Annotated in this window: 61 protein-coding genes and 2 pseudogenes (1 of these 63 running past the window's edge); 30 read left to right on the forward strand and 33 right to left on the reverse strand. The window is 67.8% G+C overall.

Features of this window, described 5'->3' with window-relative positions:
• Both Q9G87_RS49790 and Q9G87_RS49795 read left to right on the forward strand, forming a co-directional pair.
• Window positions 1-701 (forward strand): cytochrome P450 (locus Q9G87_RS49790; protein ID WP_305923703.1); only part of this gene is annotated, 701 nt, incomplete at its 5' end.
• Entirely contained in the window at window positions 698-895 is a 198-nt protein-coding gene (locus Q9G87_RS49795; protein WP_371825951.1) for a ferredoxin, read from the forward strand. The genes Q9G87_RS49790 and Q9G87_RS49795, both read left to right, overlap by 4 nt.
• Before the next feature lie 23 nt (window positions 896-918).
• Here Q9G87_RS49795 and Q9G87_RS49800 read toward each other — a convergent pair whose 3' ends face one another.
• Window positions 919-1,236 carry a hypothetical protein gene (locus Q9G87_RS49800; protein WP_305923704.1) on the reverse strand — a complete coding sequence of 106 codons (318 nt, stop codon included), beginning with the start codon at window positions 1,234-1,236 and terminating at the stop codon, window positions 919-921.
• A gap of 293 nt (window positions 1,237-1,529) precedes the next feature.
• Here Q9G87_RS49800 and Q9G87_RS49805 point away from each other — a divergent pair, with 293 nt between their 5' ends.
• Entirely contained in the window at window positions 1,530-1,685 is a 156-nt protein-coding gene (locus tag Q9G87_RS49805) for a hypothetical protein (RefSeq protein WP_305923705.1), read from the forward strand.
• Between the two features lie 656 nt (window positions 1,686-2,341).
• Here the strand turns inward: Q9G87_RS49805 and Q9G87_RS49810 are convergent.
• From Q9G87_RS49810 to Q9G87_RS49815, 3 genes are all read right to left on the reverse strand, one after another.
• The gene (locus tag Q9G87_RS49810; protein ID WP_305923706.1) at window positions 2,342-2,527 is read right to left on the reverse strand and encodes a hypothetical protein; all 186 of its coding nucleotides are present in this window, start codon (window positions 2,525-2,527) and stop codon (window positions 2,342-2,344) included.
• A 34-nt stretch (window positions 2,528-2,561) separates the two neighbouring features.
• On the reverse strand, window positions 2,562-2,765 hold the full coding sequence (locus Q9G87_RS61065) for a transposase family protein (RefSeq protein ID WP_371825952.1): 204 nt from the start codon (window positions 2,763-2,765) through the stop codon (window positions 2,562-2,564).
• Window positions 2,766-3,041: 276 nt separating this feature from the next.
• The gene (locus Q9G87_RS49815) at window positions 3,042-3,650 is read right to left on the reverse strand and encodes a TetR/AcrR family transcriptional regulator (protein WP_305923707.1); all 609 of its coding nucleotides are present in this window, start codon (window positions 3,648-3,650) and stop codon (window positions 3,042-3,044) included.
• Between the two features lie 101 nt (window positions 3,651-3,751).
• Here Q9G87_RS49815 and Q9G87_RS49820 point away from each other — a divergent pair, with 101 nt between their 5' ends.
• Entirely contained in the window at window positions 3,752-4,585 is an 834-nt protein-coding gene (locus Q9G87_RS49820; protein WP_305923708.1) for an SDR family NAD(P)-dependent oxidoreductase, read from the forward strand.
• Between the two features lie 150 nt (window positions 4,586-4,735).
• Here the strand turns inward: Q9G87_RS49820 and Q9G87_RS49825 are convergent, their stop codons facing one another.
• From Q9G87_RS49825 to Q9G87_RS49865, 9 genes are all read right to left on the reverse strand, one after another.
• Entirely contained in the window at window positions 4,736-5,080 is a 345-nt protein-coding gene (locus tag Q9G87_RS49825) for an SPW repeat domain-containing protein (RefSeq protein ID WP_305923709.1), read from the reverse strand.
• A gap of 190 nt (window positions 5,081-5,270) precedes the next feature.
• Entirely contained in the window at window positions 5,271-5,672 is a 402-nt protein-coding gene (locus Q9G87_RS49830; RefSeq protein WP_305923710.1) for a hypothetical protein, read from the reverse strand.
• A 43-nt stretch (window positions 5,673-5,715) separates the two neighbouring features.
• A complete protein-coding gene (locus Q9G87_RS49835) occupies window positions 5,716-5,973 on the reverse strand; it encodes an AbrB/MazE/SpoVT family DNA-binding domain-containing protein (protein WP_305923711.1) in 258 nt (85 codons plus the stop codon).
• 615 nt (window positions 5,974-6,588) lie between these two features.
• Entirely contained in the window at window positions 6,589-7,044 is a 456-nt protein-coding gene (locus Q9G87_RS49840; RefSeq protein WP_305923712.1) for a DUF6463 family protein, read from the reverse strand.
• Window positions 7,041-7,631 carry an alcohol dehydrogenase catalytic domain-containing protein gene (locus Q9G87_RS49845; protein ID WP_371825953.1) on the reverse strand — a complete coding sequence of 197 codons (591 nt, stop codon included), beginning with the start codon at window positions 7,629-7,631 and terminating at the stop codon, window positions 7,041-7,043. Before Q9G87_RS49845 ends, Q9G87_RS49840 begins: the two co-directional genes overlap by 4 nt.
• A 225-nt stretch (window positions 7,632-7,856) precedes the next feature.
• Window positions 7,857-8,738 (reverse strand): SDR family NAD(P)-dependent oxidoreductase, encoded by an 882-nt coding sequence (locus Q9G87_RS49850; RefSeq protein ID WP_305923713.1) that lies wholly within the window; start codon window positions 8,736-8,738, stop codon window positions 7,857-7,859.
• Between the two features lie 72 nt (window positions 8,739-8,810).
• Entirely contained in the window at window positions 8,811-9,689 is an 879-nt protein-coding gene (gene sigJ, locus Q9G87_RS49855; RefSeq protein WP_305923714.1) for an RNA polymerase sigma factor SigJ, read from the reverse strand.
• Window positions 9,690-9,786: 97 nt separating this feature from the next.
• Complete coding sequence (locus tag Q9G87_RS49860) at window positions 9,787-10,278, reverse strand: carboxymuconolactone decarboxylase family protein (protein ID WP_305923715.1); 492 nt, start codon at window positions 10,276-10,278, stop codon at window positions 9,787-9,789.
• A gap of 450 nt (window positions 10,279-10,728) precedes the next feature.
• Window positions 10,729-11,118: a hypothetical protein gene (locus tag Q9G87_RS49865; protein ID WP_305923716.1), complete on the reverse strand. Its 390-nt coding sequence runs from the start codon at window positions 11,116-11,118 to the stop codon at window positions 10,729-10,731.
• Window positions 11,119-11,664: 546 nt separating this feature from the next.
• On the opposite strand from Q9G87_RS49865, the gene Q9G87_RS49870 reads away from it, so the two are divergent.
• From Q9G87_RS49870 to Q9G87_RS49890, 5 genes are read left to right on the forward strand one after another with little or no spacing between them, the layout of a single operon-like run.
• On the forward strand, window positions 11,665-12,078 hold the full coding sequence (locus Q9G87_RS49870; RefSeq protein ID WP_305923717.1) for a hypothetical protein: 414 nt from the start codon (window positions 11,665-11,667) through the stop codon (window positions 12,076-12,078).
• A 55-nt stretch (window positions 12,079-12,133) separates the two neighbouring features.
• Entirely contained in the window at window positions 12,134-12,808 is a 675-nt protein-coding gene (locus Q9G87_RS49875; RefSeq protein ID WP_305923718.1) for a TetR family transcriptional regulator, read from the forward strand.
• A complete protein-coding gene (locus tag Q9G87_RS49880) occupies window positions 12,801-13,733 on the forward strand; it encodes an ABC transporter ATP-binding protein (protein WP_305923719.1) in 933 nt (310 codons plus the stop codon). Before Q9G87_RS49875 ends, Q9G87_RS49880 begins: the two co-directional genes overlap by 8 nt.
• A complete protein-coding gene (locus tag Q9G87_RS49885; protein ID WP_305923720.1) occupies window positions 13,730-15,340 on the forward strand; it encodes an ABC transporter permease in 1,611 nt (536 codons plus the stop codon). The genes Q9G87_RS49880 and Q9G87_RS49885 overlap by 4 nt, the downstream gene beginning before the upstream one ends.
• A gap of 14 nt (window positions 15,341-15,354) precedes the next feature.
• Entirely contained in the window at window positions 15,355-16,173 is an 819-nt protein-coding gene (locus Q9G87_RS49890) for a class I SAM-dependent methyltransferase (RefSeq protein WP_305923721.1), read from the forward strand.
• 17 nt (window positions 16,174-16,190) lie between these two features.
• On the opposite strand, the pseudogene Q9G87_RS49895 reads toward Q9G87_RS49890, so the two are convergent.
• Both Q9G87_RS49895 and Q9G87_RS49900 read right to left on the reverse strand, forming a co-directional pair.
• A pseudogene (locus tag Q9G87_RS49895) lies at window positions 16,191-16,409 on the reverse strand (hypothetical protein); the annotation flags it as partial.
• Window positions 16,410-16,767: 358 nt separating this feature from the next.
• Complete coding sequence (locus tag Q9G87_RS49900) at window positions 16,768-17,271, reverse strand: hypothetical protein (RefSeq protein ID WP_305923722.1); 504 nt, start codon at window positions 17,269-17,271, stop codon at window positions 16,768-16,770.
• 315 nt (window positions 17,272-17,586) lie between these two features.
• On the opposite strand from Q9G87_RS49900, the gene Q9G87_RS49905 reads away from it, so the two are divergent.
• Window positions 17,587-18,012 (forward strand): respiratory nitrate reductase subunit gamma, encoded by a 426-nt coding sequence (locus Q9G87_RS49905; RefSeq protein WP_305923830.1) that lies wholly within the window; start codon window positions 17,587-17,589, stop codon window positions 18,010-18,012.
• 228 nt (window positions 18,013-18,240) lie between these two features.
• Window positions 18,241-20,259: a bifunctional acetaldehyde-CoA/alcohol dehydrogenase gene (adhE, locus tag Q9G87_RS49910; RefSeq protein WP_305923723.1), complete on the forward strand. Its 2,019-nt coding sequence runs from the start codon at window positions 18,241-18,243 to the stop codon at window positions 20,257-20,259.
• A gap of 229 nt (window positions 20,260-20,488) precedes the next feature.
• Here the strand turns inward: adhE and Q9G87_RS49915 are convergent, their stop codons facing one another.
• The gene (locus Q9G87_RS49915; RefSeq protein WP_305923724.1) at window positions 20,489-20,662 is read right to left on the reverse strand and encodes a hypothetical protein; all 174 of its coding nucleotides are present in this window, start codon (window positions 20,660-20,662) and stop codon (window positions 20,489-20,491) included.
• A 26-nt stretch (window positions 20,663-20,688) separates the two neighbouring features.
• The gene (locus Q9G87_RS49920; RefSeq protein WP_305923725.1) at window positions 20,689-21,174 is read right to left on the reverse strand and encodes a phospholipase A2; all 486 of its coding nucleotides are present in this window, start codon (window positions 21,172-21,174) and stop codon (window positions 20,689-20,691) included.
• Window positions 21,175-21,678: 504 nt separating this feature from the next.
• Between Q9G87_RS49920 and Q9G87_RS49925 the strand changes: the two genes are divergently transcribed.
• From Q9G87_RS49925 to Q9G87_RS49945, 5 genes are all read left to right on the forward strand, one after another.
• The gene (locus tag Q9G87_RS49925) at window positions 21,679-22,125 is read left to right on the forward strand and encodes a hypothetical protein (RefSeq protein WP_305923726.1); all 447 of its coding nucleotides are present in this window, start codon (window positions 21,679-21,681) and stop codon (window positions 22,123-22,125) included.
• Window positions 22,126-22,580: 455 nt separating this feature from the next.
• Entirely contained in the window at window positions 22,581-23,156 is a 576-nt protein-coding gene (locus tag Q9G87_RS49930) for a recombinase family protein (protein WP_305923831.1), read from the forward strand.
• A gap of 93 nt (window positions 23,157-23,249) precedes the next feature.
• Window positions 23,250-24,821 carry a Mu transposase C-terminal domain-containing protein gene (locus tag Q9G87_RS49935; protein ID WP_305923727.1) on the forward strand — a complete coding sequence of 524 codons (1,572 nt, stop codon included), beginning with the start codon at window positions 23,250-23,252 and terminating at the stop codon, window positions 24,819-24,821.
• Between the two features lie 176 nt (window positions 24,822-24,997).
• Window positions 24,998-25,786, forward strand: a complete 789-nt coding sequence (locus Q9G87_RS49940) for an AAA family ATPase (protein WP_305923728.1) — start codon at window positions 24,998-25,000, stop codon at window positions 25,784-25,786.
• A gap of 396 nt (window positions 25,787-26,182) precedes the next feature.
• Window positions 26,183-27,154 carry a Tn3 family transposase gene (locus Q9G87_RS49945; RefSeq protein ID WP_305923832.1) on the forward strand — a complete coding sequence of 324 codons (972 nt, stop codon included), beginning with the start codon at window positions 26,183-26,185 and terminating at the stop codon, window positions 27,152-27,154.
• A gap of 260 nt (window positions 27,155-27,414) precedes the next feature.
• Here the strand turns inward: Q9G87_RS49945 and Q9G87_RS49950 are convergent, their stop codons facing one another.
• A complete protein-coding gene (locus Q9G87_RS49950; protein ID WP_305923729.1) occupies window positions 27,415-28,515 on the reverse strand; it encodes a winged helix DNA-binding domain-containing protein in 1,101 nt (366 codons plus the stop codon).
• Between the two features lie 21 nt (window positions 28,516-28,536).
• A complete protein-coding gene (locus Q9G87_RS49955; RefSeq protein ID WP_305923730.1) occupies window positions 28,537-29,271 on the reverse strand; it encodes an alpha/beta fold hydrolase in 735 nt (244 codons plus the stop codon).
• A 101-nt stretch (window positions 29,272-29,372) separates the two neighbouring features.
• Here Q9G87_RS49955 and Q9G87_RS49960 point away from each other — a divergent pair, with 101 nt between their 5' ends.
• Window positions 29,373-30,326 carry a helix-turn-helix transcriptional regulator gene (locus Q9G87_RS49960; protein WP_305923731.1) on the forward strand — a complete coding sequence of 318 codons (954 nt, stop codon included), beginning with the start codon at window positions 29,373-29,375 and terminating at the stop codon, window positions 30,324-30,326.
• Between the two features lie 116 nt (window positions 30,327-30,442).
• Window positions 30,443-31,477 carry a tyrosine-type recombinase/integrase gene (locus Q9G87_RS49965; protein WP_305923732.1) on the forward strand — a complete coding sequence of 345 codons (1,035 nt, stop codon included), beginning with the start codon at window positions 30,443-30,445 and terminating at the stop codon, window positions 31,475-31,477.
• A gap of 10 nt (window positions 31,478-31,487) precedes the next feature.
• Here the strand turns inward: Q9G87_RS49965 and Q9G87_RS49970 are convergent, their stop codons facing one another.
• Both Q9G87_RS49970 and Q9G87_RS49975 read right to left on the reverse strand, forming a co-directional pair.
• Window positions 31,488-31,973: a hypothetical protein gene (locus Q9G87_RS49970; RefSeq protein WP_138718581.1), complete on the reverse strand. Its 486-nt coding sequence runs from the start codon at window positions 31,971-31,973 to the stop codon at window positions 31,488-31,490.
• A 238-nt stretch (window positions 31,974-32,211) separates the two neighbouring features.
• Window positions 32,212-33,114: a LysR family transcriptional regulator gene (locus tag Q9G87_RS49975; RefSeq protein ID WP_132935056.1), complete on the reverse strand. Its 903-nt coding sequence runs from the start codon at window positions 33,112-33,114 to the stop codon at window positions 32,212-32,214.
• Window positions 33,115-33,302: 188 nt separating this feature from the next.
• Between Q9G87_RS49975 and Q9G87_RS49980 the strand changes: the two genes are divergently transcribed.
• The 3 genes and pseudogenes from Q9G87_RS49980 to Q9G87_RS49990 all read left to right on the forward strand — a co-directional run.
• Window positions 33,303-33,608 (forward strand): DUF1330 domain-containing protein, encoded by a 306-nt coding sequence (locus Q9G87_RS49980; protein ID WP_305923733.1) that lies wholly within the window; start codon window positions 33,303-33,305, stop codon window positions 33,606-33,608.
• 563 nt (window positions 33,609-34,171) lie between these two features.
• The gene (locus Q9G87_RS49985; RefSeq protein ID WP_305923734.1) at window positions 34,172-34,309 is read left to right on the forward strand and encodes a hypothetical protein; all 138 of its coding nucleotides are present in this window, start codon (window positions 34,172-34,174) and stop codon (window positions 34,307-34,309) included.
• Between the two features lie 340 nt (window positions 34,310-34,649).
• Window positions 34,650-34,926: pseudogene (locus tag Q9G87_RS49990) on the forward strand (Tn3 family transposase); the annotation flags it as partial.
• Between the two features lie 196 nt (window positions 34,927-35,122).
• Here Q9G87_RS49990 and Q9G87_RS49995 read toward each other — a convergent pair.
• Window positions 35,123-35,689, reverse strand: a complete 567-nt coding sequence (locus Q9G87_RS49995; protein WP_171074704.1) for a TetR/AcrR family transcriptional regulator — start codon at window positions 35,687-35,689, stop codon at window positions 35,123-35,125.
• A 131-nt stretch (window positions 35,690-35,820) separates the two neighbouring features.
• Window positions 35,821-36,594: an SDR family NAD(P)-dependent oxidoreductase gene (locus Q9G87_RS50000; protein ID WP_305923736.1), complete on the reverse strand. Its 774-nt coding sequence runs from the start codon at window positions 36,592-36,594 to the stop codon at window positions 35,821-35,823.
• A 245-nt stretch (window positions 36,595-36,839) separates the two neighbouring features.
• Here Q9G87_RS50000 and Q9G87_RS50005 point away from each other — a divergent pair, with 245 nt between their 5' ends.
• Window positions 36,840-37,511 (forward strand): class I SAM-dependent methyltransferase, encoded by a 672-nt coding sequence (locus tag Q9G87_RS50005; RefSeq protein ID WP_305923737.1) that lies wholly within the window; start codon window positions 36,840-36,842, stop codon window positions 37,509-37,511.
• On the opposite strand, the gene Q9G87_RS50010 is transcribed toward Q9G87_RS50005, so the two are convergent.
• The 4 genes from Q9G87_RS50010 to Q9G87_RS50025 all read right to left on the reverse strand — a co-directional run bounded on the left by Q9G87_RS50010 (window position 37,471) and on the right by Q9G87_RS50025 (window position 39,573).
• On the reverse strand, window positions 37,471-37,923 hold the full coding sequence (locus tag Q9G87_RS50010) for a hypothetical protein (protein ID WP_305923738.1): 453 nt from the start codon (window positions 37,921-37,923) through the stop codon (window positions 37,471-37,473). The genes Q9G87_RS50005 and Q9G87_RS50010 overlap by 41 nt on opposite strands.
• 14 nt (window positions 37,924-37,937) lie before the next feature.
• Window positions 37,938-38,828: a tyrosine-type recombinase/integrase gene (locus Q9G87_RS50015; protein ID WP_305923739.1), complete on the reverse strand. Its 891-nt coding sequence runs from the start codon at window positions 38,826-38,828 to the stop codon at window positions 37,938-37,940.
• Window positions 38,829-39,001: 173 nt separating this feature from the next.
• The gene (locus Q9G87_RS50020) at window positions 39,002-39,316 is read right to left on the reverse strand and encodes a peptide deformylase (RefSeq protein WP_305923740.1); all 315 of its coding nucleotides are present in this window, start codon (window positions 39,314-39,316) and stop codon (window positions 39,002-39,004) included.
• 50 nt (window positions 39,317-39,366) lie between these two features.
• Window positions 39,367-39,573, reverse strand: a complete 207-nt coding sequence (locus tag Q9G87_RS50025; protein WP_305923741.1) for a hypothetical protein — start codon at window positions 39,571-39,573, stop codon at window positions 39,367-39,369.
• A 211-nt stretch (window positions 39,574-39,784) separates the two neighbouring features.
• On the opposite strand from Q9G87_RS50025, the gene Q9G87_RS50030 reads away from it, so the two are divergent.
• The 4 genes from Q9G87_RS50030 to Q9G87_RS50045 all read left to right on the forward strand — a co-directional run bounded on the left by Q9G87_RS50030 (window position 39,785) and on the right by Q9G87_RS50045 (window position 45,330).
• Window positions 39,785-42,886, forward strand: a complete 3,102-nt coding sequence (locus Q9G87_RS50030) for a BTAD domain-containing putative transcriptional regulator (RefSeq protein WP_305923742.1) — start codon at window positions 39,785-39,787, stop codon at window positions 42,884-42,886.
• 114 nt (window positions 42,887-43,000) lie between these two features.
• On the forward strand, window positions 43,001-44,152 hold the full coding sequence (locus tag Q9G87_RS50035) for a serine hydrolase domain-containing protein (RefSeq protein ID WP_305923743.1): 1,152 nt from the start codon (window positions 43,001-43,003) through the stop codon (window positions 44,150-44,152).
• A gap of 423 nt (window positions 44,153-44,575) precedes the next feature.
• Window positions 44,576-44,797 (forward strand): hypothetical protein, encoded by a 222-nt coding sequence (locus tag Q9G87_RS50040; protein ID WP_305923744.1) that lies wholly within the window; start codon window positions 44,576-44,578, stop codon window positions 44,795-44,797.
• Between the two features lie 224 nt (window positions 44,798-45,021).
• Window positions 45,022-45,330 carry a histidine kinase gene (locus Q9G87_RS50045; protein ID WP_305923837.1) on the forward strand — a complete coding sequence of 103 codons (309 nt, stop codon included), beginning with the start codon at window positions 45,022-45,024 and terminating at the stop codon, window positions 45,328-45,330.
• Here the strand turns inward: Q9G87_RS50045 and Q9G87_RS50050 are convergent.
• A complete protein-coding gene (locus tag Q9G87_RS50050) occupies window positions 45,327-46,169 on the reverse strand; it encodes a helix-turn-helix transcriptional regulator (protein WP_138714151.1) in 843 nt (280 codons plus the stop codon). The genes Q9G87_RS50045 and Q9G87_RS50050 overlap by 4 nt on opposite strands.
• A gap of 147 nt (window positions 46,170-46,316) precedes the next feature.
• On the opposite strand from Q9G87_RS50050, the gene Q9G87_RS50055 reads away from it, so the two are divergent.
• Complete coding sequence (locus Q9G87_RS50055) at window positions 46,317-47,063, forward strand: SDR family oxidoreductase (protein WP_305923745.1); 747 nt, start codon at window positions 46,317-46,319, stop codon at window positions 47,061-47,063.
• A 236-nt stretch (window positions 47,064-47,299) separates the two neighbouring features.
• On the opposite strand, the gene Q9G87_RS50060 is transcribed toward Q9G87_RS50055, so the two are convergent.
• The 3 genes from Q9G87_RS50060 to Q9G87_RS50070 form a co-directional block, all read right to left on the reverse strand.
• Window positions 47,300-48,274 carry an enoyl-CoA hydratase/isomerase family protein gene (locus Q9G87_RS50060; protein ID WP_305923746.1) on the reverse strand — a complete coding sequence of 325 codons (975 nt, stop codon included), beginning with the start codon at window positions 48,272-48,274 and terminating at the stop codon, window positions 47,300-47,302.
• Between the two features lie 130 nt (window positions 48,275-48,404).
• On the reverse strand, window positions 48,405-49,409 hold the full coding sequence (locus Q9G87_RS50065; RefSeq protein ID WP_305923747.1) for an NADP-dependent oxidoreductase: 1,005 nt from the start codon (window positions 49,407-49,409) through the stop codon (window positions 48,405-48,407).
• Between the two features lie 253 nt (window positions 49,410-49,662).
• On the reverse strand, window positions 49,663-50,367 hold the full coding sequence (locus tag Q9G87_RS50070; protein ID WP_305923748.1) for an SDR family oxidoreductase: 705 nt from the start codon (window positions 50,365-50,367) through the stop codon (window positions 49,663-49,665).
• Window positions 50,368-50,654: 287 nt separating this feature from the next.
• Between Q9G87_RS50070 and Q9G87_RS50075 the strand changes: the two genes are divergently transcribed.
• From Q9G87_RS50075 to Q9G87_RS50085, 3 genes are all read left to right on the forward strand, one after another.
• Window positions 50,655-51,263: a TetR/AcrR family transcriptional regulator gene (locus Q9G87_RS50075; protein ID WP_305923749.1), complete on the forward strand. Its 609-nt coding sequence runs from the start codon at window positions 50,655-50,657 to the stop codon at window positions 51,261-51,263.
• 171 nt (window positions 51,264-51,434) lie between these two features.
• A complete protein-coding gene (locus tag Q9G87_RS50080; protein WP_305923750.1) occupies window positions 51,435-52,265 on the forward strand; it encodes an enoyl-CoA hydratase/isomerase family protein in 831 nt (276 codons plus the stop codon).
• Window positions 52,266-52,650: 385 nt separating this feature from the next.
• Window positions 52,651-53,517 (forward strand): alpha/beta fold hydrolase, encoded by an 867-nt coding sequence (locus tag Q9G87_RS50085; RefSeq protein WP_305923751.1) that lies wholly within the window; start codon window positions 52,651-52,653, stop codon window positions 53,515-53,517.
• Window positions 53,518-53,582: 65 nt separating this feature from the next.
• On the opposite strand, the gene Q9G87_RS50090 is transcribed toward Q9G87_RS50085, so the two are convergent.
• Both Q9G87_RS50090 and Q9G87_RS50095 read right to left on the reverse strand, forming a co-directional pair.
• A complete protein-coding gene (locus tag Q9G87_RS50090; RefSeq protein WP_305923752.1) occupies window positions 53,583-54,155 on the reverse strand; it encodes a TetR/AcrR family transcriptional regulator in 573 nt (190 codons plus the stop codon).
• 89 nt (window positions 54,156-54,244) lie between these two features.
• Window positions 54,245-54,983, reverse strand: partial view of a GlxA family transcriptional regulator gene (locus Q9G87_RS50095; RefSeq protein ID WP_305923753.1) — the 3' portion only. 221 nt of this gene lie beyond the right edge of the window; 739 of the gene's 960 nt are visible here — the last part of the coding sequence; the start codon falls outside the window, past its right edge; its stop codon occupies window positions 54,245-54,247.

Below are 54,983 nucleotides of genomic sequence, written 5' to 3' on the forward strand. Positions count from 1 at the left end.
TGGTGGTGCGCCGGACCTCCTCGACGCAGGACCGCCAGCGAGCCTTCGCCGAACTGCGCGCCTACATGGACGATCTGATCACCCGTAAGGAGTCCGAACCGGGCGACGATCTGTTCAGCCGGCAGATCGCTCGGCAGCGCGAGGAGGGCACGCTCGATCACGCGGACCTGGTGAGCATGGCCTTCCTGCTACTGTCTGCCGGGCACGAGACCACGGCGAACATGATCTCGCTCGGCGTGATCGGGCTGCTTTCCCACCCGGAGCAACTGGCCCTGATCAAGGCCGACCCGGGCAAGACGCTCATGGCCGTGGAGGAATTGCTGCGCTACTTCAGCATCGCTGACGTGGTCACCTCCCGGGTGGCTATTGAGGATGTGCAGATCGGCGGGGTGAGTATCAAGGCCGGCGAGGGCGTCATCGTCTCGGGCCTGTCGGCTAACTTCGATCCCTCGGTGTTCACCAACCCGGCCGACCTGGACGTCGAGCGCGGGGCCCGCCACCACCTCGCCTTCGGATTCGGCCCGCACCAGTGCCTTGGCCAGAACCTGGCCAGGATGGAACTGCAGATCGTCTTCGACACGCTGTTCCGCCGCATCCCCACCCTGCGCCTGGCGGCACCGGTCGAGGACCTGCCGTTCAAGACCGACGCCGTCATCTACGGCGCCTACGAACTCCCCGTCACCTGGCAAGAAGGGGCATGATGCGGATCACAGCGGACATCGGGGTGTGCGTCGGCTCCGGTCAATGTGTCCTGACCGAGCCGGCCGTGTTCGACCAAGACGACGACGGCATCGTGGTCCTGCTGAGTGACCACCCCGACGACGAAACCGCGGCACGGGCGCGCGACGCCGTCCCCCTGTGCCCGTCCCGAGCCCTATCCATCCTGGAGGAGTAAGCACAACCCGGAGTGATCAGGGGTCAGGACGGAGGTATACGCTCTGGTACGGGGCTGATGATCATGTCGCCCCGGCCGTCGGAGATGCGGCCGGCCCGCTTGGGCACCAGCACCGGCTCGAAGGTGCTGTTAGGCGTCATTCGTTCTGGCCACTGGGCAGTGTCGCCGCGTCGCTCCAGCTGGGCATCTGAATCGATCTTGGTGTTCTTGTTGCTGTCCTTGGTGCGCGACGACAGCGTGAGCATGTCCAGGGAAGACAACGGCTCTGCCCGATCTCCCTGTCGTGGCGCGACGTGATCGGGAAGGGCCGTGGTGCGGTGCTTGGAGGCACCGATGCTCACGGTAGGCAAGGACGAGGCCGGCGTCGAGCGCCGGTTACGCGAAGGCGGGCTGCATTGCCCGGACTGTGCCGGGCATCTGTGCCCGTGGGGCTGGGCGCAGCCGCGGACGGTGTGGGGTATCGGCTGGCGGCGGCGGATCCGGCCGCGCCGGTCGCGGTGCCGAACGTGCGGGCGGACGCATGTGTTGTCGCTGGTCAATGTGTTGTGGCACCGCCGTGACGATGTCTCGGTGATCGGGGAGGCGCTGACGTTATCTGGGGTGCCGAGAGGGCGTCAGCTGCCTGCGTTGCAGTATGCATTGGCCTGATCTCGTCCAACGGCCACGCATCGCAGAAATCCGCGACAACCTCATCGCCCGCATCGCCGAGGCTGAACGCGAAGGCTGGCTCGGCGAAATCGAAGGACTCCGAGTCAGCCTCGCCGGCGCGAACGACAAGCTGGCCAAATAGATCGACGAACAGGCGGCCACACCACGGTCGACCTCGGCTTCCCTACCACCCCTGGGAAGCAATGAGCCGGGTTCCGATGGGGTCTACTCAGGACACCGATCGCATGTCACGCATACGGCCGCCCCGTGAGCCGCCTCTTACTCCCACCGGTTCGGTCCTCAGGACCTCGGGCGCCGACGCCTGTTGACGGGACACCCAGATCCTCACACGCTCGCGGAGGATCAGCGAATCAGTATCCAGACCAAGATCGAAACGGAGTTCAGAGAAGCCCAGGTCGCACGCTCCTGGCTCTACACCCAGCCGGACATCCGCGCCGAGATCGAACGCCTCCGAACCCTGACCCCGGGCCGCTACCGTCCGCCGCTCCGGCTACCCAACGCGGCAGCGACGGCTCGATCGCTCGCCGTCTGGAGACCGCTCTGATCCGGAACCGCGAACTCACCGCCGACAACCAGCGGTTCCGCCGGCACCTCGCCCACGCCCTCGGCCAACTCCGCGCCACCGGCCTCCCGGTCGCGGATGAACCCGAGGCAGCCCGAGGACACTCTTCGATCACAATCGGCCCCTGCTTACACAGCGTCAGAACGACCTGCATCGCCTCGTCGAAGACATCGTCCTCAACAAGAGGATGCAGGTCACAGCCTCCGCCCAAGCGATCAGCTCAAGATAAGCTGGCGCAGGGCGAAGTCGTCGACCCCCACGACCCGCAGCGAGCCCACCTTCGGCTCCGGGGCGGCGCGCACCAGGCGCAGCAAGATGTCCTTGGCCACCTCAAGCCCGAGCCTGGCCGCCAGTCGCGCACCAGGACGGGCGGCCATCGTCACGGCGACCAAGGCCAACATCTTGCGGAGCAGGGGCGTGTATCGGGCATGCGGGCTAGTCAGGCCGGCCACTTGCTCGGCGAACCGTCACCGGCAGCACAGTTGTGACCCCACCGAGCGCGGCGTCCCTCAATCGCCGGACATACCGGCCATGCACCCGACTCGAGGCCTGCCCGCAGCCTGAGCAGGCGCTTGTGGCTGCTCGAACGCGAGCGTGCAAGGCTACCAATACGGCCGCTCGCCCCACTGCCTCAACCACGACCCCGGCCAGATGCGGGAGTAACTCCTCAAGAGATCCAGAACTGCAGGCCGAACATGATCAAGGAAGAGATCATCCTGCGTCACAAGATCAGCGACAGAGCCCTCTGCGCGTACTTGCCTTTGCACGTTCACCTGTACGCCGACAATGCGCCGAATCCCGTCGAGTTGCTGTTTGGTGCGGGCGGTCCTGGCTTCCGGCCCGGGGGTCAGCAGCAGCCCCAGTGCCGCCCGCCCTGTCATTGGGGTGCCCGCGAGGTGTCGATGCAGGACGAGATCACGGCCGAAAGGCCCGCGCGGCCGTGTCGAGGGCGTCGGTGACAGCCCGTTGGATGCCCTGGCCGTCCATGTCTGCCTCCACGGCCGCGATGGCCGCGCCAACCACGGCGCCGCTGACCAGTCCCACCATGGTCGCTGCGCCGACCGGGTCGAGGATGTCCGGATAGGCAGTCTGCAACTCGGCGGCCACCTGGCGTTGCGCATCCGTGATCACTAGCAAGGCGCGTGCCCGCAGCGCCGGTACGGACAGCAGCAGGCTCACCCGAAGCCGCCCCGATTCGCTGGCGATGTTCAGCAATTCCCGCTCCGAGGCCGCCACGCGGTTGATCGCGCGCACCAGGACATCGAGCGGAGGCTCACCGGCCGTCCGGTCCCCGATGGCCAGCAGGGCCAAGTCGATGCGATGACGATGCTCGGCGAAGACCACGTCGTCCTTCGAGCTGAAGTGTAGGAAGAAGGTGCTCGGGGACAACTCGGCCGCCTCGGCGATCTGGCTGATCGTGGTCTGCTCGTAGCCCTGCTCCTTGAACAGGCGCAGGGCGGCGTCGATCAGCTGTCGCCTGGTCCGTTCTTTCTTACGGTGCCGCAGTCCGGTCGCTTCCGTCATTCCCCTGACCTTACAGTAGTCGCTACATTAATAGAGTCTCTATATCGATAGAGCGAGACTATGACGTAGACGATGTACTCGTCTCGCGAAGGAGGACCCAGATGGACTCGTTGAGCGGCCAGACCGTTTTCATCACCGGCGGCGCCCAGGGCATCGGCCTCGGCATGGCGCGCGCCTTCGCCCGCGAGGGCGCGAACGTGGCGATCGCCGACGTCGATCGCGACGCCCTGGACCAGGCGGGCGCGCAACTATCGGCGCTGTCCAGCGCAGACGCAATAGGCGTGTTCGAGCTGGACGTGTGCGACCGCACTGGCTTCGAAAGCACTGCAGAGGAGGTCGAACGCCGCCTGGGGCCCGTATCCGTGGTGTGCAACAACGCGGGCATCCGGCTGCCCGACAGCCTGCCCAAGCTCGGATACCGGCTGTGGGACCTGGTCTTGGGCGTCAACCTCGGCGGCGTCGTCAACGGCGTGCAGACGTTCCTGCCACGCATGATCGAACGCGGTGCGGCCGGACACATCGTCAACGTCTCCTCGGCCGCCGGGCTCGCCACCCACCCCAACTCCACCCAAGCAGGCTCGTCCGGTATCACCTACCGGACGTCCAAAAGCGCGGTGATCGCCCTGTCCGAGGCGCTCCACTTCGACCTGCGGGCTGCGGGCCACCCAATCGGCGTCACGGTCCTGTGCCCCGACCTGGTCAGCACAAAGATCAGCACGAACAGCGCGGTCCGAGGCAACCTGCCCCCGGAAGAACGCCAGCTCGCCGGACAAGGCGATGCCACACTCGCCCGGCACGGCCTCCACGCTGACACTGTGGGCACGATCGTGATCGCGGCCATCCAGGCAAATCAGCTCTACGCACACACCGACCGCACCATGATCGACGCGGTGACCGCCAGGAACGCCGACATCCTCGACGCCATGCCCTCCTAGCCCGGTTCTTCGCGCCCCTCCACGAGCAAGTGATCTGTAGGGAGACCCTTGCTAACTGGAGCTTCGTCTCATTCCGGGCACAACACGCCTGTAGCGCATCAAATCGCGCACACGGTTTGAGCTGGGGTTTCTCCGAGCGCGGGCCGGTTTTCAGCTACGCTGTGCTGCCTTGCCCGTGTTCGCCGCATGGAGGCTGAGGGCCATCGTGACGAGACCGACGATCGCCGATGTCAACGTCACGTCCCAGTTGTCGTCATATGTCCCGTACGCCCACGGGGCGGTGAGCATCAACGTGCCCCACACGGTATTCACCCATTCCGCCCACACCATGGCCGGTCTCGCGAGAGCTACGACGGCAGTGCCGACGATGAGGATTCCAAAAGTGAGCAGTGTGCCGGTGGCTCCTCGCTCGCCGTCGAACCAGAGTGGGGAGAGAATCCCGTAGAGGCCGGCGGCCAGGATCGCCCAGTCCTGCCAGCGTGACCATGCTTTCATATCAACCCCCGCGCAGACCGGAAACCACCGGTCAGCTGATTCCAGAAACCGATGGCCCGTCCGGCTGTCCCGCTCCGGGACGGAGCCATCATTCCCACGTTTTCGTGTTCGGGTTGTGGCAGCGCGGCCGGGGCGCGGGTCATGCCCTTGCGGCCGCGACGATCGTGGCCGTTGCGCCGCCGGCCCGGCGTCACCGGAGGACGCCTTGCCGGTGTATCGCGTGGCAGTACAGCCAGAGGCCGACGGTCAGCACCCACACGCCGATGTCGACGAGGGAGAACCGGGGCCCGAGGATGGCCCATCGGTCCATGAATCCGAACGTGATGGCGAGCAGACACAGCTGGGACGCCGCGGCGATCAACGCGACCAGGGTCGCCCGGCGGGAGTGGAACAGCAGCAGCAGGGCCGCTGCGAGGCCGGCGGCGATGTTGATGGTCCAGAAGATGGCCGGGATCGCCGGATAGTCGGTGAAGTACGCGATCTGGGCAGGTCCGTAGCCTTGTTCGGCGAAGTACCCCTGGTTCAGCGTCCTGGTCAAGATGTAGTCACGCGCACCGACGAGGTACAGGGCGAGTAAGACGAGCCCTACCACCCACAGATGCCACGGTCTTGCTGCCCGACGTTGCTGGGTCTGCTCAGCCTGATCCACTGGCCTCTCCCCGATTGTCGAACGTCGCGGCGGGCGACTCGCCGAGGACGGTCTCGACCAGCCCGACCGCCATCTCCTTGGGCAGGACGGCGATGCCTTTGCCGACGTCGGCGAGCAGCAGCAGAGTGTCGCCCGGGCTGATCCCGAACATGTCACGGATGTCCTTCGGGATGACGATCTGACCCTTCTCGCCGACCCTTGCGGTGCCCGCCAGCTTGCCCGGCGGCGGAGGTGATACAGCCATGAGCAGGCCCCCTTGGTCGTCTCACTCGCCAGACTCCCCCAAGGAGTGAGTATGAAATGTATAAGAAATCATAACTTCCTGCCCATGGAAACCGCCCTCCTTGCGCCGGTCGGCCTCGGCCAGGACGAGAGTCGGCGCAGGTCAATGGCTACCCGGCGCTGATCATCGAGCTCAACGGCGAGGTCGACACCGTCCTGGCGGTACGCATCGACGACGGTCTCATCTCCGGGCTCTATGCCGTCCGCAACCCCGAGAAGCTGTCACATATGGAACGGGAGACCACGGTGAGCCGCTGAGCCCGGCGACGTAGCCGTCGCGATCTCGTACGGAATCGATCTCCTTGAACCTGTCGGTCAGCGGGACCGAGCCCCACATGAAGGGCGTGATGACGCGCATCGTGGAGCACTCAGTGGAGCACTCATCCGCCAGAGGGAGGTCTCCTCGGCGCCGCTGAGCCCGCGCGTCGTCTCACTGCCCGTCGATCTTCTCCGGCACGAGTCCGGCGCGAGATGCTCCTGGACCACCGGCCCGCTTCGGACGAGACGATCTTCGAGATCGTGGACGAGGTGTTCCTGAAGGTCCCCGGCCTCCCTCACCGCCATCGGCGGGTGCGCATCACGTCAGGTCCGTCTCCCGGCCGCGGGCTGCTTGCGGCCGGTCGTCCTTCTGCGCTGCCACGATGATGAGTGCTGCGGAGATGATCCCGACGAAGAACGGGGACGGCACAAGAAGGACGCCGCCTAACGCACACCACGCCGCGAGGCCCCAGCCGATTCCGGCGGGCAGGGCCACCCCGCGTCCAGCAAGGTTCCATGTCAGGCAGCCCAGCAGAATGACGGGCACGGCGAAGCTTCCCGGACCGGCCCAGAAGGTGACCTCGTTCTGAAGGGACTCCACGGTCTGAGCGGCGCCCCCGTCCGTGAGGACGACCGGGACGGCTGCCCACATCCCCCGATCCACCCAGCCGGTGATGTCCCCCCAGGCGACGAGCGCCAGGAAGGACAGGTGCCCTGTGCCCAGCACGAGCATGATCCCGCTTGCCCAGCGGAGCAGCCGCTTCCTGGAGTTCATCGCGACATCCCTTTTCCGCACCGGTCCGCCCGCAGTTTCTCCCCGATCACTCCGACGCGGTCTCCAGTGTCCGTCGCGTAGGTCATCCAACGCATGGAGCCGGCCGCGGCATGGATCAGCACGCGCTGACCGGGCCGCACGTCCGCGGTGTCGTGCAGGACCTGCCACGCGGTGAGCGCCGCCAGCGGCAGCGCCGCGGCGTGTACGTGGTCGAGGCCTGCCGGCTTACGGGTGAAGTGCCGTGACGGTGCGGTCACGTACTCCGCGTAGCCGCCTGCCTTGTGTGGGAAGCGCGGCATGCCGAAAACCTCGTCACCGGGCCGGAAGCGGGTGACCCCGGGGCCTACGGCTTCGACCATCCCGGACACGTCCCAGCCGAGGATGGCGGGCGGATCGCCCAGCAGCCTGCCGTGCGCCCGTGATTTCCAGTCCGTCGGGTTGACGCCGGCCGCGTGCACCCGGACCAGGACCTCCGTCAGCGTCTGTTCAGGACGGTCCACCTCGGCCGGCGTCAGCACCTCAGGGCCGCCCGCGGACTCCTGGATGATCGCGCGCATCCGTGCCGTCGCCGTCGTGTCTTCGCTCATGGGAGAACCCTCCGTAGACGCCGGGCGCGTCTCGTCGCGCCCGGCAGAATGACTGGCCTTGAACCTTCTTGGTCGGAAGCGATCTGCGGGGACGCCTGGTGACGGTTCCGACGCGTGGAGCCGGTCTTACGCGCCCCAGGTTGGGATTCCCTGGGTCACCCGGCCTCGGGCGTTAGCCAGCTGGCGGCTGCCTTCGCGCGTTTGCCCCAGGTGCTTTTCGAGCCCCTAGGAGTTCTGGGAGTAGGTGTTGGTGACGGCGGCGATCCGGTCGGCGCTGGTTGTCTGATCCTCGGCGTCATTTCCGAGGTCAATGCCACCGGACAGCCAGCCGCCATCGATGGTGAACACGCTGCCGGTGATGAATGACGCGCTCTCACTGGCCAGGAACGCGACCAGGTTGGCAACCTCCCCGGTGCGCCCCGGTCGGCCCAGAGGAAACCGGCTGGCGACACCGAGCTCCTCGCCCAGCCTCCGCATGAGATCGTTACTGGCGATGTATCCAGGGCAGATGGCGTTGACCCGGATACCGACCGACCCCAGCTCCAGGGCAGCCGACTTGACCAGACCGAGCACACCGTGCTTCGACGCCGCGTACGCCGGTGACATCCGCACACCGGTGAGCCCGGCCGCCGACGAGGTGACCACAACCGAGCCACCACCCACGTCACGCATCGCTCGACCCGCTGCCTGCAGACCGAGCAGCACACCACGCAGGTTCACCGCCATCGTGCGGTCCCACTCCTCCAGCGGGTAGTCCAGAACACCAGCCCAATGCCCTATTGCAGCGTTGAGATGTGCGATATGCACGGCGCCATAACGGGCAACCGTCTCGCGGACCATCGCCTCGTTGTCCTCCCGCGATGCCACGTCGACCCGCACCCCGAACGCCTCGCCGCCGGCCGCCACGATCGTCTCGGCCGTCCGCTCAACTTTCTCGAAGGTACGTCCGGCGCAGCACACCCGCGCTCCCAGGGACGCCAGCGTTGCCGCGGTCGCCGCGCCAATACCGGACCCCGCCCCGGTCACCACCGCAACCCGCCCGGCCAGCGAAACCCTTCCTTGCTCCATCACGGTCACCTCCTGCTTCCTTTCCTGATCCAGATTCATGACATGTCTGACTGCAGGAGTGTCGTTTCCCGCTAGGGAACCGGGGAGCGGCCGGCGCTCCCGGCTCGGCCGTCAGCCCGTCGTCCAAGGCCGGAGCTTCTCGGGATTCAGGACCGACCAGATGTGCCTGATCCGTTCGCCCACGACATCGAACGACAGCACCACCACGGTGACACCGTCTTGCTGAACCACCAGGCCGGGCTGGCCGTTGACCGTACGCTCCAGGATCGTCAGGCCCGGTGCCAGACCGGCGACGGTGACGAAGGCGCGGGCGATGCGCTGACCGCCTTCCATCGGGCGGAGCATGGCGCTGACCAAGCCGCCACCGTCGGCGGTCCCCGTGGCGTCGGGGGCGAGGAGACCGATGAGAGCGTCGATGTCCTTGGCTTCCCAGGCCTGCTTGAAGTCCCTGACGATCCTGGCCTGCTGGGCCGTCGGAACCGCGGGCACCTCAGCCGCGTGAACGCGGCGGCGGGCCAACCAGGCCAGCTGGCGGCATGCCGCCGGACTACGGCCGACGACCACGGCCACTTCAGCGAAGGAGTAGCAGAAGACGTCGTGCAGGATGAACGCGACGCGCTCGGCCGGAGTCATCGATTCGAGCACGACGAGGAAGGCCATGTTGATCGACTCGTCAAGGGTGACCCGGTCGGCCGGGTCGACCCTGCCGCCGCCCGGCCGCCCGTCGGTCCACTCCGTACGATCGGGCAGCGGCTCCGGGATCCATTCGCCTACGTACCTCTCGCGCTGGGCGCGTGCCGAGCCGAGCAGGTCGAGGCAGATGCGACTGGCGACCGTGGTGAACCAGGCGCCGGGCGAATCGATGGCCTCCCTCTGCCGCCGGGACATCGCGTACCAGCGGGCGTAGGTCTCCTGGACGACATCCTCGGCATCGGCCAGGGAGCCGAGGAGCCGGTAGGCGAGGTTGATCAGCTGACGCCGCTCGCTCATGATCGTACTCAGGCTCGGATCGAGCCGACCATGTCCTCGCTCGGACGGGATGGTCATGATGTCGCCGACTCCCTTGGCCGCAACATGATCAATGTCGCTATCCGTGCTGGCCGATCTGGCCGATCTGGCCTACCTGGTAGTCGCCGGCGGGCTGCTGGGTGATGACGTTCAGCCGGTTGACGGTGTTCACGATGGCGATGAGGCCCACCAGGGCGGCGAGCTCGTCCTCGTCGTAGTGCTTGGCGGCGTTCGCCCAGACCTCATCGGAGACACCACCCGCGGCGTCGGCGATGCGGGTGCCCTGTTCGGCCAGTTCCAGCGCGGCCCGCTCGGCGTCAGTGAAGACCTGCGCCTCCCGCCACACCGCAACCAGAGTGAGCCGCACCGAAGTTTCCCCCGCGTACGCGGCTGCCTTGGTATGCATGTCGACACAGACGCTGCAGCCGTTGATCTGGCTGACGCGGAGCGCCACCAGTTCCTGCGTCGTGGCAGGCAAGGCCGGATCATGCGCGACCTTGCCCGCGGACAAGACATGCTTCAGCAGCTTCGCCGCGATCGGGCTGCCAAGGAAGTTGAGACGGGCGTTCACACTGTCCTCCTTGTCGTGTTGGCTGTTACACCCCACCGACGAAACGGTCCGGCGAAATGTCACAGCCAACCGAATGTGATATGCGTCTCCCTCTCGCGACGCTACGGGCATGGCCGCTGATGTCCGCAGGGCCGCCGAACTCCGCCAAGCCGGCGCCGCGCTCGGCGCCTCAGGACAACCTGGCCATGCGGCGGGCGCTGGGGTTTAAGCTCATGACCCAGGGCCGCCACCTGATGAGCTTCCGCGGTCGTTGAAGCCGGACTCCGGGACGTCCTCTTCCGTGATCTACAGGAACCCCTGCTCCGCCGCCATCGATGTCGGCGATCACGTAACTCCGTGATCGTCGACACAGAACGAGCGGCCCCGGGTGAGTTCCCTGTCCCCCGGGGAGACCGGGCCGAAATCGATCACCGGCCCCCGAGTTGAGATCGGCCTCGCCCGCTCACCGTGTCACGCCTTCTTGGTCCACTGCTTGTAGTGAACCCCGACGGGCTTCATCGCCATGCCGAAGCCGAGGAACTTCTCCTCACTCCCGAAGTTGCCGTTCGACCACATCTCGAAGGTGTACACCTTGTAGCAGGGGTAGGCCTCCACGTACCCCATCCTTCCCTTCGGCACCTCATAGCGCGTCTGTATCTCTACCGAGTAGCTCTTGGAGACCTTGAAACCCACTTCACCGGAGATCAGGTCGTAGTCGGCCGCTATGGTCGTTGACACCTCCGCCGACACCGCCTTGCTTTTGGATATCACCAGGGTCGTCGGGCCTCTGCCTTCAGTGCTTGCGATCATTTTGTCCTTGGTGAGCCTGCACTTTTTCCCGATGAACTTCTTCTTCCTCACGCGCAAAAGGCGAAGCACACGGGCTTCGCAGCGGCCGACTGAAAAGCGCTGCCGACGCTGTCCGCCGCGGCTGCGGCCACCCTCGTTGTCGGAGCGGCGCTCCCTAACCCTCCCGCCGGCGCCGCCACGGCGGTACCGGTGTTGAGCATTCCGAGCGTTACGATGCCGGCCTTTGCCTTATCGTGCACGGTTTCTCCCTGCTTGATTGCAGCGTTCGATCGCGTGACAGACCCCAGTCGCCGGACGGGCGTCATCGTCCCCGAGCAACAGATGGACCGTCGCCAAGACCGTAAAAGACGTCGCACCTTCGGGCCACTGTGCATGGTGCTCAACTCCGGGTGCTGGTTGTGCACGGTGCTCAGGTGATCCAGGCGGTGGTGATGCGGAGGGCGTGGACGACGTCGTGGATGCCGGCGCCGCTAGTCAGCAGGTCGTCTCTCCAGCGGGCTCTGGCCATGGTAAAGGGCCACACGACCAGGGGTGGTACGGGCGGCGGCCAGGGCGTGTGCGGCCTGGGTGTAGGCCGCACACCGTCGCGCTGAGCGGGTGCGGGCCGCTGATGCTCAGTGCGTAGCCCGGGTTGTCGCGTACCAGGCGGCGCAGGGCCTCGCCCTGCCCTCGGGCCTGGCCGCCGGAGCCGTCCGCGTCCTCGTTGTCGGCGATGAGACAGATCAGGTGTTCCTTGATGACGGCTACGCCTTCATGGGCCGGCCCGGACACGTACTGGCCGACACTATCCGCGACGCGCTGCGCAACAGAATGCTGAACCTGCTGCCTGGCAAGCGCACGGCCCTCTGCACGCTGCCCCGGGAGGTCGCGGCGTTCCTCACGCACCTCTTCGAGCTCGCACTGGGGCGTCACCTCCGGCCGCGAATCGGGGGGCTGCTTCCCGCTTCGCCCAGGCCGCCGAGGCGCATCGGGCACTCGAACGACGGGACGTCCACGGAAAGATCATCCTAACCACGTTACTGACCCCGGTTGCCACGCCACTGAACACGTGTTTATTGTAGTAAACATGTGTTCAGCTCTTTCATCGGATCTGACTGCTCAGGCCAAGATCCGTAATGCCGCCATCGCGCACTTCGCCCGCGACGGCTTCCAGAAGACAAACCTGCGTGCCATCGCGGCCACCGCAGGAGTGAGCGCCGCCCTGATCATTCGCCACTTCGGCAGCAAGGACCATCTGCGCAGCGTCTGCGACGACCATGTCCTGCAGATACTGGTGCGGCGGGCCCGGACCTCCGCCCGCCCGGCCGGCGTGCAGGATCTGTCCCGCGAATATCTGGCGAACCCGGAGGAATACGGCCTCCACGTGCAGTACATGGTGCGCGCGATCGAGGAGGACTCCTCGGCGGCCACCACGTTCGTCAACACGCTGGTGGAGGAGACCGAGGAGCTCTTCCAAGCCGGAATCGCCGATGGCTCGATGCGCCCCTCCTCGGACGTGCGGGCGCTGGCCGTGCTCACCGTGCTGATCAGCCTCGCCACGCTGACCATGGCGCCAGCCCTGACGCGGGCGCTCGGTTACGAACGCATGGGCCTCGACGTGCTGCAGCGCGTCGGGCTGCCCATGATCGAGATCTACACCCACGGCATGTACGTGGACGACACGATGCTCAAGGCCGCCCGGACCGCCTGGGAGGCCCAGCAGGGAGATCATTTCCAGCGCAAGGACACCCATCATGGCTGAGACCGATGCCATCACTATGGCCGGACTGGTCAAGTCGTTCGGCCCGACCCGGGCACTGAACGGCCTCGACCTCGTCGTACGGGTCGGCGAGGTGCACGGATTCCTCGGGCCCAACGGCGCGGGGAAGAGCACCACCATCAGGATCCTGCTGGGCCTGATGCGCCCCGATGCGGGCACCGCCCGGCTGCTCGGCGGCGACCCCTGGACACAGGCCGGCGAACTGCACCGCCGCCTGGCGTACGTGCCCGGCGACGTCACCCTGTGGCCCAACCTGTCCGGCGGCGAGGCCATCGACCTGCTCGGCCGGCTGCGCGGCGGCCTCGACCGGCGGCGCCGGGACGAACTGATCGAACGCTTCGACCTCGACCCGCGCAAGAAGGGCCGCACCTACTCCAAAGGCAACCGGCAGAAGGTGGCCCTGGTCGCCGCGCTGTGCTCCGATGCCGAACTCCTCGTCTTCGACGAACCCACCTCCGGCCTGGACCCGCTGATGGAGGAGGTCTTCCGGCAGACGATCCAGGAAGTGCAGCGCGCGGGTGACCGTACGGTGCTGCTGTCCAGCCACATCCTCTCCGAGGTCGAGGCGCTCTGCGACCACGTCACGATCATCCGCGACGGCCGTACCGTGGAGTCCGGCACCATGGCCGAGCTGCGCCACCTCACCCGCACCGCCATCGAGGCCGAGCTGGCCGGCTCACCGGACGGGCTGGCCGGCCTGCCGGGGGTGCACGGTCTGCGTGCCGACGGCGGCCGGGTGCGCTTCAGCGTCGACGCCGCCGCGCTGGACGCGGCGTTGCGTCAGCTCACCGCAGCGGGCGTGCGCAGCCTGGTCAGCCGGCCGCCGACGCTGGAGGAGCTGTTCCTGCGGCATTACGACCGCGCGGGCGCGAGCGCCGCTGGCAGGCACGCGGAGGCGGCACGATGAACCCCTTGACCGGCACCGGAAAGCTCGTCCGCCTGGTGTTGCGGCGTGACCGGTGGCTGCTGCCCCTGTGGGTGGTCTTCATCTGCCTGGTCCCCGTGGTGTTCGTCGGCGCGTTCACCGGGGCGTACCCTACGGCCGAGGCTCGTCAGGCCTACTACGAGACCAGCGTCCACACCAGGGCCTTCACCGTCGCCTACGGCGTGCTGAACGGCTCCAGCCTCGGCGAGCTTGTGGCCTGGCGGTCGGGGTTCGTCACGTTCATGGTCGGGCTGCTCGCCCTGCTCACGGTCGTCCGGCACACGCGTACGGAAGAGGAGGCCGGGCGGCGCGAGTTGGTCGGGGCGACCGCGGTGGCGCGGCACGCGAACCTGGCCGCCGCCCTGATCGTCACCTGTGTGGCCAGCCTCGTCCTGGGCGTGGCGTCGGCGTTGGCGTTGATCGGCCAGGACCTGCCGGTGGCGGGTTCCCTGGCGCTCGGGCTCGGGTTCGCGACGGCCGGCTGCGTGTTCGCCGCGATCGGCGCCGTGACCGCGCAGCTCACGACGGGCGCGGGCGGCGCACGCGCCATCGGGATCACCGTGCTCGGCGCCGCGCTCATCCTGCGCGGCATCGGGGACATCGCGGGACAGAGCAGTGACGGGCCGGCCTGGGTGTCGTGGCTGACGCCGCTCGGCTGGGCGGAGGCGCTGCGGCCCTACAGCGGCGAACGTTGGTGGGTCCTCGCGCCCGCAGCCATCGTCGTCATCGCGCTCAGTGCGCTGGCCGTAGTGCTGTCGGCGCGGCGCGACCTCGGCAGCGGCATGTTCCAGGCCCGGCTGGGGCCGGCCGCCGCGGGACCGCGCCTGCGCAGCCCGCTGGCGCTGGCCTGGCGGCTGCACCGCGGCCCGCTGATCAGCAGGGTCGCGGGGCTCACGCTGGTCGGGTTGGTGATCGGCGCGATGTCGGCGAGCCTCGGCGCGCTGATGGACAACAGCGGTGCCGCGGCGAGAGAGGTGCTCGCCCGGCTCGGCGGTCCGGGCACGCTCGTGGACCAGTTCCTCGTGCCCATGATGACCATGCTCGGCCTGGTCAGCGCCTGCTTCGCGATCCAGTCCGCGCTGTTGCTCAGGAAGGAAGAGCGCGACGGCCGGGCTGAGCCCCTGCTGGCCACGCCGGTCAAGCGGCTGCGCTGGGTGGGCAGCCACTTCGCCTTCGCGCTGCTCGGTCCTGCGCTCGGGGTGGTGGCCTTCGGGGCGGCCGCCGGCCTGGCGCACGGACTCAACACCGGCGACGTCGCCCGTGAGCTGCCCCGGCTCCTGACCGCCGCACTCGTGCAGCTCCCGGTGGTGTGGGTGTTCACCGGGATCGCGTTCGCGCTGTTCGGGCTGCTGCCCCGGCTGGTCGCCGGCACGTTCGCCGTGGCCATGGTGACCATGCTGTTCGGCTGGGTCGGCGGGGAGCTGCAGCTCGACCAATGGGTCATCGACCTGTCGGTCTTCGAGCACGTACCGAAACTTCCCGGCGGGGACATGGCGGCCGCGCCTCTGATCATCATGACCGTCGCCGCGGCAGCCTTCGTCGCGGTCGGCCTGGCCGGATTCACCCGACGCGACATGCCCACCACCTGAGCCTGGAGGACATCATGGGAGTGACCCTTCCTACCCTGACCCCGCTGCAGGAAACCCTGTGGGTGACGCTGTGCGGCCGAGCACTCGACAGCCGCCTGCCAAGCCCCATGCTCGGAGACCGCATGGCCTACGAGATCATCCAAAAGACCGGCTACGACCACCGCAAACTCCGCTGGAGCGCGGCCTCGGCCATCGACGTCGCCCAGCGCGCCAAGAAACTGGACGAGATCGCGCAGCAGTTCATCGCCCGCCATCCCAACGCGATCGGCATCGACCTTGGGGCCGGCCTCGACACCCGGGCCCTCCGCATCGACCCGCCGCCCACGGCTGACTGGTATGACGTCGACTTCCCCGAAGTCGTGGACGCCCGGCACCGGGTCATCCCCGATCGGCCGCACACGCACACGATCGGCGCGGACCTGACCGAGCCCGGCTGGCTGGAGGCGCTCCCCGCCGACCGCCCCGCCGTGATCGTCGCCGACGGCGTGCTGCCCTTCCTCTCCCAGGAAGAGATAATCACTCTGCTGGACCGTCTCACCAGCCACTTTCCCAGCGGGGAGATAGCGTTCAACGTCTACACCCGATTCACCGTCTGGGCCGCGAAACACTACTCTGGCAGCCGGTTCCTAGTTCCCCTCTTCAAGTCCCCCGGCTTCGACCGCCTCGACCCCGTACGGTGGAACCCGCGACTGACCCTGATCCGGCACATCCTGCTCACCCGGGAGCCCGAGGTCGACCAGTTCCCGACGGCCCTGCGCCTGTGGACCCGACTGTCGGCGCTCAGCACGACCTTCTCCAGGCTGGGCACCACGGTCGCGCACTACCGTTTCTGACGATTCCGGCCGGCGACTCACGCCGGGTCGGGCAGGTCCATCGCCGCCAGCCGGGCCGGGTCGACCAGGGCCGCGATCCCGCGATCCGTCAGCTCCAGACACCGCCGCACGTGCTCCACCACCACGACTGGCACCTCGCGAGCCTTGGCGAAGCGGCCCAGTCGCTGAAAGCACTTGAGCGCGAGCGTCAACGCCAACAGGTGTTCATCGGTGCCGGTCTTCTCCCGCGCCCACGCCCTCTCCTCCTGTCAAGGAGAGAAGAACAAATACAACTCACGCGTCATCATCAACCGCGGGAACACCCGACAGGCGGTCCGCTCCACCGAGGGCCGCCACGGCTCTGCGACTGCGGTGTCGACGCTCTCACGGTGTTGTCATGCGAGATGACAAGCCGGAGAGTTCGGGTACGGCGCGGCCGCAGCGTCGGCACTGGGTGTGACTCTGTCGGGAATCTTGGTGAAGGTCGGGCTTATCGCCCTCCCCGCCACCAGACGGGCCGAGGGAAGCAGTGGTTGTCGAGATATTGCTGGAAGATTCAGCCGAGACAGGGCCAGGTCCAGCAGCTCGTCGGCGCGGTCGCCGTCGAGGATGGGATCAGTGGCCGGAGACCGCGACCTTGAGCGCGACGAGGGTCAAGCCGAGAACGAGATTGACCGCCCCGGAAACGATCAGGGCGCACTTGGTGGAGCGGATTCTGGCTGCCGCCAAAACGCCCCAGACGACCTGGCTCGCTACAGCGACGGACAACGCCACCCAGGCCACGACCACATTGGACCCATCCAGCGCGTTGACGAAGGCAGCCGCGATAGCCGGCGGAAAGGAAGCCTGCGCCAACGGCCATTCGTGCTTGACGACCGCACGCAAACGTGCCCAGGTGAGGGGCTTCGCCGGGTATCCGTGGCTCACGACTTGAGCATAGGAGTGGGTGATCCAGAACACCACTCCCGTACAGATCAGCAGGATGATGAGCTCGCCCGCGGCAGGCGGCTCGCCTTCCGCCGCGGAACCGACGATCACGGATGCGGCCAGCAGAGAGCCGTACACAGCGCCCGCGTACTGCGCTCGCTCCGACGCCGCCATCGCACCCTGCTGGTCCATGCCAGCAGTGTGCTTGGCACCCACTTGATGATGCGGGTTGGCACGCGGGGAGGATGCACAGATTTGGAGTAGGACTAATCCATCCTCTCCAGCTCGCGACACGGAACGCGGTCAGTCGGGCGGTGAGCCCTATGGGCGACTCTGTCGGTGATCTTGGGAGGTTGGAGGTCATGCCGCGCCTTGCCGCCACCAGCTGGGTGTTGAAGTTGCAGTGGCGGCACGCCAGCCGGCGGACTTGGAGGTTGTCGTGGTTGTGTTCGACGTAGACGCCGGTCGCGCAGTGGCACACGTGGCAGACGGCGCCCAAGCTCAGGCATCGCCACCGTGGGCGGCCTGGCGATCCTCATCTACCGCCGCCGCACCGTCGGCCCGGTGTTCAGCGCCACCACCCGCAACGACAAACTGATGTACGCCGTCCTAGCCGTCACCATCGCCCTCGGCCTGGCCGCCACCGTCCTGGCCAACATCACCGGCGGCGGCTACGACTACCGGACCACCGTCTCGCCCTGGTTCAGGTCGATCTTCTACTTCCAGCCCGAGCCGGCCCTGATGGCCGACGCTCCCCTACTGTTCCAGCTACACGCACTCAGCGCGCTGGTGCTCTTCGCGATCTGGCCGTTCACCCGGCTGGTGCACATGCTCACCGCGCCGGTCGGTTACCTCACCCGGCCGTACAAGGTCTATCGCAGCAGGGACGAGGGCAGGCCCACCGCCCGGCGCGGCTGGGAACCGTCCCGCTGATCACCAAGCTCGCGTCCGTCCGGCCGTCCCGGGAACCGTCTCCGGGACCAGAGAACGGACCGGGGAAGTGCTGAAAGTCACCAGTCCGAAGGGATCCAGTACAGCCAAAAGTCCCGGAATCGTGGTGTCTTTCGGCCTCATGATCAGGGTCGGAACGCTCCGGCGTGGGGATCGGTGGATCGGGATGCTGGAAAGTGACCGACACGACGAGTCCCTGAGGTGACCCAGATGACCAGCACGGTCGCGGACGTGCCGACCTCCATCAACGAAATGATCGACACTCTGGTCGGGAACGCTCTCAAAGCACTGGACGAATACGCGGCTTTCAGCCAGGAGCAGGTCGACCACATCGTCAAGAAGGCGTCCGTCGCCGCGCTCGACGAGCATGCGGAGCTCGCTGACTTCGCCGTGCGGGAGACAGGGCGAGGGGTGTTCGAGGACAAGGCGGTGAAGAACATCTTCGCCTGTGAGCACGTCACCAACAGCATGGCTGCGCTCAAGACCGTCGGCGTGATCTCACGGGACGACATCAGCGGGATCGTGGAGATCGCCGAACCCGTCGGCGTCATCTGCGGGATCACCCCGGTGACCAACCCGACCTCGACCACGATCTTCAAGGCGCTGATCGCGCTGAAGACCCGCAACCCGATCGTCTTCGCCTTCCACCCGGCCGCCCAGGAGTGCAGCGCCGCCGCGGCGAAGATCGTCCGGGACGCCGCGGTGGCGGCGGGCGCGCCGGAGCACTGCGTGCAGTGGATCGAGGAGCCGTCGCTGACCGCCACAGGCGCGCTGATGCATCACGACGGGGTGGCCACGATCCTGGCGACGGGCGGCAACGGCATGGTGCGGGCGGCGTACTCGGCGGGCAAGCCGACGCTCGGCGTCGGCGCGGGTAACGTGCCCGCCTACATCGAGCAGTCGGCAGACCTGCGGCAGGCCGTCAACGACATCGTGCTGTCCAAGGCGTTCGACAACGGCATGATCTGCGCCTCCGAACAGGCGGCGATCATCGACGCGGCGGTGTACGAGGACGCGCTGGCCGCGTTCGGCGCGCTGCACGCCTACCGGGCCAATGCCGTGGAGAAGCGGAAGCTGGAGGAGTTCCTGTTCGGCGTCACCGCATCCGGCCAGTCGTGCTCGCAGGCCAGGCTCAACCCTGACGTCGTCGGCCGGCCGGCGAGCTGGATCGCCGAACGGGCCGGGTTCGAGGTGCCCGAAGACACCTCGGTGATCCTCTCCGAGGTCACTCAGGTCGGCCCGGCCGAGCCGCTGACCAGGGAGAAGCTGTGCCCGGTGCTGGCCGTGCTGCGCGCGGGCAGCCGGGAGGAGGGGATCATCCTGGCCGAGCGGATGGTGGAGTTCGGCGGCCTCGGCCACAGCGCCGCGATCCACACCCGGGACGACCGGCTGGCCGAGGAGTTCGGGCGGCGCGTCAAGGCGGTCCGGATCATCTGGAACGCCCCGTCGTCGCAGGGCGGCATCGGCGACATGTACAACGCCTTCATCCCGTCGCTGACCCTCGGCTGCGGCAGCTACGGCCGCAACTCGGTCTCCCACAACGTCTCGGCCGTCGACCTGCTCAATATCAAGCGGATCGGGCGGCGCACCAACAACCTCCAATGGTTCAAGATCCCCGCGAAGATCTACTTCGAGTCGCACGCGATCCGCTACCTGGCCGACATGCCGGACGTACACCGGGTGACCGTCGTCACCGACCCGACGATGACCCGGCTCGGCTACGTCGACCGGATCATCACGGTCCTCGGCCGCCGCCCCGAGCGGGTGGCGCTGCAGATCATCGACGACGTGGAGCCCGAGCCGACCGTGGCGACCGTGGACCGGGGCGCCGCGTTGATGCGCCAGTTCCGGCCAGACACGATCATCGCCCTCGGCGGCGGGTCAGCGATGGACGCCGCCAAGGTGATGTGGCTGCGCTATGAGCACCCTGAGGTCGTCTTCGCCGACATGCGGCAGAAGTTCTTCGACATCCGCAAGCGCGCCTTCAAGTTCCCGCCGCTCGGCGACCTGGCCCGCCTGGTCTGCGTGCCGACCACCTCGGGCACCGGCGCGGAGGTCACGCCGTTCGCGGTGATCACCGACACCGCGACGGGTAAGAAGTATCCCCTGGCCGACTACGCGCTGACGCCGAGCGTCGCGATCGTCGACCCGCACCTGGCGGCGGACCTGCCTCCGGTCGTCACCGCCGACAGCGGCTTCGACGCCCTCACCTGTGAGCTTTGGAGATAAACGGCCGAAATTCTTCAGAGCTATCTGGCCGGGCGACCGTCAAGCGGTGCTGGTGAGCCGGGTCACGATAGATGGAAACCTAGCCATGGTAGGTGGAACCACCCGCACCGCTGTCGTGGCGGATGGTGCCGCGCATCTCCGGTATCGGCAACGGCATGGGCGGCCGCGTCGAAGTCACCTACGGCCAAGCCGAAGCCTGTTCCGGCGCGAAGGGCCGGGACGGCTCCAACTACGTGTACTCCGTGAACGCGGGCGTCTGCGCAGGTTCCTCCCAGGAGGGCGGTGCGATCATGTGGGCGATGGAGATCGCCTCGTCACCGGTGTTCACCTGGCCGATGTGCTCGTTGATGATCTTGCCGCCCGGCACCGGGATGCGGGTCGGGGCCTCGATCTTTCTCACCACGGATGTCAGTGTGCCATGTGGCTCTCCTACGTGGCTGCCCTGACCGCGCCGTAGAACGCCGCCGCGGCCACCCGGCAGGATGCCTTCTTCGTGCTGGAGAACTTCACGCACACGTTGCCCATGTCGAAGAGGAACGCGTCGTCGACGGGCTTCTTGTAGGTGTTACGCCACTTGCTGGAGCTCACCAGCGCCTTGACGTTGCGGTAGCCGAAGTCGTGGCGATCGCAGGGAGTCTTGAAGACGCCCTTCCAGTATTCGGAGTTTCCGATCTTCTTGGGCACCGAGCAGCCGTCGGTGTTCCAGTTGAACTTGTACTCCTTGACCTGCGGGGTGTCCTTGTTGATTTTGAACCGGGCCCACGCGTTGTAGCTGGCCTTGGTGTTCTTCGTCAGGGTCAGCGCCAACGCCAGGCGCTGCGCCTTGGTCTTGTCGAGCGCGGTCGCCTGTGCGGGAGCGGCCAGCATGGCACCCGCCGCCAGGACGGCGGCGGACAGGGCCAGTGCCTTTTTCATGGTGACTCTTTTCTCTGAGGAGAAACAGCGGGAAAAGAGTCGCAGCACCGCGTCGGGGGCGCACCAAAACATAGCGCCGCGGACCCGGGAACATACCCCGGGCATACCCGGGCGTGTCACATCGGGCGGGTCTGGCCCGTCCACCTTGTCCCCCGCTTCGTACGGCGGGGACGTGAACGGTCTTGAACGCTGCTAATCATGGGGATGGTCAGCAGGGCCGGAGGGCGTGAGCTCGGGGGTTGGTGTGCGCCGCCGTGTGGGGATGTTTCTGCTGGCAGGCGGCGCCCCCGCCAGCAGCATTGAGGTGTAACGGGCGGGTCGCCTGGGCGCGAAATGAGCACCTGATGGTGACGGTACGGGGAGATCGGTTCGGTGTGGAACGGCGACTGGCGGGTGGGGTAGCGTCTCACTAGCGCGCTCCGAGTGGTCCGATTGGGACATACCTCCGCCATACCGCGTCTCCGTATGGTCTCACCTCGACGGGAAATCAACGGAGGGAACCATATGAAGATCATGCGTACCGCGGTCGTGGTCGGGGCCATGGGGGCCATGGCCATGATGGGCGCGCCCGCGTCGGCGTCGGTGACCGCGTCCGCCTCGGCCTCCGCGCCGGCGGCGTCGGCGACCACGTCGGCAGCCAAGGCCCTCGTCGCGACCTGTTCGAAGGGGTCCTACAGGCTGAAGGTGACCGTCACCTACATCAACACGTCGCTTGGGCACCGCTTCAGCCGTGTCCGCTGGACGGCCTCCGGAGGCCCCACTACGGTCAAGGTCAGCCTCGTCCAGGATCGGGGCGGCCTTCCGGACGCCGAGTTCCTGGCGACCGTGATCACGGGCAACTCCGGCACCAGGGCGATCTCGGCGACCCGGCCGATGGCGCATCGGGTCTTCGTGAAGCTGGCCGGTAGGATCGGTGTCACGAGCTGCGTCGGGCAGAGCGGCGTCATCTGATCCGGACCGCTCGGCGCCCGCTGTCGCGAGAGACGGCGGGCGCCGAGCGGTCAGGGCGAGGGGTGGGGGAGTTCGAGGTCGGCCACGATGGGGAAGTGGTCGGAGGCCTCGGTGCCGATGACGCCACCGAGGTCGTTTTGATGTCGCGAGAGGTCATGACGTAGTCGATGCGCTGGTACGGCCTGCTCACGCTGTAGGTGAAGCCGTCGCCCGCACCGGCCACGTCCCAGGCGTCAAGCAGCCCCCGCCACCCCAGAGGTCTGACAGCGTCCTCGGCCGCCGCCCTGCAAATGCCCCTCGGTCGTGGCCTGTCCGGCAAGGGTGTACCCCAACACCACATCCAGGACCGCAGGTAAAGGCGTCAAGTTGGAGTCCGATTCGGAGTTTCTTGACGCCTGTCGGTTGGGCTCTCAGAATCCACCTTGACAGTTGGAGGATCGGGGAGGGCCGTGGCGATGCGAGTCGGCTACCTCAGAGTCAGCAGCACCGACCAGAACACCGGCCGGCAACTCGACGGCGTCGAGGTCGAGCGGACGTTCACCGACAAGGCGTCCGGCAAAGACACCGCCCGGCCGAAGCTGGAGGAACTGCTGGCGTTCGTCCGCGACGGTGACACCGTCATCGTGCACTCGATGGACCGGCTCGCCCGCAACCTGGACGATCTGCGCCGCATCGTACGGACCCTCACCGACAAGGGGGTGCGGATCGAGTTCGTCAAGGAAAGCCTCGTCTTCACCGGTGAGGACTCGCCCATGGCGACGCTTCTCCTATCGGTCATGGGAGCGTTCGCCGAGTTCGAGCGCGCGCTCATCCTGGAACGCCAGCGCGAGGGCATCGCCGTCGCCAAGGAGCGCGGCGCCTACACCGGCCGCAAACCCGCCCTCACCCCCGAGCAGGCACGCCAGCTATGCGAGCGCGCCGCTACCGGCGAACCCAAGTCCGCGCTCGCCAGACAATTCGGGATCAGCCGCGAAACCGTGTACAGCTACCTGCGGGCCCAACCGGCCGCAATCACCGCCGACCGCGCATAGCTCCATCACACTCGGCGAGTTTTGCGGCGGAGGGGGAACACTCCCGATCGGGGCCGGAGCAGTCAGGTCGTCGTAGTCCGGGAGGAACAGCGCGTGGAAGCAGCCGCACGGGACGGGGACCTCGCCCCGCTGACGGGCTTCAGCGAGGCTCAGCGTCTGGCGGCGATGGAGCGCTGGCGGCTGCTGCGGCCCCACCTCGAAGACCAGATTCCGCTGGCCCAGATTGCGGCATCTTGCGCGATCCCCGAGCGGACGCTGCGCCGGTGGCGTTCCGCCTACCGGGCAGAGGGCCTGGCCGGCCTGGTACGCCGGCCGCGCTCGGACCGCGGCCGGGTGAAGATGCCCGAGCAGTTGCGGCTGCTGATCGAAGGGCTGGCGCTTCGGCCGCCCCGCAGAAGCGTCGCGGTGATCTATCGGCAGGCCGTGAGCGTCGCCACCGCGCAGGGATGGCCGGTCCCGGGATACTCCACTGTGCACGAGGTCGTCCGACATCTTGATCCGGCGTTGGTGGCGCTCGGGCTGGAGGGCACGAAACGCTATCGGGAGGTGTATGAGCTGGTGTATCGCAGGGAGGCGTCCAAGCCGAACGAGATCTGGCAGGCTGACCACACCGAGCTGGATATCTGGGTCCTGGATCCCAAGGGGAAAGCGGCCCGGCCCTGGCTGACCGCGATCGAGGATGATCACTCCCGCGCGATTGCCGGGTACGCGGTCAACCTGGAAGCGCCCTCGGCGCTGTCTACCGCGCTGGCGTTCCGGCAGGCGATCTGGCGCAAGGCCGAGCCGAGCTGGCACGTGTGCGGGATTCCCGAGGTATTCCACCTTGATCACGGTCCGGACTTCACCTCCTCTCATCTGGAGCAGGTGATGGCCGATCTGCGTGTGCGGCCGGTGTTCAGCAAGAAGGGCCAGCCGCACGGCCACGGCAAGATCGAACGGTTCATGGAGACCATGAACCAGATGTGCCTGGCGCACCTGCCCGGCTACGCCCCCAAGGGCAGCAGAGACCGCGCTGCGCAAGCCCAGCTGACCCTGACCGAGCTCGACGCTGCGATTGGCCGGTTCATCCGCGAGGTCTACAACCTGCGGCCGCATTCGGAGACCCGCCTTCCGCCCCAGGCCCGGTGGGAGGCCGGCGCTTTCATTCCTCGCATGCCCGACTCCCTCGAGCAGTTGGACCTGCTGCTGTGCACCGTCGCCAAGCCTCGCAAGGTTCACACCGACGGCATCCAGTTCCTGGCCCTGCGCTACATCGACCCGGTTCTGGCCGACTACGTCGGCGAACAGGTCACCATCCGCTACGACCCTCGCGATATCACCGAGATTCGCGTTTACCTGCGTCAGCCTGACGGCACCGACGACACGTTCTTGTGCCGAGCGGTCTGCGCCGAACTATCCGGGCAGACCGTCAGCCTCAAAGAGATCACCGCCGCGCGTAACGCCCGCCGCAAACACCTGCGCGGCCAACTCTCCGCCCGCAGCTCCGTCGTCGACGCCCTGTTGGCCCTTCATGACGAAGCGCTGCCCGCCGCCTACCCGGCCACGACCGACCTGCGCCGGTGGGCCGCCTCCGACCAGGCTTCCCCTGCGCGCAACTCCAACGACGAAGGCGGCACTCCTACCCCTGGTGACGGCCCACGACTCAAACGCTACTGGAATGAGTGAGCGGCGCTCCGGCTGGAAAGACACCCGGCGTGGATGAGTCCTCTGCCTCAGGTGACAACGCTCCCGACCCCCATCCAGCCCCACCCCCGACAAGTGCTCCCAGCGCCACAGCGCGCGCGGACGCCACCGACCGCCCCGTTCCCTCGAATCGATCCGAGCCGACAATCACCTCGCTCATGGTGACCAAGGAACACCGCAGATTCGGCGAGTTCGCCGAAGCCGTCCGCCGCAAGGGCTACATCGGCCTGTGCTACGGCGGCCCCGGCGTTGGCAAGACCGAATCCGCCCGCGCCTACACCCGCTGGGATCAACTTGCCCCGCATCTCAACGGGCACGGATCGGGCGTAGCGCCCGCGGCCGACGACGTCCTGGCCGTCCGCGCCGTCATGTACACACCCAAGGTCCACAGCACCCCGGACAAACTCGACAAGGAGATCTCCCTGCTGTGCGACCGGCTCGGCCGCACCGTCGACCTCATGCTGCAGACCGGCCGAGGCAACGGCGGCAGCCCTCCATCAGGAAGCAGTGTCACTGGAGCCGAGCTCCTCATCGTTGATGAGGCAGATCGGCTCAAAACCGCTGGGCTCGAACAACTTCGCGATCATCACGATCGCACCGGCATCGGCGTGATCCTCATCGGCATGCCCGGCATCGAAAAGCGCCTCGCCCGCTACCCCCAGCTCTACTCCCGGGTCGGCTTCATCCACCACTACAAGCCCCTCTCAGCTGAGGAACAGGCCCACGTCCTGGACCGCAAATGGCCCCACCTCGGCCTGGGCGCAAGCGACGATTTCGCCACCACTGAAGCCATCGCCGCCATCACCCGCATCACCAGTGGCAACTTCCGTCTGATCACCCGCCTAGTCGACCAGATCGAACGAGTGCTGGAGATCAACCAGCTCACCACCGTGACCAAGGAAGTCGTCGAAGCCGCCCGCGAGAATCTGATCATCGGAGTCATGTGAGTCCTCCGCCTCGAACCCGCGACCCACCAACACCGACTGCCCTCAGGCCCCGCCAAGGCGGGGCCTGACTCTTGTGTGCGACGCGATAGGTGGACCTTCCGGGGGCGGCGACCCGCGTCTCTTCGAGCTTCGGGGCCAGCACGGTTGGAACCGGCGCGACGTTCTTGGTGGCACCGGTCTCGGCTCGCGCACCGCCGTCTGGCCTGGCCATCGACTTGGGTGCCTCGTCACGAGCCGAGTGCGGTTTCAGTCCTCGCGGCCAGGTTCCAACTGCCGCGTCACGCCGCAACGATCGCAACATGAGACTCAGTCCGGCCAGATAACTCCAGAGATTCCCGGCCATTTACCGCCGGAACTTACAGGCTGGTGGCCTCCGCTGACGGGCTGCGGTTCGTGGTGCCGGTCCGTTCCTTGTATGGGCGGCCCAACCCGCACTACTTCGGCCAATCCAAGCGCTCCAGGGGCGCCACCTGGTTGGCGGTGGTGTCGGACCGGGTGATGGGCTTGGGTGGGTTGCTGGTGCCCGGCACGATGCGCGACTCGCTGTTCATCTTGGACGCTCTGCACCGCTTGGACGCCAAGGAGCAGCCGGAGATCCTCACGACGGACACGGCGTCCTATTCCGACATTGTGTTCGGTCTGTTCGCGATTTGCGGCTATCAGTTCGCGCCCCGCATCGCCGACATCTCCGATGCCCAGCAGTGGTGGATCGACCCGGCCGATGTTGGCCTGGCCGACAGGCGCTCCACACCGTCGGCAGCCGGGTACGGCCGGTTGAACGAGCTGAACCTGCGGCGGGTGAACATCGCGGCGATCAAGCAGCATTGGCCGGACATGCTGCAGGTCGCCGGGTCGCTGGTCACCAATCAGGTGCGGGCCTATGACCTGATCCGGATGATGATGGCCGAGGGCCGCATCACCAGCCTGGGGCGCGCGTTCGCGCACTACGGGCGGATCTTCAAGTCGATGCACCTGCTGCATGTGGCCCACCTGGAGGACTACCGGCGGATGATGGGCGCCCAGTTGAATGTCGGCGAAGGCCGCAACGGGCTGGCCCGGGCGGTGTTCTTCGGCAACCTGGGCCAGCTGAAGCGCGGCTACGAGCGCGGTATGGAAGACCAGCTCGGCGCTCTCGGCCTAGGGTTGAACGCGATCGTCTACTGGAACTCGCTCTACATCGACGCCGCGGTGAAGAAACTCGCGGCTGGCGGCATGAAGATCAGTCCGGAGATCAGGGCCCACCTGTCCCCGCTGCAGTGGGAGCACATCAACTTCGTGGGCTCCTACCCGTTCAACCGGCCCGAACTTCCCGGCCGGTTGCGTGACCTGCGTGACCCCGCCGATGCTGACGACGATCTGGAGCAATGACGAGGAGACAGATCCCCACACTCGTGTTCCGCCGAGCAGATCACGGCGCCCGTTCAGAGGCTGACTGAGGGTGAATCCTTCTTACTGTTCGCTCATGCGAGCAGGGCAAGGACACGTTCTGCTTGCTGTTGCAGGGCGCTGGCGGGGTTGCGGGAGGCGAAGGGTCCGCCGGGGCCGAGCATGAGGAACCAGGTAGGAAGCCGCCGTCCGGACGGCGGCCGGGCACGGCTGCAATGCCCCGGTCGGCTCCGTATCTGCGCCTACCGGGAGGCCCCTGCCCGTTCAGGCGGGTGGCCGCAGAAAGCGGTGACCGCTGAGGCTTCCGCGTCGACCAGGGCCTGGATCTGCGACGACAGGGGTTCGAACGCGTCCACCTGGACAACACGGCCGGCATCGCGGCGGGCCCACGTTCCGATGGCCAGGCCATCCGCGACAACCGTGGGACGGATGACGCCGCCGCCCGGCCAGACCCGGCCTTGGTGAGCGGCGGGAACGGACAACTCTCGGCCGCGGTAGCCGACGAGGTAGTTGTCGTAGGCAGGCAGCATCCGCACATCAAGGGTGCCGGGGCTGTCCCGAAGTTCCTCCATGCGCTCGGTCGGCACGCTCAGCGCGCCGTACTCGGTGATCGAGCCGGTTTGCGCCAGCGTCTTCCAGGCCCTGCGGGCCAGGGTGGCCGGCAGACCCGACCAGGTGGCGAAGTCGTCCACCCCTACGGGCGCATGGGCGCGAACGTAGCGGCGGGCGAGCTCGGCGACGGCCGTGTCCTCCTCCCGCCGGGAGTCCCCGGCGCCGGCCGGCAGCCAGTCGTCGAGCAGGACATACGTGGCCTTTTCGCCGCGCCGAGGACCGTGGCAGAGGACTCCGGTGAGTGCCGCGTGGCGGATCAGGTGGAACGGCGCCTGCCCGTCCGGCTGAATGCCGACAGTGGCCAGGTGCTCTGTCAGTTCGGGCCGGGTGAGCGGTCCGTGCGTGGCGAGGACGCGCCGGATGAGACGGTCGCATCGCTGGCGTAGGTCGTCGTCCAGGCCGAGCTGGTGGTAGCGGCGGCTGGTTGCGGCGAGGATGCGGGGAGCGAGCAGCCGCAGCACCCGGCGGGCATCCGAGCTGGCGATGGTGTGCAGGGTGCCCCGCATGAACCAGCCGCGCACGATGCTCCGCTCGTCCTCGTACGCCGCGCGGATGCCGGCGCCCGTGATGTCCCGCCCGCGCACCCGGATGCCCAGGTCGGCGGCCATGGCATCCTGGGCCTGGATGGCGAAGACCCGGCGGACGACCGCCGCGGCGGAGGCTTCCCGCACTCCGTCGGCCAGGGCCTGCGCGCGGGCCCGCAGCCCGCGGACGCTCTCGCGGTCAAGCATGGGCTTGTACATCAGTCTCGGTCAGGAGACGGCCGTGTGGAGGATGTCGGCGAGCTCGGCAGGTGCCGACAGCATTGGCCAGTGCCCGGTGGACAGGTCGAAGCGCCGCCACGGCGCGTGGTTGAGGAAGGCCAGCATCGGCACCCCGCTGTCCAGCAGGCACTGGAAGTTGCGGCAGGCGACCAGGACACGGTCCACACCGGGCCCGGGCTCGACCGGACCGGCCAACCGCTGGGTGTAGGTGCCGAAGGGCTGAGGGGTGGCACGTGCGCTCAGCACGTCCCTCCGGTCCTCATCGAGGCCGTCGAGGCTGTTGGACAGGCCCAGGATCTCGAAAGGCGGCATCGGGAGCCGGCAGCCGTCGCCGTGGGCCGCGACCTGCTGGCTCAGCTGGTCCGCTGCCTCCGGCGGCATGAGGTCGAGCATGCACATGCCTGCGGCAAACGGGGCGCTGTCCACATAGACCACGCGCTCTAGCCGGTCGCCGAGTCGCCCGGCTGCCCCGGTGACGGGGGCGGCCGCGTAGCTGTGGGCGACCAGGGTGACGTCGCGCAGATCGTTCTTCTCGACGAAGTCGGTGATGTCCGCGATGTGCGTGTCCAGGTCCGTCTGGGGCCCGCCCTCCTCAGCGCGCTCGGCCAGGCCCGTCAGTGTCAGCGCCAGCGCCGTGTGGCCGTGCTCCTGCAGCGCGTCGGTGGTGTCTTGCCAGGCCCACGCGCCGAGCCAGGCGCCGGGAACGAGTACGAAGGTGGTCATGTGATCTCCCTGAAGTGAGGTGCTGCGGGAAGCGTAGAGTGGATACAGGACAGAATCAGCCCTGAAATGTCGAGTGATCCGTGCCACATCCCCTGACCCGTGTGCTAACCCTGCTGGAACTGCTCCAGTCGAACGCCGGGCTCACCGGGAGTGAGCTGGCCGACCGGCTGGACACCGATGTCCGTACGGTCCGCCGCTACGTTGCCCACCTGCGCGACCTGGGCATCCCCGTGGAGGCCGAGCGCGGTCGCTATGGCGGCTACCGGCTGGCCCGTGGCTACCGGATGCCGCCCCTGGTGCTCACCAATGACGAGGCCCTCGCCGTCGTCCTCGGACTCCTTGCGGCCGAACGGCTCGGGATGGGTACGACGGTGCTGGCCGGCGCGGGCGCCCGCGCCAAGATCGAGAGGGTGCTTCCGCAGGCTCTGCGGGAACCGCTCGCCGCCATGCGGGAGACTCTGTACTTCACCGCCAATGCTGTGAGCGCGCAGGCACCCGGGAGCGGTGTCCTGCTGGCCCTGGCCCAGGCCTCGCGTGCCAAGACGACCGTTGGCATCGCCTACCTGTCCTGGCGGCAGGACCAGACCGAGCGCGACATCGACCCCTATGGCGTGGTCTTCCATACCGGCCGCTGGTATCTCGTCGGCCACGACCACCTCCGCGACGACCTGCGGACCTTCCGTATCGACCGCATCGCCTCCATCACCCCCCGCCCACAGACCTTCGCCACCCCTGATGGCTTCGACCCGGTCGCCCACCTCACTGCGACCCTCGCCCAGGGGCCTTACCGCTGGCAGGTCGAGGTGACGATCCACGGCCCTCTCGACGAGATCGCCCGAAGGCTGCCGCACACGGCTGTCACGCTCACCGCCCAACCCGTCGGCGTGCTGATGCAGGCACGGGCGGAACGCCTTGACGGCATGGCACACCTGCTCGCCTCGCTCGAGTGGCCCTTCACCATCCACAGCCCAGACGAACTCCGCCAAACCCTCAAGGACCTGGCGGGTCAACTCGCTGCCGCCGCCGAACGACAGCCGGGAACCCTGCCGCGGTAAATGCCGGATTTACCGCGGCAACCCCATGTTCGCCGTCATACTGACCTGGAGCACCTCCCTCGACAACTGGGAGTGAGGTGTACGCATTTACTGCGGCAGAGGCGGGGATCCAGATCATGAGCGCCAGCACCGCCGACGTGATCCCCCTCGGCCAAGACCGCCCCCAGATCTACGGCGAGGCAGTGGAGGCCTATCTGCGCTCGGCCGGGATCGGCGAGTCATCCCAGCGGATCTACCGCATCTCGTTGACCACCTGGGCCTGGCTCGCCTGCGGACAGCAACCGCCCCTCGGCAAGTACCGCCGCGGCGCCCAGGTGCCGACGGTCTGGTTCGCGGCTCTCGCCGATCCGGCGACCGCTGATCTCCTCGCCGCGGCTTTCGTCGAGCGAGCCCGCCTGGTGGACGCCGACACCGTCAACCGCGAGCTGTCGATCATGAAGGCCGCCATCGGCTGGTGGCGCGCTCGCGGCTGGCTCGCAGCCAACCCCATCGCCGGCATCGAACGACGGCCCGCTCCGCCCGACCGGACCAAGGCCCTGTCCCGCGACCAGCTCGCCGCCCTGTCCGACCTCAAGGCCGGCATCCGAGAGAAGACCCTCTGGAAGATGCTGTACGAGACATGCGCCCGGGCACAGGAGATCCTCACCCTCGACATCGCCGACCTCCTACCGGCCGACAAGCGCGCCCGGATCATCTCCAAAGGCGGCGCGACCGACTGGGTGCACTGGCAATCAGGCACCGCCCAGCTGCTGCCCCGCCTGCTCAAGGGCCGCACTCGAGGCCCAGTCTTCCTCACCGACCGCAAAGCGCCCGCCCGCACCCCGACCACCGACGTATGCAAGATCACCGGACGTGGACGGCTGTCCTACCGGCGCGCCGCCGAGCTGTTCGAGACGCTCACCCGGCCCCTGGCCCACCCCGGAATCATCGACGCAGCCGAACTCGAACTGCGCGGCGGCTGGACGCTGCACCAGCTCCGACACTCCGCGCTCACCCACGAAGCAGAGGACGGCACCAACACGCCCACCCTGCTCGCCCGATCCCGGCACGCCTCCGTCCGGTCCCTGGCACGCTACGCCCGCCCCGGCGTCGACGCCGTCGCCGACCACGTGGCCAGCCGTGACCCCGCCGCCCGCCGCCGATCCATCTGAGCGGCCAAGATCAACGCAGCTCCTCGGTGATCACCCACCCTCGGTTACGGCTCATCCGGGTGAGCTGCCGGCGCAGGTCAGCGATGCGATCCCGGGCGTCGGGCCCAGCAATCCCGATCGTGATGCGCTCGTCAGTGGCGTGGTAGCTGGTTCGCCGGTCACCCGCGGCCACGCGGCACGCCGCGTTGATGCTGGCGCGCAACCGGATGACCGTGCGGGGATCGTCTTTGCCGCCGAAACCCTCGATCGTCAGACAGGAGAACAGCGGCACGCGCTGGAGGCTGTCGCGGCGCTCCGTGGTGCTCTGCTCATCTTGATCAGCGCGCAGAGCGCTGAGGATCTTGTCGCGCTCGGTTGAGCTGATCGGCCTGCGGCCCAGCCAATCGGGCCAGCCATCCGGGCGGGTCGGCACCACGCGGACCGGCTCATACGGCGCCACCGGCGCGCTCGCCTTAGCGGGCTGGTCGGTGGAATCGGCGGCCGTGCTGTCACTCACCTGGCTCCTCGTGATGTATCCCGCCATGAGCGGCGATCTCTCCCCGAGAGTACCGGTGGAATCCACTCCACGATCCACGAACTGGACCGATTCGCGACACCATCAGTACAGCTGGCCGCCGGACATGCCAGCGGAGCTCTACATGGCCTTGAGCTGCGGCGGAAGGCTAGCGTTCAGTTTCAGCCGGATGGTCCCAAGACCCTACCGCAGGCGTCCGTCTCGCTTGACCTCTTGCGCGTCAGTCCGGCAGCCAGTGCAGCTCGTGCGCCAGGGTTTTGGCGACGGCACGGATGCGGCGGTGTAGCGGCGACTGCTCGCGTGGGAGGACCAGGTGGATCGTCAGGCTGGGCGCGCCCCGCAGCGGTCGCCAGGTGAGACCGGCCGGTTGTGCCGTGACCGCGGCTTCTCCGGCCGGGGCGAGGGTGACCCCGTCGCGCAGGTCGCGCTGAGACATGTCGAAAGAGACTGCGGGCGTGTGGAATCGGGGGTGTGGTCGGGTGTCTCGGAACAGTGCGGACAGCTGATCGTGGATCACGGGGTTGGCCGCACGGTCCGGGAGTCGCAGCGGATACGCGGCCGCGTCGGCGATCTCGATCTCCGGGTGTTCGGCCAGCGGATGGTGCTGCGCCAGCTGGACCCCGACGCGCATACGCCGCAGCAGGAACCGGCGCACGCCACGGCCCGGCTGTTCACCGCGGGTGATCCCGGCATCGATGCGGCCGTCGGCGACTGCGGGGGAGATCTCCGGTGTCGCCATCGGGACCGCGCCGACCTCGAGTCCGCTGTTGCCGCGAATCAGCCTGTCCACCAGGGCCGGTGCCGTCTCGGCCCCGGCGCTGAGGCTGTATCCGATGCGCAGCGTGCCCAGTTCACCGGCCGCCGCGCTCCGGGCGGTGTCCCATGCCCGGTCCAGCGCCGCCAGCGCGGGCGGCGCGGACTCCGCCAAAGCCGCACCGGCCGTGGTCAATACGACGCTACGCGTGTTGCGGACCAGCAGGGCCGTACCGAGTTCCGCCTCCAATCGGCGCATCCGGGCGCTGAGTGCGGGCTGTGCGATACCGATCCGTGCGGCCGCGCGGGTGAAGTTCAACTCCTGCGCCAGCACCAGGAAGTACCGCAGACTCACCGTATCCGGCGCCACGTGCCCTCCCTGCCGATTGATAACGATCCGTTCTGAGTCTATCCCGTACCGGTCTTTCCCTCGACCGCACATCAAGCCCTAACCTGCGCATATGACGATTCAACTGACCGCAGTACCCGTCGCCGGGATCGATCGATCTGAGTGTCAATTCGAAGTCGGACGTGTCCGGCCCAACACAGGAGGTTTCCATGGCTAAGGGCTACTGGGTCAGTGTCTACCCCGCCATTTCCGACCCTGAGAGGCTGACTGCCTACGACAAGCTGGCCGGTCCGGCTGTCCAGGATGGGGGCGGGCGCGTCCTGTCCCGGATCCCGTCCCGTGGCGGTCGAGTCGTCGCCCACGAAGCCGGAATCACGCAACGCGTCGTTCTGATCGAGTTCGACAGCTTTGAACAGGCCGTCGCGGCATACGAGAGCGAGGCATACCAGAAGGCGCTGGTGGCCCTCCCCGACGGCTTCGAGCGCGACTTCCGCATCATCGAAGGCATCGACTGACCGGCGGGCCCAGCCATCGCTGAGCATCCGTCACCTGATACGCACACGGTGCTGAACGACGACTCACGAGACGAGTTCGAAGCCATGCCCCGCGTCCCAGTTCGTCGTCGACGTCCTCGACGGCCTGATCCCTGTCGGGCGGATCGAAGAAGCGACGCGACGTCCGGGCCAGCTGGACTGTCTCGCTGACCTCGTCGACGAAACTCACCCTCGCCCGAAGCGAACCGCGAACCGCTTCTCACACGACAGATCGGTCCAGCGAACACAAGGCTTCGATGACCAGGGGCGCATCCTGCATCCATCTGCCGTGTGCCCCGTCGGGCTACTCAGAGTACTGATATACAGTTTGAAGAACCGCAGGTCAAGACCTCTTTCGAGGGGTTTCGATCTGCGGTTCTTCTGTTGTTGAAGTAGCCCAGGGGGGCGCCTGGCTGCGCCAGGATGGCGCACTGGAGCCGGCCGCCCTGCTTCGGGGATCAGGTGGTCATGCCACAGATCTACCGCGAAGGCCCGTTCCCCGTGAGCCCTGCTCTCGCTGCGGCCAAGACCAATCAGCCGCGGCCATGACCGTCTTCTACGAGTACGAGGTCGTGGAGGGTGTGCTCGGTGAGCGCCTGCACGAGCGGCAGACGCAGGCGCTCATCAACTTGCTGCGCGAACTGGCCGACCTGCATGTCGGCCATGCGGCCGTCGAGGCTTGAGCCCATCGCCGCACCTCATGCACGCCCGTCACGGGCCGCGCCGGCGCGACAGACTTCCGACCACCGGGCCCCTCTACCAGTGGATCGAAGACGAACGCAGGAACACCGCGATGCGCATCCGGCGGGCTGAACGAAACGAAACTCTCGCCGCACCTGAAAATTTCGAGGGCTTGATCACAAGCGAGTCGGGGGTCAGAGAGATTTGGAACGGAACCCGGCGTTAACGGGGTTCTCCCAGGTCAGTGAAACCCCTGCCGTTGCGGCCTTCCGGACGTGGTTAACGCCGGATTCCGTTCCATTGCGGGGCTGATAATGATCACGGTGCGGGGGGCAGCCCCGGGCCACCAACATGGTCGAGTCCTACAACAACTTCTCCAAGTGGATCGGGTTCGGCAAACAACGGGGTGATCGCCGAGAACGACCCGGAGGAACTGGAAAAGGCGATCAAGTTCAACACCCTGGTCGCCGACCTGGTCATGCACCAGACCATCCTGGACATGTCCTTGGTGCTCAACCAGCTGCGCAGCGAGGGCGAGACGGTGCATCGCGCCGACGTGACCATCATGTTGCCCTATCACGAAGGCCTCCCGACTAGTGGAACGATGAGCCGGGGCTAGCGTCACAATGTTTGACACTCTGCGCGATGATGGCTGTTGACCTGCGTCGGGGCATCGTGCTCGGAGTGCATTCCTGGAGGCGTGACGTTGCCCGTCGGCGACGCCCGCCACAGCTCGGGGAGGTGGCGCCCGGTCACCGGCAGCCCCGATGGCCGGTCGCGAGAGTGAAGAAGCGGCCGTCATGCTCCTGCGCTGGTCACGGCGTTTCGCGTGAGAAGGCCGCGACGATGGTGCGGGCCAGCTCGTCACCGACCGCGGCGCTGCCGAGCCGCTGCTCGTCGAGCTGGTCGAGTGCGGCGACGAGGAGCCCGCCGTAGGCCGCGACCAGCCACTCGGGCGACAGGTCGCCGCGCAGCTCGCCGGCCTGCTGGCGGTCGGCGACGTACTTCTTGAACTCGACGGTGTTGGTCAAGTTCTGCTGTCTGTCGCTGGAGGCGATCAGGAACCGGTAGCGGTCGCCGAAGGCCATGATGTCGCCGCTCAGTCGCAGCAGCACGTCGAGGGCGGGGCCGCTCTCGCGCAGGCGCCGCGCCATCAGCTCGTCCACCTCGGCGACAACATGGGCGTGGATCGCCTCGACGAGTTGCTCGCGGGTGGCGAACCACCGGTACATCGTGGCCCGCCCAATGCCGGAGGCAGAGGCGATCTCCGTCATGCTCGCACCGGGGTTCTCGGCGAGGGCCGTAGCCGCCGCCGACAGCACGTAGCGCCGCGCCTGCGCGCGAGGGCCGGGCATGTCGTCGGTGTGAGGCGAGCGGGGCATAGGCATCAATCCTACGGTGACGGGGCGAGGCGGAGCGGTCGACCTGGGATCGCCGACGATCTTGGCATGTCGTTGATCGGGTTGCCCGGACCGTCCAAGGACACGACCGGCGCGGCGGGGGGAGGGCGCTCTCATTCGCGGAGCATCGCGCCGCCGTTGACCGACCAGACCTGCCCGTTGATCCACTCGCCGTCGTCGGAGAGGAGGAACGCCACGATGCCGGCCAGATCTTCCGGCTTGCCCAAGCGGGTGCTGGGAAGCGTCATGCGGGTGAACTCCATCGCCTCCGGGCTCAGAGCCATCTTCTGCGCGGATTCGGTCAGGACGACTCCGGGAGACACGCAGTTGCAGCGGATGGCCTGCTTGCCCCAGCGGGAGGCGATGTGCCGGGTGAGTGCGTTGATCCCGGCCTTGCTGGTCTGGTACGCCGCACGCGCGTGGTCGCCCACGTGCGCCGCGAGGGAGGAGGTATTGACGATGGCGCCGCCGCCTTGTTCCAGCAGCAGGGGAAGGACCGCGCGGCTGGTGAGCGCGAAGCCGATCAGGTTCACTTCCAGGGTGCGCCGCCATACGGCCGGGTCCATGTCGAGCAGGTCGCCGTCACGGCCCAGGGTCTCCGCCGAGACGTCGGCGGCGACGTTGTAGAGGCCGTCGACTCCGCCGAGTTGGGTGACGGCGGTGTCGACGAGGGCGCCTATCGAACTCTCGTCGCCGAGGTCGAACTCGACGGCGAGGGCGGTCGCGCCGGTGTCGGTGATGCGCTTGGCGGTGGCCTCGGCCGCGTCGATGTTGACGTCACCGACCACGACCGCCGCACCCTCGGCCGCGAGCCGCTCGGCGGTGGCCGCGCCGATCCCGGACGCACCTCCGGCGACGACGATGCGCTTCCCAGTGAGACCTCTCATGACACAGCTCCTGTCCTGGATGATGCGACATCCCGTCTCTGAATGAGACGATAATATCTCAACTTGAGACTATGAAGTGTCACTGCGGGGTCGCGTCCTGCGCTCAGCGACCGCGTTCCAAGGACGAGAGAGCCGTTGGTACGGCAGGACTAACCGGCCTCGCGGAATTCCGCCCACAGGGGGTCGGGAGCGCGAAAGGCCGCTCCTAGCTTGGGATGGCGGGCCATAGGGGCCCAAAGGAGCGGATGCGCACCCTCAAAGACCTCGATGTCGCGGCGATCGTGCTGCGCGAGGTGTGGCTGAAGATCCGCTCCGTCGCCGAGATCCTCGACGGCGACATCGCCCGCGAACCGGATGAAGACTTCCAACAAGAACTGCTGGATCGCTACGCCACCATCCGACGCTTCCTACCCAAGCTGCTCAAACACCTCAACTTCGACGCCGGCGCCGACCACATGCTCAAGAAGTCGACAGGCATGCATGCAACGTACGGCCCAACAGACACAGCGCTATCAGAGCGACGCAACTGTTACCAACCGCTACCTATCGTCACACAATGTAGATCAAAGTTGCGCTGTGAGACCGGACTGTTCACGGGCACGAGTGCGTTTTATACGCGGTTTCGTCCCGGCTATCTAAAGGTGTTCTTCGACGACGTGATCCAGCGCTTCGGCCTCGACGGTTCTGGACGCTTACTTGACCTGGGCTGCGGCACTGGCCAGCTCACCATCCCACTGGCTGATCACGTCGCAGAAGCGACCGGCATGGATCCCGAGCCCGACATGCTTACCGAGGCCGCCCAGCATGCCCTCGCCGCCAAAGTCGGGGTCGTGGTCATATTCCGACGAGACTTCTCGATAGGCGCTGAGCCGCAGGTCAGCGGGGTTCGTCTCGGGTGGTCCAGCCGTGTTTGGTGATGAGTTTGGCGAGGGCCTGGCGGAGTTGGTTGATGCGGGCGGCCGCGTCGGGTCCGCGGATGCCGATGGTGATGGTGGTCTCGGTGGCGTGGTAGACGGTCTGGCGTCCTTCCGCCGCGGTGCGGGCGGCGGCGTGGATGCGGCCGCGCAGCGCGATGAGCTTGCGTGGATCGCTGTGCTCAAGGCCGTCGATGGTGAGGTAGCACAGGAACGGGCCGCACTCGGTGAGCGGTCCTTCGGGCAGCCCGGCTTCGAAGGCTTTGCGGATCTTGGCCCTGTCGTCGCTGGTCATGGGACGTCGTCCGAGCCAGTCCGGCCAGCCGTCGGGCCGGACAGGCACGGTGTGGGTGCCGGGGCCTTGAGCTTGTTGATTCTGCTCGGCGGGTTTGGTGTCGTCTGGGTCGGTGGTCATCTCGCCCAAGTTGGCTAGCGGTCAACGGTGAGGTGGCGCAGGGCGGCCTGTTTGTCGTCGTCGGTGGGCTGGCTGTAGATGCGCAGCGTGTCGAGGCGGGAGTGGCCGGCCAGTTCGGCGACGGTGACGAGGTCTTCGCCGCCGCGAATCAGTTGGGTGACGAAGGTATGGCGGCCGATGTGGGCGGTGGTGGCGTCCTCCAAACCGGCGGCCTGGGCGATGGCGGTGAAGATGGCCGAGCCGGCGCGGGTGGACAGGCGCCCGCCGCGGCGGTTGAGGAACAGGGCTCGCTGGGTGGCGGCGTTCGTCCAGGTGCGGCGCTCATCCAGCCAGGCGAGCAGGGGGTGGCGCAGCTGGGGGTGGATGGGCACCTCGCGCACCTTGCCGCCCTTGCCGTACACGTGCAGCATCCCCTTTCGGGCGGAGATGCGCACGTCGGGCACGTCCAGGGCGACGGCGTCGCCGATGCGCAGCCCGGCATAGAACGGGAGTAGGGCCAGCGCGCGATCACGGGGACGGGGCCAGTCCTCGACGGCGCGCAGCCAGCGGATCTGCGCGTTGGCGTCCATCGCCTTCGGCGCGGTCTTGGGGATGTCCTCGCGGGCGATGGCGGCCTTGCCCAGGCCGCGCCGCAGGTGGAAGTCGTCGAGCGCGGCCAGGGCGTTGTTGACGTAGCGCACCGAGCGTTTGGGGTCGGCCTCGCGCAGCAGGTAGAGGCGGTAGTCGCGTACCGCCCAGTCCCGGGCACGGACATCGATGAGCGGGTCACCGCCGGTGGCGGGCCGCTCGGTCAGCCACGCCAGGTACATCCGCACCCGGGAGGCGTAGGTGCGGCGGGTGTCGGCCGCCAGCGGCATCTCCTGCAGGGCAGCGGCGTAGCCGGCGAGGATCTCGGCGTAGTCCACTGGGAGAGGCGTGGGCCGGGCGCCTCGCCGCTTCGGCTCAACGGGGTCCGTGTTCTCGGAAGTCGTTAGCTGGGGTTGTGACCTGGCTGGGGCCGGATTCTCGGAAGTCACGTCGGGATTCTACTTCCGGGAAGACGTCGTTCTCGGAAGTATCTGAAAACCGTCACGTTTGATCAGGTCGCCGGGCGGCGCCCGCGGACCCATGGCTGGCCGATGCCGCGGTATTCCTCGACCGGGATGGGCTGGAGGCCGTCGCGCATGCGGCTGGTGTAGAGGCGGCCGTCCAGGTGGTCGAGTTCGTGGGCGACCAGCCGGGCCAGCCCGTGGTCGAAGCGGGTGATCTTCTGCTGGCCGTCCAGGGTGGTGTGTTCGACCTCCAGGACCAGGGGGCGGGCGACGATGCCGCGCACGTCGAAGAAGGACAGGCAGCCCTCGTACTGTTCGTCGGTCTCGGTGGTGGCGTTCACGATGCGCGGGTTGAGCAGCACGATCGGCTCGGCGTCGGCGTCGGCGTCGGCGTCGGCGTCGGGTGGGATGATCAGGGCGGCGGCGCCCCCAGGCCGATCTGGGGGCGGCCAGTCCCATGCCCTTGCCCGAAGACATGGTGTTCGCGTACGCGCTGCAGGGCGGCGAATAGGGCGTCGATCACCTCGCGGGCTTGATCGGCTTCGCCGGGCAGGTCGAAGGGCGCGGCGGCCTGGTACAAGATCGCTTCGCCGCTTTGGATGATGCCGGCGGCCTTCATCCGGTCGCTGCTGGTGCGCAGGCTCGGGGGTCAGTACTGGCGGAGCGAAAACGTACGCTAAGCCTGTTTCCCCAGGTTGCCGCCAGTGATGACCCTCTCGAAGACGTTCGGTGAGTGCCCAACACTAGTGGTGGGGCAGATCGTCGTAGGCCGTCGCCTACCGCGATGTCGCACCCGTCTAGTCTGAGACGGGTTGGGGAAGGGGGCGTGCATGCGGGTTGCGGTGCTTGGTCCGGTCCAGGTGTACGCCGACGACGGCACCCCGATCGACCTGGGCGGCCCCAGACTCCGGCGCCTGCTCGCGCGCCTGGCCCTCTCGGCGGGGCAGGTCGTGCAGGCGGAGTCGCTGGTCGACGCCCTGTGGGGAGAGCACCCGCCCGCGGGGGCCCCCAACGCGCTGCGCGCCCTGGTGTACCGGCTGCGCAAGGCCCTGGGCAGCCTGGCGATCGAGTCCGTGGCCACCGGCTACCGGTTGCAGGCCAAGGACGTGGATGTCAACCGGTTCGAGGAGCTCGCCGTCCGCGCTCGCCGGGAGCTCGCCGCTGACCGTCCGGACGTGGCCGCCGCGCTCCTCGATGACGCGCTCGCGCTGTGGCAGGGCCCGGCGCTGGCGGACGTGCTCGACGCCCCCTTCGCCGCCACAGCCGCCACCCGGCTGGAGGAACTGCGCATCGCGGCGGCGCAGGACCGGTTCGAGGCCGGGCTGCGGCTGGGCCGGCACGCCGACATCCTCCCCGACCTGGAGGCAGTCTGCGCCGCGAACCCTCTGCGTGAACGACTGGCCGCCCTGCACATGCGCGCTCTCCACGCCGCAGGTCGGCAGTCGGACGCCCTGCGCGTGTTCGAGCGGATCCGGGGCACCCTCGCCGACCAGCTCGGCATCGACCCCTCCGAAGAGCTGCGGAGCGCCCATCTGGCGGTGCTGCGCGGTGAGCGCGAGGCGCCGAGGGCACGCGCGGAGCCGGAGCCCGGCTGGCTGCCCGCGCCGCTGACCAGCTTCGTCGGCCGCGACGACGAGCTCAAGACGCTCGGCGGGCTGCTGGAGAGCTCCCGCCTGGTGACCGTCGTCGGCCCAGGCGGCACCGGCAAGACCAGGCTCGCTGTGGAAACCGCCTCCCGTCACCGCACCCACCGCCGTGGCCGCGTCTGGCTCGTTTCCCTATCCGGGACCGACGTATCCGGGACCGACGTCGTGGCCGAGGCCGTTCTGGGCGCGCTGAGCTCCCCGGGCGCGTGGCCGCTCGGCGGGGGGTCGGCGGATCCGGTGACTCGGGTGGCCGAGCTGCTCGGCGGCACCGAGGCCGTCCTGGTGCTGGACAACTGCGAGCATCTTGTGGCGGAGGCCGCCGAGTTCGCCGGCCGGTTGCTGGAGCGGCAGCCGTACCTGACGATTCTGTCGACCAGCAGGGAGCCCCTCGGCATCATCGGCGAGGCGCTCTACCGGCTCGGCCCGCTGCCTCAGCCGGCCGCCGTCCGGCTCTTCACCGACCGCGCGACGGCGGTACGGCCCGGCGTAGCACTGGACGAGAAGACGGTCACCGACATCGTGCGGCGCCTCGACGGGCTGCCCCTCGCCCTGGAATTGGCCGCCGCCCGGCTGCGCACCATGGAGGCCGATCAGATCGCCCGGCGGCTTGACGACCGGTTCCGCCTCCTGGCTTCAGGTAATCGAAGCGCCCAGCCCCGTCAGCGAACCCTGCACGCCGTCATCGAATGGAGCTGGGATCTCCTGACCGACCAGGAAAGGACCCTCGCCCGCCGTATCGCGATATTTCCCGCACGAACGGGCGCCGCCGCCATCGAAGCGATCTGCTCAGACCAGACGTTGCCGCCGGGGGACATCGCCTATGTGCTCGACTCCCTGGTCGACAAGTCCATCGTGGAGCGGACCGGGAACGGCTACCGGATGCTGGAGACCATCCGCGCCTACGCCGGGGGAAAGCTCGACCTCGCCGACGAACGGGACACGACGCGGGCTCGGTTCACGCGACACTTCGCCGACCTCGCCGAGGATCACGAACCGCTGCTGCGCTCCCACGAGCAGGAGGCGTCGCTGCGGGTGTTCGACACCGAATACGACAACATCGTCCACGCGCTGCGTACGGCCATCGACGAGGACGACGCCATGACCGCGGCGCGGATCCTCGCCGCGCTGTACTGGTACTGGACGATGGTGCGCTACGAACCGCGCAGCGAGGCGTTCGTCGCCCGGGTGCTGGAATTCGGCGACGTGCTTTCCCCTGACGCCCGCGCCGCCTTCGACATCATGCACGCGCTGGGGGACGACGCGCCGGACGTCACCCCCGACCGGGCGAAGGCACTCATCGAGGAGGGCGCGCGCACTGGCGCGCTGGAGCGCTATCCCACGGTGTTGCTGGCGACGCTCGTCATCGGACACCTCACCCGCCAGGACGACCTGGTCGAACGCGAGACGGCCAGGGCGCGCAGCCGCTCCGACTCTTGGGTCATCGCCTGCACCTTCTTCATGGAGGCGATGATCGGTCATGAGCGCGGCGACTGGGAAGCCGCCGCGACGGCGCTGGACATGGCGCACCACCTGCTGGAAAGGACCGGCGACCGGCTGTTGACGGCCATCGTCCTGACCCAGGTGGCACGAGCGCGCTCCGTTCGTGGTGACCACGACGGCGCGATCGCCCTCTACGAGCACAGCATCGCGCTGACCTCCCATCATGAGATCACTCATCGCATCGCCCTCGCGCAGGAACGGATGCGGGCGGGAGATCTGGCCGGTGCCAGGCGAGACCTCGAGATCGCCGAGCGGGCGGCCTGGGAGAAGGGGCGTCAGCCGCAGCAGATTGAGGTCATGGCCGCTCTGGTCGAGCTCTACCGGCGCTCCGGCGATGTGGAGCGGGCCGACCGAGAACTCGACCGCATCGAGCGGATCGCACAGGAGAGCCTTTCTCTCCCGACCGCCAACGCGCTCGACGGCTTCGTCCTCCCCGCCCGGATGGCGAACCGGCTGACGGCCCGAGACGCGAAGCGGGCCCGCGACCTCCTTCCCGACGTCGTCCGGACAGCGGCCGGGCAGCACGACCTGGCCGCCGCCGCTCAGCGGCTGGCCACGTTGCTCTCCCTCGAGGGAGACCCGGGCGGCGCCGCCACCACGCTCGGCATGAGCCAGGCGATCCGTGGCGCCTTCGACCACGGAGACCCCGAGGTCCGCGAGCTCGCCGCCGCCTTGAGCGTGCGGCTCGGCCCGGCCGTGTACGACGCGGCGTACCAAAGGGGCACGCGGCTACCCCGGCAGGAAGCCATCGACCGGCTGGCAGGCGCGGTGACTTCGGCAGTTTGAAGGGGCGCCGGTTGCCGCTTACAGAACCAGCGCGGTCTGTCACGCGTCTATCACCCGTACGTCACGGGCGCACCCCATCGTGTGAAGCGAAATCCCGTCCACAAGGAGTGCACCATGACCGATTCCACGAACGCCAGGCGCGAAGACGTACAGAAGGCGCTGGAGCGTGCGGTGGCCGAGTACGGCACGCCTGGCGTCGTCGCCGAGATTCAGGACGAGAACGGAGCCTGGTTCGGCTCGGCCGGAGTGGCCGACCTGGGCACCGGCCGCCGCCGCGAACCCGGGGAGCAGTTCAACGTCGGCAGCGCCGCCAAGGCGTTCACCGCCGCCGCGATGCTGACGCTGGAGGCCGAGGGCAGGCTGAGCCTCGCCGACACCGTGGAGGAGTGGCTGCCCGGCGTGGTGCGAGGCAACGGCAACGACGGCCGTCAGATCACCATCGGGCAGCTGCTCACCCACACCAGCGGCCTGGGGATCACCGGGCTGAGTGCCGAGATCGCGCGCAAGTATCACACCCGGCCCGGGTTCGCCGCGCATCGCTACGACGTCTGGACCGTCGAGCAGCTGCTGAAGCTCCAGATGGCCATTCCGCCGTTGTACGCACCGGGTGCGGACTTCGCCTACAGCAACGGCGGCTACCACCTCGTCGGGGCGATCATCGAGAAGGCGACAGGGCGTAGCTACGAGGACGAGGTCGACAGAACGGTCGTCCAGCCGCTCGGACTGACCGGCACCTACGCGCGACCCTTCGCCGAGCAGCGGGTCCGGGGACCGCACGCCAGGATCTATACGAGACAGTTCTTCAAGGACGGCATCGACCCGGACAGCCTCACGCCCGACAACTACGAGTCACTCTTGGAAGGCCCCGATTCCGATCCGGTCGACGTCACCGACAGGACCATCTGGGGATGGGCCGCCGGCGGCGCCGTCTCGACCACCAGCGACATGCTCCGGTTCACCAACGCGATGATCACCGGCTCGCTATTGCCGCCCGCGCAGCATCGCACGATGTGGAGCACGGTCCCCACCAGGGACTGGATGCCCAACACCCGCTACGGCACCGGCGTGAGCCAATGGACGCTGGCCAACGGCCGCACCCTCCACATCGTGGCTGGCTTGGAGCTGGGCACCGCCAGTTTCACCATGGGCACCCCCGACGCCCGACGCCTGGTCTCCATGAACATCAACTGCGACTGGAACTGGTACCCGGTCTGCAACCAGGTCGCCGAGGCGGCGTTCGGCTCGCCCTTCCTCCCGCCTCAGTAGCGCCTGCTGACATCACCCGGACATGGCGGCGGCGCGCCGCCTGTCCGGGCGATCCGCCGGCGCACGCGGTATGGCCAGGCCGACGTCTGGGCACCGCCCAGCTCCCTCGCACCCGCGGGCTCCGCACTGACCATGCCCTGTCGGCTGGCTCCAGCGCGACTCCCGCGGCCGCGACGTCGCCTGCACGATCGACGGCCCCGTGCCCGGATCGACCAGCACCAACCGCGTGCAGGCCGTGACCGCGCTGCTGGCCGCGCTGGTCGCCCCCGCGCCCCTGCCCGACCTCGGGCCCGAGGCCCGCACCCCCGCAGGCCGCGCGCTCGCTCGCCGCGCGAACGGCCGATCAGCCCCTTCACCCCGGCACAGCTGGCCGCCGCCGCGCTCGCCGACAACCTGCCCCGCCTGCCCGATGGCTCCTACTGCGTGCACATCCACGACGGCTACGACGACACCGAACTGGGCCGCGTCTACCGCTCCGGCCGCCGCTGGCAGGCCCTCGCCCCCGACGGGCGCGTCGTCGTGCACCGCGCCAACACCCGTACCGACGCCGTCGACTGGCTGCTCGCCACTCCCGGCCCGCTGTTTGGCGATCCCACCGACACGATCCTGCACAACGTCTCAACCCCGAATACAGGGCCGGGATAGTCCTGCGGGTGTGTGGCGGCGTGTCGGAGCGCGGCAAGGAAGGATGTCTCCCGTAGGAAGCCGTCTTCGATCGCGGGCTCGACCAGCGTGGCCAGGCCGGTGGCGGGTTCGCTGGTGCCGACTGGCCGCACAGCGCGGGCGGCGCGGTAGGCGTCGAACACGGCGTCCAATGCGCGCCAGGAGTCCATCCACACCGGCGCATCCAGCATGTGCGAGGCTGCCCGATGGTGGAGAAGGAGCGCCAGCAACGCCTCCAAGCCGAGGCCGACCAGGCCAAACCCGTGGCTGAGGCCGACAAGATGCGCACCGCGCTGCTCGCTGCCGTCAGCCGCGACCTACGTACGCCGCTGGCGGCTGCCAAGGCCGCAGTCGAGAGCCTGCGCAGCCACGACATCACCTGGACACCCGAGGACCACGACGAACGTTATCGGACACCTCCAATACCTCTCCCCCACCACCTTCAAGATCGCTATGGCCGCTCTCCGGCGTATCTCGGCTGCCCCCTGGTTCGCCCCCAAGGCGGTGCCGGTTAGGGGGCGAACTGCTGGTGTCCTATGACGGAGAGGAGTTCGAGCTTTCCCTGGCTGTCGGTGCCGGGGCGGGCGGCCAGCACCACCAGGGTCTGAGTGCGGTCTTGGGTGCACAGGAACTGGGCGTCGACGTCGATACGGCCGAGGTCGGGGTGGAGGATGGTCTTGGACTCCTCATAGCGCCGGGCGACCTCCCCGAGTTCCCACACGCGGATGAACTCGGGGCTGAGTTCGTGGAGTTCGGCGACCATACGGGCGGCTCGGTCGACGTCGCTGCCGGCTGTCAGCGCGGCCCGCAGGCGTGCTGCCTGGGTGCGGGTGTGGCGCGGGCGGTCTTCTTCGGCGTAGTACAGGCGCTCGGCCGGGTCGGTGAACCAGCGGTAGAAGCAGCTGCGGGCCAGGCCCGTATGGCGGGTCCGGTCGCCGAGCAGGGCGGTGGCGATCGGGTTCATCGCGAGGGTCTCGGCCATGTCGGTCAGCACCAGGGCCGGAGTGTCGGCGTTCAGGCGTTCCAGGACCCGCAGGAGGGTCGGGCTGACGTGCTCGGAGGGATGGAAGCGAGCCGGGGCGTTGTGGCCGATGAGGGCGAAGAGGTGGTCGCGTTCGTCCGGTGTCAGGCGCAGGGCCCTGGCGAGGCCGGTGGTGATCTGGACGGACGGCTGCGGAGCGCGCTGCTGCTCCAGGCGGGCGTAGTAGTCGGTGGACATGCCGGCGAGCTGGGCGACCTCCTCGCGGCGCAGCCCCTGGGTGCGCCGACGCGGACCCTTGACCAGTCCGACGTCGGCGGGGCGCAGCAGCTCGCGCCGCCGGCGCAGGAACTCCGCCAGTTCTTTCCTGTCCATGCCTCCCATTGTCGTCGTTGTGCGTCGGCCCAGCCAGGGACCGCCGATCCATGGATGAACCTTCCCCTCCCGCCTCCGCGCGGGCGCCCCTACGGTCGGGGCTGCGGGCGCTCACCGGCCCCGCAGCCAACGAAGGAGAGAACCCCCATGAAGATGACCGGCAACACGATTCTGATCACCGGCGCCACCTCGGGCATCGGGCTCGGCCTGGCGCTGCGTCTGCACGAGGCCGGCAACAAGGTGATCGTCGCCGGCCGCCGCAAAGAACTCCTGGACGAGATCACGACCGCCCACCCCGGCATCGCGGCGCTCGTCCTCGACGTCGCCGACCCCGCGTCGATCACCCGCGCCGCCGAGACGGTGGCGGCCGCGCATCCCGACCTGAACGTCCTGGTCAACAACGCCGGCATCATGCTGCGGGAGAACCTCCTCGACCCCGCCTCCCTCCCGGTCGCCGAGGACCACGTCGCGATCAATCTGCTCGGCACGATCCGGATGACGTACGCCTTCCTGCCCCTGCTCGCGGGCAAGGACGACGCGGTCGTCATGAACGTCACCTCGGCGATGGGCTTCGTGCCGCTGGCGGCCACCCCGACCTACAGCGCGACCAAGGCCGCGCTGCACGCCTTCTGCGAGAGTCTGCGCGTGCAACTCGCCGACAGCGGCGTCCAGGTGATCGAGGTGATCCCGCCGGCTGTGCGGACCACCCTCCTCGGCCAGCAGGACGACGAGAGGTCCATGCCGCTGGAGGACTACCTCACCGAGGCCCTGGACCTTCTGCGGGAAAGGCCCGACGCCAGGGAGATCGTCGTCGAGCGTGCCAGGCTCTTTCGCGACGCGACGGCGAACGGTACCTACGACGACGTCCTGGCCATGCTCAGCAATTTCCGCTGAGCGGGGCCGGAATGCGGTGATCTTGTTGTTCTTGGCGTCGGTCTCGCTCCGGCCGGCACGATGCCGTCGTCGCACGGCGCGGAGATCAGGTGAACGCAGCGGCCGTCGGCGCGACCCGCGCCGCGGCTGATAGGTGTTTCGGACCGGAACTGGTTCATGAACTCTGACGCGGAAGGCAACGGCCCGTGCCAGGCGATGAACTGCTGATCAAGAAGAAGCCACCGAATGGGCTCGATCTACTCGCTTGAACTACCTCCGATACGACCGTCGTTGAGTGCTCGCGCGTACGTCTCCCGATCCAGCAGAGGGAGCTCGCCAGTGGCGTCCGTGGCGGCGATGTATTCAAGCATCCGCCTCTGAGCTTCCTTTGATTGATCTCTGACCAGGAACTCGGCGTGCTCGAACTGCAAGCCCTGTTCGAGCGACAGAGAGCTGCCGAAGTAGATGGATCGCTTGATGGCTCCGAGAGATTTCTTCGAGCGTAGGCTCAGATACTCTGCGCGCTCGATCGACCGTGCGAGGACCTTTTCCTGTGGCACCACTTCGTCGACCGCACCGAGCGAGAGAGCCTCTGCAGGCGTGAACGGCCTGCCTTCGAGAACGGCGACCAACGTCTGCTGAGTACCGATCAGACGAGGCAGTCGCTGAGAGCCGCCGCCACCGGGTGTCAGTGCAAGCAGGACTTCTGTCAGGCCGATGACATGCTCCCCGTCTGCCAAGATGCGCAGATCACAGGCAAATGCCAGTTCCGCGCCGACGGCAAGTGCCGAACCGTTGAGTGCCGCAACGAAGATGGTGCCGCTTGCATTCATCTTCAGGAAGGTGGCATGGAAGCTGTCGAGCTGCAGAAGTGTCTTGAGCCGGGTCATCCCCGCGAGCGTTCTGACAACCGGCACTCTGTTGATGAGTCTCGCCGTGCGCGCTACGAGCTTGGCGATACGCGTGTTGATCGGCGGGAATCCAGTGCCACCCTCTTGTAGCCAGCGCACATCAGAATGACTCAAGAAGCGGTCAGGATGCGTACCGGTGAAGACGACCGCGCGGATGTCCGGATCGCGGTCTGCACGATCGACCAACTCTTTCAGCTGCTTGGCGATCTCGGGATCGAACAACGCATGCGGGCCTCCGTCGATACGAGCGACGAGCACCCCGGCGTGGCCCTCGACGGCAATGTGTCCTGCGGGCTGCGAGCTACTTCGTGGCGTGTCCATGTGATCCTCCGGTGAGTCGGCTGTGGTCGACGATTTCGGGCGCTCGCGCCTGTCACGCTCCCGCGTGAAACGGCGACGCATTCTGTGCGCGGGGGCGTGCCGGCCCGGCGGCCCGGGGCGGCGGGTGCGGTCATTTCATGCGGACGACGACCTTGCCGGCCTTGGTGCGTCCTTGCTCGAGGTGGGCCAGGGCTTCGCGGGTCTGGTCGAAGTCGAAGACGGAGTCCACGACCGGCCGGATGATCCCGGCGTCGATGAGGGCGGCGAGTTCGCGCAGCTGGTCGCCGCTGGCCTTCATGAACAGGTACGAGTACGTCACCTGGCGTCGCCTGACACGCCGGCGGATGCGGAAACTCAACGCCGCTATCGCCAGCCGGATGACGGGATTGGCGCCGATCTCCCGGGCGAAGGCGGGGTCGGGTGGTCCGGTGATGCTGATGACGGTCCCGCCCGGCTTGAGCACCCGCAGAGACTTGTCGAGCGTCTCGCCGCCGACGGTGTCGAGAACCACGTCGTAGTCGTGCAGGTTCGCCTCGAATGCCTGTTTCTGGTAGTCGATGACGACGTCCGCGCCGAGGCTCTTCACCAGGTCCGTCTTCGACGCGCTCGCGGTCGTGGCCACGCTCGCTCCCAGATGTTTCGCCAGCTGGATGGCGATGGTGCCGACGCCGCCGGCACCGGCGTGGATGAGGACCTTCTGGCCGGGTCGCAGGTCGGCCCGCTCCACCAGCGCCTGCCAGGCGGTCAATCCAACCAGGGGGATGGAGGCGGCCTCCGCCATGGTGAGCGTGGCCGGTTTGGTCGCCACGTCGTCCTCGTGGATCGCGATGAGCTCCGCGAACGTGCCCATCCGGTTCTGGTCCGGGTGTGCGTAGACCTCGTCGCCGACGGCGAACCGTGTGACGCGGGCACCGACGGCGACGACCGTGCCGGCGAGGTCGTTGCCGAGGACGAACGGCGCCCGCAACGGCAGGATCGCCTTGAGGTCGCCGTTGCGGATCTTGAGGTCGACCGGATTGACGCTCGCCGCATGAATCCGGACGAGGACGTCATGAGCGCCCGCCTTCGGATCCGGCACATCGCTGGCGCGCACGGTGTCGGCGTCGCCGTAGCGCTCGACCACAAATGCCTTCATCGTTGTCTCCGTCTCTGGTGTGCGCTGCTCACAGCAGTACAAAGATCGCTCGGTCAGCGCGGCGCAGTCGCAAGTCTCGTCTCAGGCTGGACACTCGCCCGGGCGTTCCGAGAAGCGGACCGGTGACGTGCTCGGTGCTTACGGGGTTCGCCCGCAGCGGCCAGCCGGTGCCGCGAAGCGCAGGCCGCTAGCACCGGCCGAACAGATGGCGCGGGTTCGCCGCCGGTCGGACCTGCTCCGGCTGCCCTGACTGCTAGCCCAGGAACGAGGCGAGCCGGGTTTCGATCGGCTGGTGCAGGCCGGCACGGACCGCGCGGGTGAAGTCGTCGGCCAGGATCTCCGCATAGCCCTTCTCGACACCGTCGAGGACCTGCCGGACCACGTCCGCGGGCTTCGACTTGGCGGCGTCGATGCTGGCGGCCATGTCGGTGTCGACGTACCCGACGTGGACTCCGACGACCTGCACGCCTCGGGGCCCGAACTCCAGGCGCATGGAGTCGGTCGCGCTCCACACGGCCGCCTTGGATACCCCGTAGGTGCCGCCCGTGGGGAGCCAGGAGGCCACCGAGGCCATGTTGATCACGATGCCGGAACGCTGCGCCAGTCGGTCGGCGAAGGCCGAAGTCACCGCGAGCGTGCCGAACAGGTTCGTCTCCAGTTCGCTGCGCAGGGTGGAGGTGTCGGCGTCGAGGACCGAAGCGCCGCGGGCGATGCCGGCGTTGTTCACCACGACGCTCACGTCCTGTGCGGTCTCGGCGGCGCGGGCCACCGAGCCGGCGTCGGTGACGTCGAGCTGCAGCGGGACTATGCGGGGGTCGTCGGTGACGATCGTCTGCGGGTCGCGGGCGGCGGCATAGACCTTCGCGACGCCGCGGTCGAGGAGCTGACGGACGAACTCCCGGCCCATGCCACGGTTGGCACCGGTGACGAGAACGGTCTGGTCGGCGAGCTGAGTCATGTCATTCTCCAGGAGTCAGTGCGCTCGGTCGGGCGCTGAGTGACGAATACGCCGCCGTACGGGGTTGTTTCGCAGACACGCGGGGGCCCATCTGCTGGATCGCTTGGAGCGACCTCGGGTACGCGGCCGACGGCGCGGATGAACAAGCAATCTGATTACGGTCATACGACCATAGGGTGGGAGAGCAGTCGGGGGCAAGCCGCTAGGTGAAATTAAATTATGGTCGTACTCTCAATCTGATCGGGGCGGCGGACGAAGCGGCCTGCCTGCGGGTGAAGGGGCGTGTGGTGCGGTACGGGAGAGAGCGCAAGCAGGTGACGCGGCGGCGGATCATCGAGGCGGCCGGGCGCCGGTTCAAGGCCGACGGCATCAACGGCTCGGGGATCGCCGCACTGATGGCCGACGCGGGATTGACGAACGGTGCGTTCTACGCCCACTTCGACTCCAAGGACGACCTGGTCGTCGCCGCGGTCGCCGACCAACTCCGCGAACAGCGCGAGGGCCTGAGCGCGGCGGCACCCGGACCGGCCGGAGCCGAGCAGTTCCTGCGGGAGTACCTCTCGATCCGGCATCGCGACAGCCCCGAGGACGGCTGCCCGTCCGCCGCCCTGCTCGACGAGATCGCCCGCAGCGCGGATGCCGCCAGGCGCGCGTACACCGACGGCGTGCTGGCCGTCATCGACGACGTCGCCGCCCGGGTGGCACCCGACGACCCGCAGTCGGCGCGCGTGCGATCGCTCACCATCTACGCCCTGATGGTCGGGACGCTGCAACTCTCCCGCGCACTGGTCGACCAGCAGCTTGCCGACGTCGTCCTCGAGCAGGGCATCCAGAGCGCCCTCACGCTGCTCGACGCTGAAGGCCGGGCGATAGGGCGGGCCTCGCCGCCGACGTGAGCCGCCCTTGAAATTACGAGAATAATTTCATGACCGAGGGGTCTTGCCTCCGGACTCATTCTCAAATTATGGTCGTATGATCGTAATCTTATGTTGCTTCGACGGGACCGGCGAGCAGGCCACCTACCCGCCGATCTCCGTCGAAACGACGACCACGAAATGAGCCATCCGATGAGCCAGTCCAGCACGATCCACCTCGAGCGCACGACCCCGCAGACCGCCAGGATCACGTTCGCGAATCCGCCGATGAACCTGGTGATTCCCGAGACCGTGGTGACGTTGCACGAGATCGTCCGCGGACTCGACGACGACCCCGACATCCAGGTCGTCGTGTTCGCCTGCGAGGTCCCCGACTTCTTCTTCAACCACTTCGACGGCGCTGAGGCCGGCAACCTGCCCGTGCCCGAGCACGAGGACGACGCGCCGGTCTGGACCGACCTGGTCCTGCGGTTGAGCAAGGCCGCGTACGTCAGCATCGCGGCCATCCGGGGCCGTACCCGCGGCGCCGGCAACGAATTGGCCCTTGCCTGTGACCTGCGGTACGCCAGCCGGGAGAAGGCGTTCTTCGGCCAGCCCGAGGTCGGGGTCGGCATCGTGCCCGGCGGTGGTGGTGCCGAGCGACTCCCGCGGTCCATCGGCCGCGATCGGGCGCTCGAGGCGATCCTCGGCAGCGCCGACTACGACGCCGACCTGGCCGAGCGTTGGGGATGGGTCACCCGGGCCATGCCGGACGCGGAACTCGACGTCTTCGTCGACGCGATGGTCGCACGGCTGGCTTCCTTTGACCGTCAGGCGTTGGCGACCGCCAAGGCGATGGTCGGCCGGGCCACCCTGCCGCCGGACGCCGACCTGATCGCCTCCTATGGCGCGTTCGTGGACTCGCTGACCGGCCCGGGACTCCTGCCCCGGGCGATGGCGCTCGGCGCACTGGCCGCCGACAAGGGCCTGGATGTCGAATACCAGCTGGGCGAATACCTCGGCCAGATCAACCAGAGCCTCTGATCGCCTTGTCTGCGCGGCGGCGAGAGGCAAGAAGGCCGGCTCTGCGGCGCGCGCGGCACTGAACCGAATGCGGGGTACGCCATGCGCACCCGGCGTACCCCGCGCGGAAGGCAAACGCGTCATGTATGACCGGCTGCTCGCAGGGTTCAAATCATTCGGGGTCGACGTCGACGGCGCTCGCATCGCCGGTCACAGTGCGGGCTCCGGGCTGCCCGTCCTGCTGCTGAACGGCTAGCCCCAGACGCGCATGAGGTGGCATCAGGGCCCGCCCCATCACTTGTCCTGAAGATTCGGGTTTGCCGGTGAGCTTGTGGAAGCTTTAAATTATGGTCATACTTTTATTGCCACGGAGCCGCCGGAGCCTCACCCAAAGGGAAGAACAGTCATGAGCCACCGCCAAGAAGTACAAAACAACGCGATCACGTCGTACAAGTACGCGCCCACCCGCACCATATCCGCCGGTGGCGTGGAGTTCGCCTACCGGGAGCTCGGCCCGAAGACCGGCGTCCCGCTGGTCCTGGTGACCCATCTGGCCGCGGTCCTCGACAACTGGGATCCCCGGGTGGTCGACGGCCTCGCCGCGAAACATCGGGTCATCGCGTTCGACAACCGGGGCGTGGGCGCCTCCACCGGCGCGACGCCGAAGACCATTCGGGCGATGGCGAAGGACGCCGTGACGTTCATTCGGGCGCTGGGTCTGAACCAGGTCGACCTACTGGGCTTCTCCATGGGCGGCATGATCGCCCAGGTGATCGTTCAGGACGAACCTCAGCTCGTGCGCAAGCTGATCCTCGCGGGCACCGGGCCGGCCGGCGGTGAGGGCATCAAGAACGTCACCAAGCTCTCGCATCTCGACACCGTCCGGGCGCTGCTCACGCTGCAGGATCCGAAGCAGTTCCTGTTCTTCACCCGGACCCCGAACGGCCGTCAGGCGGGTAAGCAGTTTCTGGCGCGCCTGAAGGAACGTACCGACAACCGGGACAAGGCGATCTCGTTCAAGTCCTACTTCGCGCAGTTGTCCGCCATCCACAGCTGGGGACTGGAGCGGCCACACGACCTCTCTGTCATCCGCCAGCCCGTGCTCGTCGCCAACGGCGAGAGCGACCGGATGGTGCCGACACAGAACTCGCGCGACCTGGCCCGCCGCCTGCCGGACAGCGACCTGGTGATCTACCCCGACGCCGGACATGGCGGCATCTTCCAGTTTCACGGCCAGTTCGTCGAGCAGTCCCTCGCATTCCTCCAGCGGTAGCACCGCAAGGGGAACGGCCCCCTCGCGGTCGAGGGGGCAGTGCCGTGGACGGCCTCGGCTGCTGCTCAGCGAAGGAACACGAGGGCGTTCTGGATGCCGTGTTCGAGGACCTCGTCGGCGAACTTCGGGTCGGACACGGCGCGGGACAACTGCAGCGTCCCGATCGCCATCGTGTACAGCGCGAGTGCCTTCCCGTACGCGGATTGCGGATCCGCGGGAGCCAGGCGGACGGCTATCTCGTCCAGGATGACCCGGGCACCGTCGGTGTAAGCGTCCTTGGCTCCGATCGGGCAGCGCCCGATCTCGTCGAGCAGGGCGGCGGCGGGACATCCGGCGCCGGGGTTGTCCCGATGTTGAGGCGACAGGTATTCGCGCAGAAACTCCTCTAGGCCCGACCGGCCGGGCGGCAGCTCACTGAAACTCTGCGCCTGGGCACCCAACTGGTCGGCGATGACGTTGGCGACGAGGTCGTCCTTGGACGAGAAATGGGCGTAGAACGCACCGTTGGTCAACCCCGCGTCCGCCATCAACGTGGCCACACCGGAGCCGTCGATGCCGTCGGTTTTGAACCGACGGCCGGCCGTGTCGAGGATCCGCTGCCGCGTGGCCTGCTTGTGCTCCTTGTCGTAACGCGCCACCGGAACTCCTCCATCTACTCGGCACGCTCGATGCCGCACCTGGCATACCCGATGGTATGACGTACACAATTTCATGGGGTGACGTTCGGTCAGTGGTTTTGGGCCGGCACGCCTCGGAAGGTGCGTCGGTAGGCGAGTGGCGAGACGCCGATGGCGGCGTGCAGGTGTTCACGCAGCGAGGTGCCGCCGGCGAAGCCGACCTGGCCGGCGATCTCGTCGACCGCGAGGTCGGTGGATTCCAGCAGGTGCCGGGCCCGGTCGACGCGTTGCTGGATGAGCCAGCGTCCTGGGCTCATGCCGACTTCCTCGTTGAAGCGGCGGGCGAAGGTGCGCAGGCTCATGTTTGACTGCTCGGCAAGGTCGCTCAGGGTCAGCGGCTTGTGCAGGTTCTGCAGCGCCCATTGGCGGGTGGCGGACGTGTCGTTCGCCACGGTGTCGGGGACCGGGCGCTCGATGTACTGCGCTTGGCCCCCGTCGCGCCACGGGGGGACGACGCACATGCGGGCCACATGGTTGGCGATCTCGCTGCCGTGGTCCTTGCGGACCAGGTGCAGGCAGACGTCGATGCCGGAGGCGGCGCCGGCCGAGGTCAGCACGTCGCCCTCGTCGACGAACAGCACGTTCGGGTCCAGTTCCACCTGCGGATACCACTGACGGAAGACCTCCGTGGCGGCCCAGTGCGTGGTGGCCCGCCGTCCGTCGAGCAGCCCCGCCGCGGCTAGCACAAAGGCACCGGTGCAGATCGACACGATCCGGGTGCCGGGGGACACGAACGCGAGGGCTTGCGCCACGTCGACCGGCGTTTGACGGCTGAAGTCGGTGGTGCCG

It is taken from the genome of Nonomuraea turcica, from assembly GCF_030718205.1.
Lineage (GTDB): Bacteria > Actinomycetota > Actinomycetes > Streptosporangiales > Streptosporangiaceae > Nonomuraea.

Bases quoted from the DNA above. Each gene is read 5' to 3' on its own strand.
- Q9G87_RS49875 (WP_305923718.1), top strand. From the start codon at position 12,134: ATGTGTTCAGCTCTTTCATCGGATCTGACTGCTCAGGCCAAGATCCGT.
- Q9G87_RS50030 (WP_305923742.1), top strand. From the start codon at position 39,785: ATGCGGGTTGCGGTGCTTGGTCCGGTCCAGGTGTACGCCGACGACGGC.
- Q9G87_RS49985 (WP_305923734.1), top strand. From the start codon at position 34,172: ATGACCGTCTTCTACGAGTACGAGGTCGTGGAGGGTGTGCTCGGTGAG.
- Q9G87_RS49940 (WP_305923728.1), top strand. From the start codon at position 24,998: ATGGTGACCAAGGAACACCGCAGATTCGGCGAGTTCGCCGAAGCCGTC.
- Q9G87_RS50065 (WP_305923747.1), bottom strand. From the start codon at position 49,409: ATGAAGGCATTTGTGGTCGAGCGCTACGGCGACGCCGACACCGTGCGC.
- Q9G87_RS50060 (WP_305923746.1), bottom strand. From the start codon at position 48,274: ATGGACACGCCACGAAGTAGCTCGCAGCCCGCAGGACACATTGCCGTC.
- Q9G87_RS50070 (WP_305923748.1), bottom strand. From the start codon at position 50,367: ATGACTCAGCTCGCCGACCAGACCGTTCTCGTCACCGGTGCCAACCGT.
- Q9G87_RS49925 (WP_305923726.1), top strand. From the start codon at position 21,679: ATGAAGATCATGCGTACCGCGGTCGTGGTCGGGGCCATGGGGGCCATG.
- Q9G87_RS50045 (WP_305923837.1), top strand. From the start codon at position 45,022: ATGGTGGAGAAGGAGCGCCAGCAACGCCTCCAAGCCGAGGCCGACCAG.
- Q9G87_RS49955 (WP_305923730.1), bottom strand. From the start codon at position 29,271: ATGACCACCTTCGTACTCGTTCCCGGCGCCTGGCTCGGCGCGTGGGCC.
- Q9G87_RS49815 (WP_305923707.1), bottom strand. From the start codon at position 3,650: ATGACGGAAGCGACCGGACTGCGGCACCGTAAGAAAGAACGGACCAGG.
- Q9G87_RS50055 (WP_305923745.1), top strand. From the start codon at position 46,317: ATGAAGATGACCGGCAACACGATTCTGATCACCGGCGCCACCTCGGGC.
- Q9G87_RS50035 (WP_305923743.1), top strand. From the start codon at position 43,001: ATGACCGATTCCACGAACGCCAGGCGCGAAGACGTACAGAAGGCGCTG.
- Q9G87_RS49840 (WP_305923712.1), bottom strand. From the start codon at position 7,044: ATGAACTCCAGGAAGCGGCTGCTCCGCTGGGCAAGCGGGATCATGCTC.
- Q9G87_RS49920 (WP_305923725.1), bottom strand. From the start codon at position 21,174: ATGAAAAAGGCACTGGCCCTGTCCGCCGCCGTCCTGGCGGCGGGTGCC.
- Q9G87_RS49900 (WP_305923722.1), bottom strand. From the start codon at position 17,271: ATGGACCAGCAGGGTGCGATGGCGGCGTCGGAGCGAGCGCAGTACGCG.
- sigJ (WP_305923714.1), bottom strand. From the start codon at position 9,689: ATGAGCGAGCGGCGTCAGCTGATCAACCTCGCCTACCGGCTCCTCGGC.
- Q9G87_RS50010 (WP_305923738.1), bottom strand. From the start codon at position 37,923: ATGACCACCGACCCAGACGACACCAAACCCGCCGAGCAGAATCAACAA.
- Q9G87_RS50085 (WP_305923751.1), top strand. From the start codon at position 52,651: ATGAGCCACCGCCAAGAAGTACAAAACAACGCGATCACGTCGTACAAG.
- Q9G87_RS49825 (WP_305923709.1), bottom strand. From the start codon at position 5,080: ATGAAAGCATGGTCACGCTGGCAGGACTGGGCGATCCTGGCCGCCGGC.
- Q9G87_RS50080 (WP_305923750.1), top strand. From the start codon at position 51,435: ATGAGCCAGTCCAGCACGATCCACCTCGAGCGCACGACCCCGCAGACC.
- Q9G87_RS49885 (WP_305923720.1), top strand. From the start codon at position 13,730: ATGAACCCCTTGACCGGCACCGGAAAGCTCGTCCGCCTGGTGTTGCGG.
- Q9G87_RS49980 (WP_305923733.1), top strand. From the start codon at position 33,303: ATGGCTAAGGGCTACTGGGTCAGTGTCTACCCCGCCATTTCCGACCCT.
- Q9G87_RS50000 (WP_305923736.1), bottom strand. From the start codon at position 36,594: ATGAGAGGTCTCACTGGGAAGCGCATCGTCGTCGCCGGAGGTGCGTCC.
- adhE (WP_305923723.1), top strand. From the start codon at position 18,241: ATGACCAGCACGGTCGCGGACGTGCCGACCTCCATCAACGAAATGATC.
- Q9G87_RS49950 (WP_305923729.1), bottom strand. From the start codon at position 28,515: ATGCTTGACCGCGAGAGCGTCCGCGGGCTGCGGGCCCGCGCGCAGGCC.
- Q9G87_RS49995 (WP_171074704.1), bottom strand. From the start codon at position 35,689: ATGCCCCGCTCGCCTCACACCGACGACATGCCCGGCCCTCGCGCGCAG.
- Q9G87_RS49850 (WP_305923713.1), bottom strand. From the start codon at position 8,738: ATGAATCTGGATCAGGAAAGGAAGCAGGAGGTGACCGTGATGGAGCAA.
- Q9G87_RS49835 (WP_305923711.1), bottom strand. From the start codon at position 5,973: ATGGCTGTATCACCTCCGCCGCCGGGCAAGCTGGCGGGCACCGCAAGG.
- Q9G87_RS49805 (WP_305923705.1), top strand. From the start codon at position 1,530: ATGCATTGGCCTGATCTCGTCCAACGGCCACGCATCGCAGAAATCCGC.
- Q9G87_RS49965 (WP_305923732.1), top strand. From the start codon at position 30,443: ATGAGCGCCAGCACCGCCGACGTGATCCCCCTCGGCCAAGACCGCCCC.
- Q9G87_RS50050 (WP_138714151.1), bottom strand. From the start codon at position 46,169: ATGGACAGGAAAGAACTGGCGGAGTTCCTGCGCCGGCGGCGCGAGCTG.
- Q9G87_RS50025 (WP_305923741.1), bottom strand. From the start codon at position 39,573: ATGAAGGCCGCCGGCATCATCCAAAGCGGCGAAGCGATCTTGTACCAG.
- Q9G87_RS49795 (WP_371825951.1), top strand. From the start codon at position 698: ATGATGCGGATCACAGCGGACATCGGGGTGTGCGTCGGCTCCGGTCAA.
- Q9G87_RS49845 (WP_371825953.1), bottom strand. From the start codon at position 7,631: ATGAGCGAAGACACGACGGCGACGGCACGGATGCGCGCGATCATCCAG.
- Q9G87_RS49930 (WP_305923831.1), top strand. From the start codon at position 22,581: ATGCGAGTCGGCTACCTCAGAGTCAGCAGCACCGACCAGAACACCGGC.
- Q9G87_RS49880 (WP_305923719.1), top strand. From the start codon at position 12,801: ATGGCTGAGACCGATGCCATCACTATGGCCGGACTGGTCAAGTCGTTC.
- Q9G87_RS49810 (WP_305923706.1), bottom strand. From the start codon at position 2,527: ATGTTGGCCTTGGTCGCCGTGACGATGGCCGCCCGTCCTGGTGCGCGA.
- Q9G87_RS50005 (WP_305923737.1), top strand. From the start codon at position 36,840: ATGCGCACCCTCAAAGACCTCGATGTCGCGGCGATCGTGCTGCGCGAG.
- Q9G87_RS49890 (WP_305923721.1), top strand. From the start codon at position 15,355: ATGGGAGTGACCCTTCCTACCCTGACCCCGCTGCAGGAAACCCTGTGG.
- Q9G87_RS49820 (WP_305923708.1), top strand. From the start codon at position 3,752: ATGGACTCGTTGAGCGGCCAGACCGTTTTCATCACCGGCGGCGCCCAG.